This window comes from Streptomyces sp. NPDC001927, from assembly GCF_053594455.1.
Genome location: NZ_JBSFEN010000011.1, coordinates 171,442 through 226,636, shown reverse-complemented (window position 1 = coordinate 226,636; position 55,195 = coordinate 171,442). Strand labels below are relative to the sequence as shown.

The following is a 55,195-nucleotide window of genomic DNA, read 5'->3' as shown; positions in this document are numbered from 1 at the left end:
GTCACCACCGACCACGGCCACACCGACGGCGGCGGCCACGGCGGCTCCGCCATCGAGGAGCGCCGTACGTTCGTCCTCGCGCAGGGCCCCGGCATCGCGGCCGGCGCGCGCCCCATCGACACCCGGCTCGTGGACGTCGCCGCGACCGTCTTCCACCAGCTCGGCATCGTGCCCGACCCCGCGTGGGGCCTGGACGGCAAGCCGATCCAGCAGCGCTCCACCGACCCCTTCGACGCGCTGCACCCCACCCTCACCGGGCGGGTCGACGAGACCGGCATCCCGGCCGGCGTCCTCGGCTTCACCCACACCGCGCCCAGCGGCTGGTCCGTCATCAACAACGCCATGGGCACCGGCGGCATGACCGAGTGGCGCGGCTGGGCCTTCGCCACCGACGAGTTCTGGTCCCGCACCCAGCGCGACCAGTCCCGCGAGCTGAACGTCCGTGCCCGCGGCGTCTTCGCCGTCGCCGACTCCGACGAGTGGTCGGACAAGTCCTTCTCCGGTACGTACGACTCGACGCTGGTCTCCCCGGCGTACAACGTCTCCGGCAAGACGCGGGCGACCCTCGACTTCACCACCTTCTACCGCCAGGAGGGCAGCCAGACCGCGCAGGTCCAGGCGGTCTTCAACGGCGGTACGCCGACGGTCGTCAAGAGCTACACCTCCGACGTCATCTCGCAGCCGCAGTCCCTCACCGTGAACGTCCCCTCGGGCTCGTCCTCCGTGAGCTTCCGCTTCCGCTACACCGGCTCCAACAACTGGTACTGGGTGATCGACGGGGTCAAGGTCTCCACATCCTGATTAGGCTGGGGGCGTCGCCACAGCGCTGTCGCGGCGCCCCCAGCACACCGCACGATTTCTGTACGGCAGGAGTCCCCGCACATGGCAGAACGCAAGCCGATCGAATCCTGGCTCACCGACATGGACGGCGTCCTCATCCACGAGGGCGTGCCGATCCCCGGCGCCGACGCGTTCATCAAGAAGCTGCGGGAAACCGAGAAGCCCTTCCTGGTACTCACCAACAACTCCATCTACACCGCCCGCGACCTGCACGCCCGCCTCGCGCGCATGGGCCTCCAGGTGCCGGTGGAGAACATCTGGACCTCGGCGCTCGCGACCGCCAAGTTCCTCGACGACCAGCGCCCCGGCGGCACCGCCTACGTCATCGGCGAGGCAGGCCTGACGACCGCGCTGCACGACATCGGCTACGTCCTCACCGACCACGACCCCGACTACGTGGTCCTCGGCGAGACCCGGACGTACTCCTTCGAGGCCATGACCAAGGCCGTCCGGCTCATCAACGCCGGCGCCCGCTTCATCTGCACCAACCCCGACGAGACCGGCCCCTCCCTGGAGGGCCCGCTGCCGGCCACCGGCTCCGTCGCCGCGCTCATCACGAAGGCCACCGGCAAGGACCCGTACTTCGCGGGCAAGCCGAACCCGCTGATGATGCGCACCGGCCTGAACGCGATCGGCGCCCACTCCGAGACCAGCGCCATGATCGGCGACCGGATGGACACCGACATCCTGGCCGGCCTGGAAGCGGGGATGCAGACCTTCCTCGTCCTCACCGGACTGACGACCCAGGCGGAGATCGACCGCTTCCCCTTCCGCCCCTCCAAGATCGTCGACTCGATCGCCGACCTCGTGGACCGGGTGTAGCTCCCGCGCGGGGGCAGCGGTCGAACACCCGACCGGACCCCTGCGGATGCGGGAGCGGGCGAACCGGGTGACCCTGCCAGTACCAGGAGGTCACGATGCGTTCAGGTCCCATTGCTCTCCGTGCCGCAGGGGCGGCCGTCCTTCTCGTACTGGCACCCGCGGCCGGTACCGCCTTCGCCGGAGGCGACGTCAAGGTCACGGTCACCCCGTCCACCGCCCGCCCCGGTGCGGACGTCGACGTCCGTGTGCAGGGCTGCAAGGGCACGACCGGCGCCGCCAAGTCCAAGGCGTTCGTCGCCGACGCCGAGCTCACCGGCCGTGACGGCGGCGACTACCCCCTCTTCGGTGACACGACGATCAAGTCGGGCATCGAGCGCGGCACCTACAAGGTGAGCGTGACCTGCGACGGCAAGGAGCATCGTGACGTCGGCGTGGTCCACGTCGAGAAGCACAAGCCCGAGCCCACGCACGACCCCACCCACCAGCCGACGCACCACCCCAGCCCGTACGCCCCGGTCCGGGCCGGTGGCGGCGGCGCGGCCCTCGCGGTCCCGGCGGCACCCGTGGCACCGGGTGTCGCCCAGACCACCAGCGAGAACGGCCTGGGTACGCCGTACACCCTGGTCGGCCTGGGCCTGGCCGCGGTCGCTGCGGTGGCCGTCGCCTTCCGCAGCGCACGCCGCCGCCGGGCGGGCGACTGAGGTGTCCGCCGGATCCGGGAACGGGTCCGACCCCGACACGGGTACTGCTACTGGCACCGGGTCGGGCCACGGGCGGATGGTGACCGGCGCGGCCTGGGCGGTCCTGGTCCTGGGGCTCTGGCTCTGGGGCCGGGAGATCGCCGACGGAGGCGCCCCGGCCCCCGCCAACGGCGACATCGCGGCCGTCGGCCGCCCCCTCGGCGCGCCCCTGCCCCCGGCGCACCGGCCCCTGGCGCCCGCCGAGCCGCGCCGGGTCGAGATCCCCTCGCTCGGGATCACCGCGCCGGTCGTCGGGCGCGGCCTGGACGCGTCGGGCGCGGTCGACCCGCCGCCGTTCGAGATGCCCCATTCGGTCGGCTGGTTCCGTACCGGTACGCAGCCGGGCGCGGAAGGTGCGGCCCTTTTCGTCGGCCACGTCGACACCGAGACCCGTCCCGCCGTCTTCTACGGCCTCAGCGCCGCCCGCCCCGGCGCCACGGTGCGGGTGACCCGTACGGACGGATCAGTCGCCGAATTCACCATCGACGACGTCCGGGTCTATCCCCGGGACCACTTCGACGCGCGGAAGGTGTACGGACAGCACCAGGCCGACCGGGCCGAGCTGCGCCTGATCACCTGCGGCGGCACCTTCGACCGCGTGACCGGGACGTACACGGCGAACGTGGTCGTCTCCGCGTATCTGACGGGCGCGCGGGCGGGGACGGCGTAACGCCTTCTCGCAGATCGGCGGGTTTGACCACCGACGACCTTCGGCCACTGATCACCGGGGTCACCGAGCCCGGCCGGCGGGCCGCGGTCCGCGCGGCCCGACGGCCGGGCCGGCCTCGACCGCGGGCGCGCGGGCTGCGGGAGGAGCCCGGCGCCGGCGCGGGAGGTTCGGGTTCCGCAACTCTAGAACGGGCGTCAGGCCCGGGCCCAGAGCATGGTTCCGCCGCGCGAAGATCGACTGGTTCCGTACGGGAGTTCAGCCCCCTGGCAGCCAACGGGCCAGCCGGGATGGGCGGTTGGGGCGGAAGGCGCCGAGCGGCCGGGATGGCCGGAACGTGACCGAGGCGCTACGGAGCGGAGTCGCAGCCGGGTGCCTCTTGGCGCACGAAAACGATCGAAGCCCCTCACCATCGGTGAGGGGCTTCGACTGCGCGTGCGCCGCCAGGGACTCGAACCCCGGACCCGCTGATTAAGAGTCAGCTGCTCTAACCAACTGAGCTAGCGGCGCGTGCTGACCTGGATAACTCTACCCGACGCCCAGGGGTGCTCCTGACCAATACCGGCCCTCCCGGCCTGTCGGATGGTCGTATCAGGCCTTCGATCCGTCAAAATGCGATATGTCCAGACAGTTGAGACACTGGCGCCCGTGCACGAGCGCCCAAAGATCTTGACGAGTGTGGAGGGGAATCGCATGAGTGTGCCGGTCTTCGAGGAGTTCGAGCCCGCGGCCGACTGCGGCTGCGCGGGCTGCGCCCAGCAGCGGCGCGATCTTGCCCTGGGCCTGCCCGTCCGCGCGGGCGGCCACCCGGCGGCGCACGGGGCGCGCCGCGCGCTGGTCCTGGTGACCGCGGCGGGCGTGGCCCTCGGCGCCGGGGGCGCGAGCGCGCTGGCCCTGCCGGGGGACGGCCCGACCGCCCCGGCCGGTCTGCTCGCGGACCTGGACGCCGCCGGTCCGGTCGACGACACGCCGCAGGGCGGCGCGGGGCCGCTCCACGGAGCGCCCGGCCCCGGTGGCCAGCCGGCGCCCGGCGCGACCCCGACGAACAGTCAGATCTCCACCGGGTCCCTGCGGAAGACCACCCGCGCCGAGATCATCAACCGCGCCAAGCGGTGGGTGAGCGCCCAGGTCCCGTACTCGATGGAGCGGTACTGGTCCGACGGCTACCGCCAGGACTGCTCGGGCTACATCTCGATGGCGTGGAACCTGCGCGGCAACGAGTGGACCGGCAGCCTGGACCGCTTCGGCGAGCGGATCGACCGCACCGAGCTCCAGCCGGGCGACATCCTGCTCTTCCACAACCCGGCCAACCCGACCAAGGGCTCGCACGTCACGATCTTCGGCGGCTGGACCGACTACACCCACACCTCGTACATCGCGTACGAGCAGACCAAGCCGCGGACCCGGCGCCAGGCGACACCGCTGGCGTACTGGAACAACTCCACCCGCTACGTCGCCTACCGCTACAAGGGCGTCGTGAGCGGCGGCAGCGCGGGAGGCGGCTCGTCCACGACGGTCACGCCGTACCCGGGCTCGGAGATGTTCGGGCCCGGCGCGAACAACGCGTACGTCACCCGGCTCGGGCAGCTGCTCGTGCAGCGCGGCGGCAAGAAGTACTACAGCCAGGGCCCCGGTCCGCGCTGGGGCGAGGCGGACCGCCGGGCGACGCAGGCGTTCCAGCAGGCGCAGGGCTGGAAGGGTGCGGAGGCGGACGGGATGCCCGGGCCGCAGACCTGGCGCCTGCTGGTGGCGGGGCAGGGGCGCAGCATCGGCGGTTCGAGTGGTTCGGGGGGCTCGAGCGCGAATGTGCCGGGCTTTCCCGGGCGTGGCTACTTCCGTCCGGGCCAATCCAACGCATATGTGGAGAAGCTGGGCAAACAGCTGGTGAAGCGGGGCTTCGGCAAGCACTACCTGTCGGGTCCCGGTCCGCGCTGGGGCGAGGCGGACCGTCGCAATGTCGAGGCGTTCCAGCGGGCACAGGGATGGCGCGGCGGCGCGGCCGACGGCTACCCGGGCCCGGAGACCTGGCGGCGCTTGTTCCGATGACCCCGAGAGCATGAGGTGGACTCCATGACCGCAACGACCCCCAACCCGGACTCGGGAGCGGCGGCCAGCCGCGACGCGGCCCGGACGGCCCGCCGTATGACGACGGAGCCGCGCACCCCGAGACCCACGGGCCACCCGCCGGAGCCCGGCGCGGACCGCCCCGAGGGCGCGTGGGTCGGCGAGGAGTGCGCCGGAGGGGGAGCGGGCGCGGTGGCTGCGGAGGCGCCGGAGACCGCGGCGGCCCCGGGCCCGGAGCCGTCGGCCGGGTCGCCTGCGGGCCCGGGACCGTCGGCTGTTTCGCTTACGCGCCCGGAGTCTTCGGCCGGGTCGCCTGCGGGGCAGGTGCCGTCGGCTGTTTCGCCCACGGGCCCGGGACCGTCGGCTGTTTCGCTGACACGCCCCGGGTCCTCGGCAGGCTCGCCCGACGGGCCGGGCCCGTCGGACGCGGCCGCACCGGCGGCTCCGGGGCCCCGCGCCGACGTGCCTCGCTCGGAGAACGGCGCCGCAGGGGCTACCGCGGTGACGGGCCGTCATGCTCCGGCCGCAGCCCCCGGGGCCCCGGAGTTCCGGCTCCGGGTGGAGGGTGCCGTCGGTGCGACGCCTTCCGCCGCCCAGTGGGTGGCGCCCCGGCCGGGCGCGGCGCGCGCCCGCGCCGCCACCGCGCCCGGCGGTCCGGCTGCCGAACCCCGTACGGTCACCCCCGCCGCCCCCAAGCCGGCCCCCCTCCCCACGACCCCCGGCGCGCCCACCCCCGTGACCCCGGCCGCCCCCGCCCCGAAGCCGGCCCCGCTCCCCACCACGCCCCTCGCCCCCGCCCCCCACGTCCGACCCGTCTCCACCTCCACGCCCGCCTCCCCGCCCGCCCCCGCCCCCGATCCGCGGCGGCTCGTGCGCGGGAAGGTCGGGGTCGTCGCGCTCCCCGTCGCCGCCGAGGCCCCCGTGACCGTCGTGCCCGTCGCCGCCGAGGCGCAGGTCCTCACCCGGCCCCTGGTGCGGCGGAAGAACGTGATCGGGGCCGAGACCACCGGGTCGATCCCCGTGCACCTGCTCTTCCGCGAGGAGCCCGGCGCCGGCGCCCGTACCGACACCGACCGAACCGACGACGACGGCGGGCCCGCCACCGTCGCCATGTCCCCGCCCTCCCCGCCCACCCCCAAGGCCAGCACCCCCAAGCCCACCATCCCCGCCCCCACCCGCCCCAAGGCCTCCCGCCCCGCGCCCACCGCCGACCCCGAGCTCGTCGAGCGGGAGGGGGCCGTGCTGCCCGGGTGGATCGGGGTCGTCGGCGGGGCGTTCGCGCTCGCCTGGTGTGCCGCGATCCTGTGGTGGACCGGGGCCGTGCCCGACGAGCTCGCGCGGATGCTCGGGCTGCCCCCGCAGCCGTACAACGGCATCCACCTCGGTCAGTGGGCGCTCCTCGCCCTCGGTGTCCTCGCCGCCCTGTTCACCCTTGGCGGCGTCGGCCGCGGCCGGGTCGGTTACGCCTTGGTCCTCACCCTCTTCGGCGAGTACCGCGGGACCGTCCGCCGTACCGGTCTCGTCTGGGTCAGCCCGCTCCTCCTGCGCCGCCGGGTCGACGTCCGCCTCCGCCACTGGCGCAGCGAGCCGCTCCCCTCGGTCGACGCCAAGGGCACCGCGCTGAACGTCGTCGTCCTCGTCGTCTGGCGCATCCGGGACACCGTCCGCGCCGCGCTCGGCGTCGACGGGCACGAGGAGTACCTGCGCGAGCAGGTCGAGGCGGCGATGGCCCGGGTCCTCTCCCAGCTCCCGGCCGACGCCTTCCACGAGGACGCCCCGACCCTGCGCGACGCGGAGGCCGTCGGCGAGGCGCTGACCCGGATGCTCTCCGCCGAGTGCGCCCCGGTCGGCATCGACGTGTTCTCGGCGCAGCCGACCCGGATCGAGTACGCCCCGGAGATCGCGCGGGCGATGCAGCGCCGCCGGATCGCCGCGATCGACGCCAAGCACCGGGACAGCGTGCTGACCTCCGTCGTGGACGCCGTGGACGACGTGGTCCACCGGCTGACCACGCGTGGTCTCGTCGAGCTGGACGACTACGAGCGCAAGGCGCTGGTCAAGGACCTGACGGTGGCGTTCTACACCGGCAGGACCGGTCCGATGGAAGGCGCGTGACCGGTATGGACAGGGTGAACTTCCGTCAATACCTTGGTACTTGGTCTAGACCGGAATAGGCACTACCGCACAAGCGAACCACCCAGACGCACCACTCACACGCACCACTCACACGCACCACCCTCCGCACGCGTGCAGCACGGCTCGGAACTCCCCCACGTTCATCAGGAGCGACAGCATGCGCAAAAAGATAGGCGTGGCGGCGGTGGCGCTCGGCGTCGCCGGCGCCGCCCTCTTCGCCACCAGCAGCGCCTCCAGCCACGGATACACCGACTCCCCGATCAGTCGTCAGAAGCTCTGCGCCAACGGCACCGTGACCAACTGCGGCGGCATCCAGTGGGAGCCGCAGTCGGTCGAGGGCCTCAAGGGCTTCCCCGGCGCCGGACCCGCCGACGGCACGATCTGTGCCGGCGGCAACTCCCGGTTCGCCGAGCTCGACGACCCGCGGGGCGGCGCCTGGCCCACCACCAGGCTCACGGCGGGCCAGAGCCACACCTTCCGCTGGCAGTTCACCGCCCGGCACAGCACCACCGACTTCAAGTACTACATCACCAAGAACGGCTGGAACGGCAGCCAGAAGCTCACGAGGGCGGCCCTCGATCCCCAGCCGTTCCTCACCGTCCCGTACAACAACGCGCAGCCGCCGGCCACGCTCTCGCACGCCGGGACCCTCCCGGCGGGCAAGACCGGACGTCATCTGATCCTGGCGGTCTGGACGATCGCGGACACCGGGAACGCGTTCTACGCCTGCTCGGATGTTCAGTTCTGACGTAGCGTCAGTTACCTTCCGGCGTATGACGGACGTCCGGCGTACGACGGAACCCACCGTGGCGGAGCTCGTGCGGAGGCAGTGGGGCGACCACCGGGTCGGACTGAGGGCGCGGGACACGGCCCTCAGCCATCACCAGGTCGCCGCCGGGGCCGCCGCACGGGCCGCGCTCCTCGTCGATCTGCTGCCCCGAGGTGCCGAGCCGCACCTCGGGGTACTCCTCGACAACACACCGGAATTCCCGCTCTGGCTCAGCGCGGCGGCCCTCGCGGGGGCCGCCGTCGCCGGCATCAACCCCACCCGGCGCGGCGCCGAACTGGCCCGCGACATCACGCACACCGACTGCCGCGTCCTCGTGACCCAGCGCGCGTACCTCCCGCTGCTCGACGGGCTTCCCCTGCCGGGCGTACGCGTCCTCGTCACCGACACCGACGCCTACCAGGAGCTGCTCACCCCCTACGAGGGCGCGAAACCGGGCGAGGCCGTCGTCCGCCCCGTGCGGCCCGACAGCCGGATGCTGCTCTACTTCACCTCCGGCTCGACCGGCGCGCCCAAGGCGGCGATCTGCAGCCAGGGCCGGCTCGCGGCCGCCGGACGCTCGCTCGTCGCCCAGTTCGGCGTACGACCCGAGGACGTCCACTACATCTGCATGCCGATGTTCCACGGCAACGCGGTCATCGCGGACTGGGCCCCGGCGCTCGCCGCCGGCGCGTCCGTGGCGCTGCGGGACCGTTTCTCCGCCTCCGGCTTCCTGCCGGACGTACGGGAGTTCGGCGCGACCTACTTCACGTACGTCGGCCGGGTCGTCCAGTACCTGCTGGCCACCCCGCCCCACCCGGACGACCGCGCGCACCCGCTGCGGCTCGGCTTCGGTACGGAGGCGGGGGCGGTGGACGCGGCCCGGTTCGAGGCCCGCTTCGGGGCCCGGCTCGTCGAGGGCTACGGCTCCTCGGAGGGCGGCGCGGCGATCCCGCGGACGCCGTCCACCCCGGCCGGCGCGATCGGACGGGCGGCGCCGGGCGACGACCTGGCGGTGGTGGACCCGGAGACGGGGAAGGAGTGCGCGCCTGCCGTCCTGTCGCCCGAGGGCCGGCTCCTCAACGCCTCCGCCGCGATCGGCGAGCTCGTCAACCGGGGCCGGAATCCCTTCGAGGGCTACTGGCGCAACCCCGAGGCGGAGGCCGCCCGGCTGCGGGACGGCTGGTACTGGACCGGCGACCTCTTCTACCGGGACGCCGACGGCTTCCTCTACTTCGCCGGGCGCACGGACGACCGGCTGCGGGTCGACAGCGAGAACCTCGCGGCGGCCGTCATCGAGCAGATCCTCGCCCGCTGGGAGCGGGCGGCGGGCGTCGCCGTCTACGCGATACCCGACCCGGTCGCGGGGGACCAGGTGATGACGGCCATCGCCCTGCGCGAGGGCGCCGCCTTCGACCCGGCCGCGTTCGCGGAGTTCCTCACCGCCCAGCCGGACCTGGGCACGAAGATGCCGCCGCGGTTCGTACGGATCGTCCCGAGGCTTCCGCTGACCGCCACCAACAAGATCCACCGCGTGGGCCTGCGCCGGGAGTCCTTCCTCTGTACGGACCCGGTCTGGTGGCGCCCGGCGCCGGGCGACCCGTACACACCCCTGACCCCGCAGGCGCTCACCGACCTCCGTGCCGCGTACGAGGCCCACGACCGCTCGCCCCAAGGGCCCGGCGGCAGTGGAGGGTAGGGCCAGGCCTACCCCCGTACACCCACCAGGCCGATGGCCGCGCCCCGCGGCCCCCGCCTACCGTGAACCCCATGACGCCCCGAACCCCCTGGCAGGCCCTCACCCGGGCCCGGTATCCGCGGACCCGCTGGCCCTGGCGGTCCGCCGGGTATCTGGCGACCGGGGTGGTGACCGGCGTCCCCGCGCTGCTCGTCCTCGTGGTGCTCGTCGTCTTCTCGCTGGTCCTCGTCGGGCTTCCGCTGCTGCTCCTCGCCGGGGTCGCCCTCGGCGGCCTCGAACGCCGACGGCTCCGGCTCGTCGACCTCGACCCGGCCGCCGACCCGCACCGGGTCCCGGGCGCCCCCGGGCTCGGGGCCTGGCTCCGGGTCCGCGTCCGGGAGCAGGCGACCTGGCGGGAGTTCGCGTACGCCGTCCTGCACGCCACCGTCCTGTGGCCGCTCGACCTGATCGTCCTCGCCGTCGCCCTCGGGCTGCCCGCCGCGCTCATCGCCACGCCCCTCCAGCTCGCCGCCGACGGCCACGAGGCCAAGGTCGTCAAGACCGTCCTGGTCACCTCGTATCCGCAGGCCTTCGCCGCCGCCCTCCTCGGGGCCGTGCTCCTCGTCGCCCTGATCTACCCGCTGGGCGCGCTCGCCGGGGCCCGCGCCGCGCTGAGCCGGGCCCTGCTCGCGCCCCGCGAGGCCGAGCTGCGCGCACGGATCGGCGAGGTCACCGCCTCCCGGGCCCGGCTCGTCGACGCCTTCGAGGCCGAGCGGCGGCGGATCGAACGCGATCTCCACGACGGCGCCCAGCAGCGCCTGGTCGCCCTCACCATGACCCTGGGGATCGCCCGGCTCGACGCCCCGCCCGGGCCGCTCGCCGACCAGCTCGCCCGGGCCCACGACGAGGCCGGCCGGGTCCTGACCGAGCTGCGCGAGCTCATCCACGGCATCCACCCGCAGGTCCTCGCCGACTACGGCCTCGGCGCGGCGCTCACCGACGCCGCCGACCGCTCGGCCGTCCCCGTCACCACCGACGTCGAACTGCCCCGGCTGCCCACGGCCGTGGAGAGCGCCGGATACTTCGCCGTCAGCGAGGCCCTCGCCAACATCGGCCGGCACAGCGGCGCGGGCCGCGCGACCGTCACCGCCCGGTACGGCGACGGCTCCCTGGCGCTCACCGTCGAGGACGACGGGCGCGGCGGGGCCGATCCGGGCCGCGGCACCGGGCTCACCGGACTCGCCGACCGGCTCGCCGTCCTCGATGGCACACTGACGATCATGAGCCCGCCGGGTGGGCCGACCGTCCTACGAGTGGAGATCCCGTGCCGACCGCTGCCCGAGACCGAGACCGCGCCCTCCGGGTCGTCCTCGCCGAGGACAGCGTCCTCCTCCGCGAGGGCCTGATCGGGCTGCTCGCCCGTTTCGGCCACGAGGTCGTCGCCGCCGTCGGCGACGCCGACGCGATGCGTGCGGCGGTCACCGCGCACGATCCGGACATCGTCGTCACCGACGTCCGGATGCCGCCCGGCTTCCAGGACGAGGGGCTCCGCGCCGCCGTCGCCCTGCGCGCCGAACGCCCGCACCTGCCCGTCCTCGTCCTGAGCCAGTACGTCCAGCGGACCTACGCCGCCGATCTCCTGGACGCGGGCGACGGCACGGGCGTCGGCTACCTCCTCAAGGACCGGGTCGGCCAGGTCGAGGAGTTCCTGGACGCCCTGGTCCGGGTCGCCGACGGCGGCACGGTCGTGGACCCGGAGGTCGTACGGCAGCTGCTGCGGCGCCGCCGTGATCCGCTGGCGGCGCTGACCCCGCGCGAGCGCGAGGTCCTCGGGCTCGTCGCCGAGGGGCACTCCAACGGAGAGATCGCCCGCCGGCTCGTCGTCACCGAGGCGGCCGTCGGCAAGCACATCGGCAACATCCTGGGGAAGCTGGACCTGCCGCCGGCGGAGGAGACCCACCGCCGGGTCCTCGCGGTCCTCACGTATCTGCGGGCCTGACGCTCTTCGGAACACGAAGAAGCCCCCCGCTTCCGCGAGGGGCTTCTTCCGTCTGTGCGCCGCCAGGGACTCGAACCCCGGACCCGCTGATTAAGAGTCAGCTGCTCTAACCAACTGAGCTAGCGGCGCCTGCTGACAGAGAAAATACTACCTGGTCCTCGGGGGTGGTTCCGACCACCACTCCTGAGGACCAGGTCACACCGCTCCGATCCGCTCCGTCCGGCGCTGACCTGCTCAGATCGCCAGGGAGAGCACCACCGGAGCCGCTCTGCGGTTCAGCGTGTCGGCCGCCGCGCGCAGCCGGTGGGCGTGCTCGATCGGCAGCGAGAGCGCCAGGCAGCCCACGGCCGCGCCGGCCGTCAGCGGCACCGCCGCGCAGACCGTGCCCACCGCGTACTCCTGGAGGTCGAGCACCGGGACCGTCGCCGGCTGGCTGTCCAGCTTGGAGAAGAGCACCTTCTCGTTGGTGATCGTCCGGGAGGTGAGCCGGGCGATCTTGTGGCGCGAGAGGTGGTCCCTGCGGCCGTTCTGGTCCAGCTGGGTCAGCAGGCACTTGCCGACCGCGCTGGCGTGCGCGGCCGAGCGGAAGTCCACCCACTCGTTGACCTTGGGTGTGCGCGGCCCGTCGGCGAACTGGGTGATCTTCACCTCGCCGTCGATGTACCGGCTGATGTAGACCGCGGCGCCGACGGAGTCGCGCAGCTCGGTCAGCGTCTCCTGGAGCTTGCCCTCGAGCGCCTCGCGGCGGGTGAGGCCGGAGCCCAGGAGGACCAGGGAGTCGCCGATGACATAGGCGCCGTCGGCGACCTGCTCGACGTACCCCTCGCGTCGGAGCATGAGCAGCAGAGAGGACAGATGGGCGACGGGCAGACCGGTCTCACGAGCGATCTGGACGTCCGTCACCCCGCCACCGTGCCGTGAGACCGTCTCAAGGACGCGCAGGGCGTATTGCACCGAGTGGAACGGCGCAGTGGGCTCGGGCTTCAGCGCCACGGTTTCCCCCTACCAGGTTGTGACCGCAAGCTTCCGTACCACGATAGCCGTCAAGCTCCCTTTTCGGGGCGGCTGTTGGCGAGATTGATGCGGCGCCCCAGCGCCGTACGCTGGGGCGCATCACCTTGGCATATGCCATAGTCAAAGAACCTTACGAGAGCCTCAGGTCAGAGCACCGCGCCGAGAAACTCGCGAGTACGCGCGTGCTCAGGATCCGAGAAGATTTTTTCCGGAGAACCGGACTCGATCACCCGTCCCGCGTCGAACATCAGGACCTCGTCCGAGATGTCCCGGGCGAAATTCATCTCGTGCGTCACACAGATCATGGTGATGTCGGTCGTCGACGCGATCTCCCGGAGCAGATCGAGGACGCCGGCCACCAGCTCCGGGTCGAGCGCGGAGGTCACCTCGTCGAGCAGGAGCACCTTCGGCTCCATCGCGAGCGCCCGTGCGATCGCGACCCGCTGCTGCTGCCCGCCGGACAACTGCGCGGGCTTGGCCTCGCACTTGTCCGCGAGACCGACCATGTCGAGCAGTTCCCTGCCGCGGGCCTCGGCCTCCTCGCGGCTCTTGCCGAGGGTCCGGACCGGTGCCTCGGTGATGTTGCGCAGGACGGACATGTGGGGGAAGAGGTTGAAGTGCTGGAAGACCATGCCGATCTTCTTCCGCACCTCGCGCCGGTGCTTCTCGTCGGCCGGGTAGAGCTTCCCGCCGTTGACCCGGATGGTGCCGGCGTCGGGCTTCTCCAAGGTCATCAGGAGTCGCAGGATCGTCGTCTTACCGGAACCGGAGGGTCCGATCAGGGTGACGTGCTTGCCGGTACGGACCGAGAAGTTGAGATCGTCGAGGACCGTCTGGTCCCCGAAGCGCTTGGTGACGTTCTCGAAGCGGATGAGCTGTTCAGTGGGCAAGGCGGCGCTCCAGGGTGCGGACGAGAAGGGAAGCGGGATACGCGATCAGGACAAAGGCCACCCCGACCACCGTGAGCGGCTCGGTGTACTGGAAGGTGGCGGCGGACTCCAACCGGGTCTGCTGGAGGAGTTCGAGCACACCGATTCCGGCCAGGATCGGGGTGTCCTTCAGCATCGCGATGACGTAGTTGCCGAGCGCGGGCGTGATCCGGCGCAGCGCCTGCGGCAGGATCACCGTCAGCCAGATCCGGTGGCGCGGCAGGCTCAGCGCCTTCGCCGCCTCCCACTGCCCGACCGGTACGGCGTCGATGCCGGCCCGGTAGACCTGCGCGGTGTACGTCGAGTAGTGCAGCCCGATCGCGAGCGTGCCGGTGGTGAGCGCGGAGAACTGCACGCCCCACTCCGGCAGCACGAAGAAGAGGAAGAAGAGCTGCACGAGCAGCGGAGTCGTACGGACGAACTCGGTCACCGCCTGCACCGGCCAGCGCACCAGCCTGCCGCGGGCCCGGAAGCCGAGCGCCCAGACCAGGCCGAGCGAGAACGAGATCAGCGAGCCGAGCACCAGGACCTGCAGGGTGACGAGCACCCCGTCCCAGAAGCGCGGCAGGAAGTCCACCACCGCGGACCAGTCCCAGTTCACTTGGCCACCACCCCCAGGTTCGCCTTGGTGCGCCTCTCCAGCGCCTTCATGGAGCGGGTGATCGCGAGCGCGATCACGAAGTACACGAGCAGGGTGACGGTGTAGATCCCGCCGCTCTCCTGGGTCGCGAGCCGCACCAGGTACGCGGCGAAGGAGACGTCCCCGACGCCGAGCAGCGAGACCAGGGCGGTGCCCTTGAGCAGCTCGACCAGCAGGTTGCAGAAGGACGGGATCATCTCGGGCACGGCCTGCGGCAGCAGCACGAGCCGCAGCCGCTGCCAGGGCGTGAGGCTGAGCGCGATCCCCGCCTCGCGCTGCGCGTCGGGTACGGCGTTCAGGGCGCCGCGCACGATCTCGGCGCCGTACGCCCCGTAGGAGAGGCCGAGCGCGAGGATCGCCGCCCACATCGGGACGAGCTGCCAGCCGACCAGTGGCGGCAGGACGAAGAACAGCCAGAACATCAGGATCAGCGCGGACGTGCCGCGGAAGACCTCGGTGTAGAGCCCGGCCAGGAAGCGGACGGCGCGGGAGCGGTGCGTACGGGCGGTGCCGACGGCGAAGGCGACCACGGCGGCGAGCGCGGTGGAGGCGATCAGGAGCTGGAGGGTGATCCAGATGCCGGGCAGGACCCAGTTCTGCCAGAGTCCGGCGGTCATCGGCACAGCTCCTCGGCGGTCAGCGTGGTCATCTCGGCCTCCGTGAAGCCGAAGCGCCGCATGATCCGGAAGAGTTCGCCGCTCTTCTTCATGCGGTGCAGCTCGGTGTTGAAGGCGTCCCGCAGGGCGATGTCGGTGGGGCGGAAGGCGAAGCCGCCGCCGTCGACCTTCCGCTTGCCGTCGACGACGGCGGCGAAGGGCGCGGTGGCCTCGGCCTTGCTGGACTTGCGGACCACCGAGCGGGCGGTCAGCGCGGTGCCGGCGAAGACGTCGACGCGACCGGACTCGACCGCGTTCAGGCCGGCGACCTGGTCCTGGAGGATCACGATGTCCTTCTCCGGGTAGCCGGCGGCGACCGCGTAGGCGATCTCGGCGTACCCGCTGCCGGTCGCGAAGCGGGCCTTGGAGCGCACCACGTCCTCGTACGACTTGAGGTTCTTCGGGTTGCCCTTGCGGACGATGAAGGAGTCGAGCATCTGGTACTCGGGGTCGGCGAAGAGCACCTGCGCGCAGCGCTCCTTGTTGATGTACATCCCGGCCGAGACGACGTCGAACTGCTGCGAGCCGAGCCCGGGGATGAGCGAGGCGAAGTCGGTGGCGACCGGCTGGACGTCCTGGATGCCGAGCCGCCCGAAGATCACCCGGGCCAGCTCGGGGGCCTCGCCGGTGAAGGCGCCCTGCTCGTCGACATAGCCGTACGGCACCTCGCCCGCGATGCCGAGGCGGACGGTGCCCTGGGATCTGAGCCGGCCGAGGGTGTCGCCGGAGGCGACCCGGGCGCACCCGGCCGCCGCGGTCGTCGCGGCGGCCGCCGTCCCCCACAGGACCGTCCGCCGTCGTATCTGGTTCGTTGATCGAGGCATGGGCGCGCGGCTACCCGAAGCCGAACGGGTCATTCCTTCGGAATAACCGGAGACCGCCTCCTGTTCTGGTCCTGCGTACACACGTCTGAGCGCAGAAGGGTCGGCACACGGTGAGCGACGCGATTCGGGGCACGGCACACGGGGACTCGCCCGTGCCGCTGTCCGTACTGGACCTGGTGACCGTCGGCAGCGGCAGGACCGCGAGCCAGGCGCTGGCCACCAGCGTCGAGATCAGCAAGCTCGCCGAGCGCCGCGGCTACCACCGGCACTGGGTCGCCGAGCACCACTCGATGCCCGGCGTCGCCTCCTCCTCGCCGGCCGTGATCCTGGCCCACCTCGCCGCGCACACCGAGCGCATCCGGCTCGGCTCGGGCGGGGTCATGCTGCCCAACCACGCCCCGCTGGTGATCGCCGAGCAGTTCGGCACGCTGGAGGCCTTCGCCCCCGGCCGCGTCGACCTCGGCCTCGGCCGCGCACCCGGCACGGACGGCGCCACGGCGGCCGCTCTCCGCCGGACCCGCACGCTCAACGAGGGCGCGGACGACTTCCCGCAGCAACTGGCCGAGCTGACCCGGTTCCTGGACGACGACTTCCCGGACGGCCACCCGTACTCGCGCATCCACGCCGTGCCCGGACCGGTGCAGGGGCCCAAGGGGCGGCCGCCGATCTGGCTGCTCGGCTCCTCCGGCTTCAGCGCGCGCCTCGCCGGCACGCTCGGGCTGCCCTTCGCGTTCGCCCACCACTTCTCCGCCCAGAACACGGTCCCGGCGCTCGACCTCTACCGGGACTCCTTCCGCCCCTCGGCGGTCCTCGACGCGCCGTACGCGCTCATCGGCGTCGCCGCGCTGGCCCACGAGGACGCCAAGGAGGCCCGCCGCCAGGTCCTCACGGGCGCCCTGTCGATGCTGCGGCTGCGCACGGGCCGGCCCGGTCTGATCCCGACGCCCGAGGAGGCGGAGGTGTACCCCTTCAGCCCGACGGAGCGGGAGTTCGTGGAGAGCTGGCTCGCGAACATCGTGCACGGCACGCCGGACGAGGTACGGACCGGTCTGGACGATCTGCGCAAGCGCACGGGGGCCGACGAGCTGATGATCACGGCCAACGCGCACGGCGGCGATGTCCGGCTGCGGAGCTACGAGTTGATCGCCGACGCGTACGGGATGCCGCATCTGGACTGACGTCCCCAGGGCCTGTCCCAGCCGCCTCCGGCGCGAATTCCTTGGTCGGCTGGTTCAGTCCGGAACCATCGACTCCGTTCCCATAAAGGAACCTTAAACCGCTCGTCACCCATGGTGGCGGGCGGTTCGTTTTTGTGCTGCACCGCTCTGACGAGGGTTTTCTCCCGCCAATTGGTCTAGTCCTTAATCTGGTTCAGACCATTGACGTGCTGTTCACGCAGCGGCTATCACTTTGCCAACCGCCGTACCGCGTACCCCTCGTATCCCCCTCGGAGGCCGCACGTGCACCCCCGTAAGCCCTTGATCGCCGCGCTCGTGAGCACGGCCCTCGCCGCAGGCGCGCTCGCCGCGACCGTCGGCATCGGCTCCGCCTCGGCAGCCGGCTCCGCCACCACCGCCACGGCGGCCGCCGACGGCAATGTCCGCATCGCGTACTACGACCAGTGGAGCGTGTACGGGAACGCCTTCTACCCCAAGCACCTCGATACCCGGGGCATCGCGAGCAAACTGGACATCATCAACTACTCGTTCGGCAACATCCACCCCACCGAACTCACCTGTTTCGAGGCCAACAAGGCCGCGGGTGACGACAACAACCCCAACGCGGGTGACGGTGCGGGCGACTCCTACGCCGACTACCAGAAGTCCTTCGGCGCGGCCGACAGCGTGGACGGCGTCGCCGACACCTGGAACCAGCCGATCGTGGGCGTCTTCAACCAGTTCAAGGAACTGAAGGCGAAGTACCCCCACCTGAAGATCAACATCTCGCTCGGTGGCTGGACCTACTCCAAGTTCTTCCACGACGCGGCCAAGACCGACGCCAGCCGCAAGAAGCTGGTCTCCTCCTGCATCGACCAGTACCTCAAGGGCAACCTCCCGGTCGAGGGCGGCTTCGGCGGCCCCGGCACCGCGGCCGGCATCTTCGACGGCATCGACATCGACTGGGAGTACCCCGGCTCCTCCGGCGGCCACCTCGGCAACCACTACGGCCCCGAGGACAAGCAGAACTTCACGCTCCTGCTCGCCGAGTTCCGCAAGCAGCTCGACGCGTACGGCACGGCCAACGGCGGCAAGAAGTACATGCTGACCGCGGCTCTCCCGGCCGGCCAGGACAAGATCAAGTACATCGAGACGGACAAGATCGGCGCGTACCTCGACTACGCGAACATCATGACGTACGACATGCACGGCGCCTGGGACGGCGACGGGCCGACGTACCACCAGTCCCCGCTCTACTCCGGCGCGAACGACCCGACCGACCCCATCGCTCCGGGCACCGAGAAGTACTCGATCGACAACGCGATCGACTCCTGGATCGACGGCAAGCCGGCCTACGGCATCGCGGGCGGCTTCCCGGCCAACAAGCTGACGCTCGGCTACGAGTTCTACTACCGCGGCTGGAAGGGCGTCCCGGCGGGCTCCGCGAACGGCCTCGCCCAGTCCGCGACCGGCGGCTCCAACGCCCGCCCGCTCAGCCAGCAGGCCGGCATCGCCCACTACAAGGAGCTCGGCGGCGTCGTCGACAACGCGGCGAGCACCTTCTGGGACGACCAGGCCAAGTCCTCGTACTTCTACAAGGACGGCGAGTTCTTCACTGGCCTGAACCAGAAGTCGATCCAGGCCCGGGTGGACTACGGCAAGCAGCGTGGCCTGGCCGGCGCGATGATGTACTCGCTCCTCGGCCTGGACAACAACATCACCCTGCTGAACCAGATCAACGACGCGCTCGGCGCCACCACGACCCCGCCGACCACGCCGCCCACCACCCCGCCCACGACGCCTCCGACCACCCCGCCCACGACCCCGCCGACCACGCCGCCCACCGGCTGCGGCTCGGTCCCGGCGTACGTCGCCGGCACGGTCTACAACGGCGGCACCGTCGTCTCCCACAACGGCCGCAAGTGGCTCGCCCAGTGGTGGACGCAGAACGAGACGCCGGGCACGACCGGCGAGTGGGGCGTCTGGAAGGACCAGGGCGCCTGCTAGCTCCCCGCTGAACCACCCATGAACCGCTGCCCCCGCCCGGAATGTCCCTCCGGCCGGGGGCAGTTCCATGCCCGCTGTCAGACGGGAAGCGGCGAGGTGCCGATCAACTCCGCGATACGGTCCGGGGACACCGCCCGCGAGTACAGCCAGCCCTGCCCGGTGTCGCAGCCGATCCGCCGCAGCCGGGTCGCCTGCCCCGAGGTCTCCACGCACTCGGCGGTGACCGTCAGACCGAGCCGGTGCGCCAGCTGGACCAGCGCCTCCACGATCAGCTCGTCCGCCGGGTTGGCGTGCGCCTCGTCCTGGAAGCCGCGGACGAACGAGCCGTCGAGCTTGAGGACCGAGACCGGGAGCCGGCTCAGATACGCCAGGTTCGAATAGCCGGTGCCGAAGTCGTCGATGGCGATCCGCACACCCATGTCGCTGAGCGCCTGGAGCGCCTGGAGCGGCCGGCCCGCCGAGCCCATCACCGCGGACTCGGTCAGCTCCAACTGCAGCAGATGCGGCGCGAGTCCGGTCTCCGCCAGGATCCCCGCCACGTCCGCCACCAGGTCGGAGTCCCAGACCTGCCGTACGGCCACGTTGACGCTCACGAACAGCGGCCGCTCGCGCGGATGGTCCTTCTGCCACTGCCGCGCCTGCCGGCACGCGGTCCGCAGCACCCACCGCCCGAGCTCGACGATCGACCCGTCCTCCTCGGCGATCCCGACGAACCGATTCGGCGCGAGCGTGCCGAACTGCGGGTGGTTCCAGCGCACCAGCGCCTCCACCCCGCGCACCGCGCCGTCCGCGAGCCCGACCAGCGGCTGGTACTCAAGCCCGAACTCCCCACGCTCCACGGCGGGTCGGAGCGTGGAGGAGAGCGCCTGCCGGGTCATCCGGTGGGCGTTGCGCTCGGGGTCGAAGAGCGTCCAGCGGGCCTTGCCGTCGGCCTTCGCCCAGTACAGCGTGGTGTCGGCGGCCTGCATCAGACCCGTCGCGGTCGTCCCCCGCGCGCCCCGCTCCACCACCCCGATCGAGGCGGAGACGGAGAGCCGCTGCCCGGCCAGGTCGAAGGGCTGCTGGAGCGCGCAGAGCACCGACTGGGCCAGATCCGCGAGCTGTTCGGTCCCGGTGGACTCCTCGACGAGGATCGCGAACTCGTCGCCGCCGAGCCGCGCGACCAGGTGCCCGCCGCTCCTGGTGTACCCGTCGTTGTCCGCGCACTCCGTCAACCGGGCGGCCACGGCGGCGAGAAGACGGTCCCCGACACGGTGGCCGAGGGTGTCGTTGACCGCCTTGAAGCCGTCGAGATCGAGGTAGCAGAGACCGATCCGCCCTGTTCCGCCATGCCCGTACGACTCGTACGAAGATCGGAACTCGCCGGACTCGTCGTCCTGGCCCGCCGCGGCCTCCAGGGCGGCCGAGAGCCGCTCGAAGAAGAGGGTCCGGTTGGGCAGCCGGGTCACCGGGTCGTGCATCTGGAGATGGCGCAGCCGGGCCTGGAGCTCGCGCCGGTCGCTGATGTCCGCGATGGAGAGCAGGACACGAGGGCTGTCGGGCACGGGCGAGACGGTGACCTCGGCCCAGAGCGAGCGCCCGTCGGGGTGCTTGAGCCGGCGCGTGCAGCGGAAGCGGGAGCGGCGGCCGCGCAGCACCTCGCGGTACGCGTGCCAGGTGCGGCCGTCGGAGGCGAGGTCGACGAGGTCGGCGGCGGCCTGCTCGCGGAGGGCCGCGCCCTCGGTGCCGAAGAGGGTGCCGAGCGCGTCGTTGGCGGAGACGACGAGACCGTCCTGGTCGACGACGGCCATGGCGAGCTGCGCGGCGCGGAAGGCGGCGCGGTAGTCGCGGAGTTCGGCGTCGCAGGGGTGGGCGGGCGCGTCGTCGGGGCGACCGGGCTCGGGGTGGCCGTCGGGGTGCGCGTCCGGGTGGCCGTCCGGGTGGTCGTGGTGACGCTCCGTGATCGCCGGCGCGGGCTCCCGTGCGACTGAGAGCCGGGTGTGCACCGGTCCTTCGGGGGTTCCGCTCACCGCTCGCTCCCGTTGTGCAGTCGGGCCGTACAGACGTGGTCGGGATGGTCGGCCAAGGAAAGTGTGCCGATCATAGAGGCACCCCAGGGGGCCGTTCCAGCTTCATGGGCGGCCGGCGGCCCGGTGGACGCCCCGAGCCACCTCCCGACGCGGCCCGGCCGATCGTTTCTGCGCGGGTCTGACGCGGGACGGCGGGGGCCTGACCGATTGTGACGTTCCGTGAGCCGTTGAGGGCGCGTGTCGCGTCGACCCCGTGTCGCGCGCTCACCCGACTGGGGCAGCGGAAAAGTGCGAAACACCGCAAATCATCACAAGGTGGTTGAGGTGTCCCGCATTCCGCAGCCGGAGGTCCACGTGAGGGGTCAGCAGCCACCCGGGGGAGTGGACCGCGCACGGCTTCGTGCCTCCGCCGCGGCCTTCACCTCCCTCGTGGCGCTCGCCGCGACCGGGCTCGTGGCGGGCCCCGCCGTGGGCGCCGCGGCGGCGGGACCGTGCGCCCTGCCCCGTACCGCCGCGCACCACTCGCTCGGCCTCGACACCTGGAACGGCGCGTACCCGAAGCCGGTCCGCTCGCTCGACGCGGTCATGGTCTTCCTGTCGTTCCCCGACTCCGAGCCGCTGACCTCGACCGAGGAGCTGGCCGCCGACCACTTCCCCGGGACGAGCGAGTTCTTCCGGAACGCCTCGTACGGCCGCTTCGCGCTGCGCGCGGACACCCGGGCGGAGTGGACCGAGATGCCGAAGGAGTCGACGGCGTACGCCATACGGCGTGACTGGGACGCGGCGAAGCGGACGGCGTATCTGCGCGACGCGCTGGCGGCGGCGGACGACAAGGTCGACTTCGCGCGCTACGACATCGTCTATCTGGTGGCCGACCCCGACGCCCCCGGCGTGGACTCCGACGCCACCAAGGTGGTGAACCTGGAGCAGCCGCTCACGGTGGACGGCAAGGAGATCGAGCGGGTCGTCACCGTCTTCGAGCGGCACCCGCCGGACCGCAACGTCCTCGCGCACGAGACCGGGCACGTCTTCGATCTGCCGGACCTCTACCACCGGCCCGTCGACGGAAAGGGCGACTGGGACACCCATGTGGGGGACTGGGACGTCATGGGCAGCCAGTTCGGTCTCGCGCCGGAGCCCTTCGGCTGGCACAAGTGGAAGCTGGGCTGGCTCGACCGGAGCCAGGTGACCTGCGTCCAGGGGCCGGGCAGCCGCCTGTTCAGCCTGGAGCCGCTGGCGGCGGCGCCGGTGGCCGGCGGTTCGCTCGGCAACCGGCTCGCGGTCATCCGTACGGGGGTGGGGACCGCGCTCGCGATCGAGGCGCGCGGCGCCACCGGCAACGACCGGGACACGTGCGCGGAGGGCATCCTGATCTACCGCGTACGGAACGAGGCGGCGTCCGGCGACGGCCCGATCGAGGTCGTGGACACCCATCCGCGGACCGAGGCCTGCTGGGACCGGTCGGTGTACCCGCCGCTCGCGGACGCGCCGCTGGGCGTGGGCGAGACGTTCACGGTGCCGGGCGAGGGCACGCGGGTGGAGGTCGCGGACCGGACGGCGGCGGGGGCGTGGACGGTGAAGGTGACGGTGCCGCCGACGTCGTCGTGAGGGACGGGTGAGAGCAGCAAGAAGGCCCCCCGCTTGCGCGAGGGGCCTTCTTCGTCTGTGCGCCGCCAGGGACTCGAACCCCGGACCCGCTGATTAAGAGTCAGCTGCTCTAACCAACTGAGCTAGCGGCGCCTGCTGACGTCGTAGACCTTAGCACCCTGATCGGCGCCAGGAAAAATCGAAATACGCACGTCGGCGGCGGAGGCCGCGCGGACCGCACGGACACAGGCCCAGAGCATGACCTCGGGCCCCGGCAGCCAGGGGTGCCGGGTGTCCGGGGCGACGACCCAGCGGGGGCCGCCGGCCGGGGCGGGGGTGAGCGGGGGGATCGTGACGGCGTCCCCGAGGCCGTGGCAGAGCGGGGGCGGGACGGAGTCGCCCCACTCCTCCCAGTGCAGCAGGGCCGGTAACCGCTGGGCGGTCCCGGGCGCGGCGAAGAGCAGCATCCGGCCCCGGTGGACGGCGACGGGCCCGGAGCCGGGGCCCTCCGCCCAGAGCCGGTCGAGCATCCGGCGCCCGAAGATGCTGTCCACGTTCACGACGTCGAAGACCGCCCCGCAGGGCAGGACGGCGGGGGCGGCGGGCCGGCCCTCCCAGAGCGCGAGCGTGGAGCGCGGGAACGCGGCGGCGGAGGCGAGCCAGTCGGCGCCCGGAGCGGTGACATGGGCGGAGTGGTGGCGCCGCTCGTCGGGGTCCCGAAGGAACCTGAAGATGTCCTGCCGCTCGCTCCGCCGCTCGTCGGTGTCGCTCTGGGCCGGACTCAGCGGGGTTTCGTCTCGTAGCCATGCGCTCATGACCCAAGATCTACCGGCAGTGACGGAACTGTTTCCCAGTGTTGCCAAAAACCCGGACAGGGCACGTGCCGGGGGAGTATCTTTCGCCCCGGCATATGCCAGACGGTCGGTCGCCGGATGAGTCGCTTGCCGGACGAGTCGCTCGCCGGACCAGTCGGTTGCCGGACGGGTCAGTCGTCGGACGCGTCAGCCGGCGGTCGGGTCAGTCGTCGGTCGGTGTCCCGCCGGCGCGGAGCAGATCACGACCGAAGTCGATCATCCGGCGGGCGTAGTCCTCGGTCCACTCCGCCCGCTCGGCGACGTCCGCCGCCGTCAGTCGGTCGAAGCGGCGCGGGTCGGCCAGCTGGGCCGCCGCCATCGCCTGGAACTCGATCGCCCGGTCCGTCGCCGCGCGGAACGCGAGCGTCAGCTCGGTCGCCCGCGCCAGCAGCTCGCGGGGGTCGTCGAGCGACTCCAGGTCGAAGAAGTGCTCCGGGTCCGCGGTCGCCTCGGCGGGCTCGAAGACCAGCGGCGCCGGCCGGAGCCGCCGTTGCCCGTTCCGCTCCGCGGATTCCGCCATGGTCCTTCTCCTCCTCGCACGCGCACGGCCCGGAGTTCCGGGCCTCCCTCCATTGTCCCGCGCCGCGCAAGAGGGCGAGGCGCGGGGCGGGTACGGGGGCGGCTCGTGGCGGGCGCGCTCAGCCGTCGAGGCCGCCCAGGTACACCGCGAGCCCGCCGAAGAACTCATGTTCGGCGTCGACCCCGGGCGCGTCCCGGGCCGCCTCGGTCATGAACGGGAAGTGCTCGTGCGGCAGCTCGGCGATGGTGCTCGTGCCCGCGCCGGCGAGGGAGCCGAGGTGTTCGAGCTGGATGGCGCCGACGACGTACGCGACGAGTCCGCGCAGGGCGACGACCCGCCGCTCGCCCTCGATGCCCGCCTCGGCGAGGAGCCCGAGGACCGACTCCGACCAGCGCAGCAGGCCGGGCAGCCGGTGCCGGTGGCTGAGGGTCAGCGGCACGGCGGCCGGGTGCTCGATCGCGCTCGTGCGGAGCCGGGCGACCATGACGACGACCCGGTCCCGCCAGGGCGGTCCCGCGGGGGGCGGGGTCGGGTCGACGGAGCTCAGGACGCGCTCGGCGACGAGGCCCTCCAGTTCGTCGCGGTCGGCGACGTACCGGTAGAGCCCCATGGTGCTCATCCCGAGTTCCTTGGCGACGGTGCGCATCGAGAGGCCGGGGAGCCCGTCGCGGTCGATGACGGCGAGGGCGGCGGCGGCCAGGTGGTCCGGGGTGAGGGAGCGGGGGCGCGGCATGGGTTGACAGCGTACGCCATACGCCTATGGTGTTAAGAGTACGCCGTACGCCTACGATTTCAGGGGTACGGCCGTACGCCTACAAGGAGGTTTCACCCGTGCTCACACCTGGCGCCCGCGTTCCCGTCAGCACGCTCGACCCGGTCCTCGGCCCTCCGGTCGCCGTCCCGGACCCCGACCCCGAGCGGCTGGTCCATCTCCAGTTCCGGCGCTTCGCCGGCTGCCCGATCTGCCACCTCCATCTGCGGTCCTTCGTCCGCCGGTACGAGGAGATCGAGGCGGCCGGGATCCGCGAGGTCGTGGTCTTCCACTCGCCGCCGGAGGAACTCCACCCGCACCTGGACGGCCTGCCGTTCCCGGTCGTCGCCGACCCCGGCAAGCGGCTCTACGAGGCCTTCGGGGTGGAGTTCTCGCCCCGCTCACTCTTTTCCCCGCGAGCCCTGGCGCCCGTGGCGCGGGCCATCGCCCTCGGCACCGGAGACATCCTGCGCGGCCGTCAGCGCCCGCCGCGCCTGAGGCCGCGGGGCGGACGCTTCGGCCTCCCCGCCGACTTCCTGATCGACGCCGACGGGCGCGTGGCCGCCGTGAACTACGGCGTCCACGCCGACGACCAGTGGCCCCTCGACGAACTCCTCACCCTGGCGACGACGACGAGGCGCGCCGCGGCCAAGTCCTGACCTCAGGGCCTACGGCCGCCAGGGCACGCGGTGTTCGGACAGGTGGGAGAGGACCGCGTGGTTGGCCTCCCAGCCGTCGGGGAACTTCACCGTGACGCCGAGTTGGACCGGTTCCGTCGACGGGTGGTCGTCCAGGAGGTCGGCGACGCCCGCGCGGCAGACGACGATGCAGGCGTGGCGGTGGCGGGAGGCCAGGACGCACAGGCGGCCGGTCTCCAGGTGGAAGGCCGTGGCGTCCGGGCGGCCCGACAGCGGGTGGAGGACGACCGTCACGTCGTACTCGCGGCCCTGGAGACGGTTCGCCGTGTCCACGGTCACGCCCGCGACGCCCAGCTCCGCGAGGGCCGCGCGGACCGCCGCCGCCTGGTCGCGGTGGGCCGTGCCGACCGCGATCCGGTCCGGGGTCAGCGGCACCGGCTCCGGACCCCGCTCGCTCACCGCCGCGCCGCCCCGGTCCAGGAGCCGCCGCACCACCAGCGCGACCGCCCGGACCGCCTCCGGGTCGGTGCGCGGAGTGTGCCGGGCCGGCAGTTCGAGCAGGCCCCAGCCCGACTCCGCCGCCTCGTCCAGGACCCGGTCGGGGCCCGAGCCGTCCGACGGCACCCCGAACGTCAGGCGCCGGTCACCGTGGTCCGTACCGCTGCGGAACCGGGTGTACGGGTAGAACGCGTCGGACACCAGCGGCGCCGCCGACGCGGGCAGCCGCCAGGACACCGGCAGCCGGTGCTGCGGCAGCTCCGGGTTGTGCGCCAGGAGCGTGGAGACCGCGGACGCCGACGGGTCGTACGACAGGCCCGCCCACTGCTCCGCGCCCACCACCGAGAACGGGTCCAACTGGCCCGGGTCGCCCACGAACAGCGCCCGCTCGAAGAGCCCCGCCACCGCGAGCAGCGCGTCCGAGCGCATCTGGTACGCCTCGTCCACGATTGCGTGCGCCCACGGCTCGACGTTCTTCACGTGCGCCCACTTCGCGGCCGTCGAGATCGTCACCGGCAGCCCCGCCAGGTCCCCCGCCTTCGCCGACTTCCGTACGTTCTCCAGGCCGTCGAGCGCCTTGTCGTACGGATCGCTGTCGTTCGAGTGCAGCCGCCCCACATCCAGGTCCGGCTGCTTCTCCGCGAGCCGCAGCACCAGGTCGTCCACCTGGGCGTTCGTCTGCGCGACCACCATCAACGGGCGCCCCGCGTCGGCCAGTTCCAGCGCGGCGCGGACCACGAGCGTCGACTTGCCCGCGCCCGGCGGGGAGTCCACGACGACGCCCCGGGCGTTCCCGTGCAGGGTGTCGGCCAGGATGCCGGCGGTGGCCTTCGCGGCCTCCGCCGAAGGGTCGAAGACGTCGGAGGGCAAGGGGGTCACAGCAGGTCCTCCGGCGTCGCGGCGTCGGGCAGTTCGGCGGCGTCCGAGCGCGGAGGGCCGCCGTGCGTCCAGGGTGTCTCCTCCGGGTCGGGCAGCTTCGCGCCCACCCGCTGGTCGTGCTCGAAGAGCGTCCAGGCGATCCGCTCGCCCTTCTCCGGCACCGACCCCTCGGCCGGCTCCTTCGACCGGCCCATCCGGTCCGTCACCCGGAGCACGAGCGAGCCGTCCTCCTCGTACCGTACGAACTCCGCCGTCTGCGGCTTGCCTTCGAGCGAGCGGAACACCTTGACCCCCGCGCCCAGGTGCGGCCGGTCGTCCGTGCGGACCGTCAGCAGCGGGCGCGGCGAGGGGCGCTTCGACTCCGACCAGGCCATCGTCACCTCCACCACCTCCGCGACGAACGCCTCGCCCGACAGCCGCCGCCCGGCGAGCACCAGCGGATCGTCCAACGCCTCCTGCGCCTCCAGCTGGCCCTGCGCCGACTCCCGCGCGGCCAGCTTCTGCGCTGCCGTCACCGCGTCGTCGCGGCGGGGCTGCGGCGGCTCACCGGCGACCACGCGGTCGCGGTGGCCGGTGAACGACCAGCGGTCGCGGGTCCACCGGTCCGGCACCCGCGCGCCCTCCGGCAGCTCCCGCACCAGGTCGAGCGCGCGCCACACCGCCTCCCAGGTCGGCTTCAGCTGGGAGACGATCAGCCGGCGGATCTCCCGCTCGGCGCGGTGCAGTTCGGCGAGCCGCTCGTCGGCGCTTTCGCCGTCCTCTGCGGAGGCCAGCGCCTGCCGGGCCCGGTCGAAGCGCTCGATCGCGGGCGCGAGCAGCCGGTTGTCGAAGTCCGGGTCGGTCGCGGGCCCCGCGGGCGGGCAGAGCAACTGCCCGTCCCGGTCCCGGCCGAGCTCGGCTCGGAGCGCGGCTTCGGCGCCCGACTCGTCGCCGTACGGGTCGATCCAGGCCAGAAGCGCGCCCAGGTGCTGGTCCTCCAGGGAGGACTGGCCCGTCGCCCAGTGCCGGTTCAGCAGGTCCGTCGCGGACAGCAGCAGTGAGGAGCCCGGCACGCGGGCCCGTTCGCCGAGGTGGGTCAGCCAGCGGCCGAGCAGCGGCACGCGCGGCGGCGCGGGGAACGGCGTCTCCGGGTCCTGCTCCGCCGTCCGCCGGAACCGCATCGACCGCCCGAGGAGCCGTACGTACTCGATGCCCGCCCGGCTCGGTACGACCAGCTGCGGTGCGTCCGCGCACAGGTCGACCTCGACCTTGACCTTCTTGCCCGTCTCCGGGTCGGTCTCGTTCCGCTCGGCCGCCTCGACGACGTCCGTGAACGAGTCGATGTACGGCAGGACTTCCTCGGCCAGGTCCGCGAGGAACGCGAACCGCAGGTCACGGTCGCGCGGCTGCGCGACGACGAGCAGCCGGGGCTCCTCGCGGTCCGTCCCGACGAGCGCGCCGAGCGGCGCGCCCGCCTCGCCCGCGGTCGTCAGCGGTACGAGGACCAGCGGCCGCTCCGACACGTGCCGGTGCCGCACCGTGGCCAACGGCTGCGCCCGCCCGGCCTCGACGGCCTCGAGCCGGGCGAGGGTGGAGATCAAAGACATGGAGAGCCTCCTCGTCGGCCAGTGTCCGCCCGCCTCGCGCTCAGCAGGGGCATTCGACGACCGCCCTCGGTGTCCGTGCGGGCGCCATCGCCAGCGCCTCGGCGCGCAGTGCCTGCGCCCTGCGCAGGGCCTCGACCGTCGGGTCGTCCGGGTCGCCCTCCTCGCCTCGGGCCGCCGCCAGGACCGCGCCGACCGTCGTCAGGCTGCCCAACTCGCCCCGTACCGAACGGCCCAGGGTCTCCACCGCGCCCGCGTGCCGGGCCCGGTCGCGGCAGTGGAAGGCCAGCTCGCACGCCGAGAGGCACTCGGGGGCGTACGCGTGCGGGACGGACTCCACGGCCTCCGCCAGCTGCTCCGCCGAGCAGCTCTCCACGTCGAAGGTGACACCCTCCGGCAGCGCGGCCGCGATGTCCTCGATCCGGGTGAGCCGGGTCAGCTGACGGCGGGTCACCGACAGCTGCTTGCGCACGTCGACGACCGAGGCCGTCGGCAGGTTGGAGAAGTCCTTCGGGCAGACGAGGAGGACGTGCGGGGCCACCTCGGCGCCCTCGGTCACCGCCGCGACCCGCTCCAGGGCCAGGACGTACACCGCGGACTGGCGGGCCGCCGCGCCCACCTTGGACGCGTCCGCCGAACCGTCGATCATCGGGAAGGACTTGATCTCGACGACCGTCCACCGACCGTCGGGGTGCACCACGACCGCGTCGGGTTCCAGATAGGCGGGGGAGCCCGCCACCTCCAGGGCCAGCATCGGGTGGTCGAGCAGCGACCACACCCCGGCGGCGGTCGCCTCGCGCAGCGCGAGGGCCGTGCGGGCGGCGCGGCCCTGGGGACCGGCCGCCGTCAGGTCAGGGACCTGGACGGCGCCGGGCTCCTCGATGCCGAGCAGCCGCAGCAGCTCGCGCCCGCCGTCCGCCTTGACCTTCGCCTCGAAGGCGTTCCCCCGCATGAACGCGAACTGCGACTGCCCGAACGCGGCCGGCGAGCCGAGCTTCGACGCGAGCGCGGTCTTGTCCACCCCCGCGCCGTCGAGCAGGGCGCGCCGCCGGCAGCCGGGGTTGGCGGCGAGCGCCGCAAGGGCACGCGCGTCCAGCGGGCGCGGCACCACGGCCGGCCCGCGCAGCTCGGCGAGCCGCTCCCACACCCGCGGCTGTCGTGTCGTCTGCGGAGGAACAGAGGCTCCGCCGTCGAGGGAATCGCTCACCCGCGGAAGTCTCCCATCCGCCACTGACATCCGACCGCCGTTCCCCGCGAACCGCAGGTGAGGGGCGGCCCGCAGGCCACCGTGAATTCAGGTGGGAGATGATGGGGGGACACCGCTCCGTCGAACATTCAGGGAGCCTTCATGGCACCGCGCATCCTGCTCGCCCGGCACGGGCAGACCGAATGGTCGCTGTCCGGCCGCCACACCGGCAGGACGGACATCCCGCTCCTCGAAGAGGGCCGCCGCGGCGCGAAGCTGCTCGGCGAGCGGCTGCACCGGGGGGTCTGGAACGGCCTGCCGAACGTGGAGATCCGTACGAGCCCCCTGGTGCGCGCCCGGGAGACCTGCGACCTCGCGGGCTTCGGCGAGCGGGCCCAGGACTGGGACGCGCTGATGGAGTGGGACTACGGCGCGTACGAGGGGCTCACGCCGGCGCAGATCCACGAGCGTCAGCCCGGCTGGCTGCTGTGGCGGGACGCCGTGCCGGACGGGGAGAGCCTGGCGCAGGTCTCGGCCCGGGCCGACGAGGTCGTGGAGTGGGTGCGGTCGGAGGACCGGGACGTCCTGGTCTTCGCGCACGGGCACATCCTGCGGACGCTCGGCGCGCGCTGGCTGGGCCAGGACATCTCCTTCGGCGCCCGGATCCGCCTCGACCCGACGAGCCTGTCGATCCTCGGCTGGGCCTACGGCGAGCCGGCCGTGGAGCGCTGGAACGACACGGGCCACATGGAGTAGCCCGCCCCGGCGGAAGGGCGTTCAGCGGGCCGCCGCCAGGACCTGGCTCGTCTCCGTGAGGAGGCGGCGGATGCGGGAGGACTGGACGTCGCCCAGGGAGTCCACCACGCGCCGGGCCTCCGCCGACGCCTCGTCGCGGCGGCCCGCGTGGGCCAGGTTGCTCGCCAGCTGGGCGCGGTAGAGGGCCAGGTTGCGGGCGAAGTGAGGGTTCTGCAGAACGGTCGCCCGGTGGGCGTGGCGGGCGGCCCGGCCCCAGTCGCCGAGCGCCGCCCAGCAGTGGGCCTCCTGCGCCTCCAGCTCCGGTTCGCCGAAGAACGACATCCACTCGGGGTCCCGGTCGCCCGGCCCCTTGGCGAAGTGGCTGTGCGCGCGGCCCAGGGCCTGCTCGCAGGCCGACCGGTCGCCGAGTGCGGCCCAGGCCCCCGCCTCCCGAAGGGAGAGGAGGGCGAGCAGCCGGGCGGAGGCCAGCGGCTGGGCGGCCCGCAGCCCGGCCTGTGCGGCCCGGACCGCCTCCCGGTACCGTCCCGCGTCCCTGGCCAGGAACGACGTGTTGCAGAAGGCGTGCGCCTCCAGGGCGGGATCGCCCGCCACGCGCGCGGTGGCCAGCGCCTCCGCGTAGTGCGAGCGGGCGTCGTCGATGCGGCCCGAGTCGTGGGCGAGCCAGCCCACGGAGATCGCGAGTTCGCCCGCGCCCGCGTGCAGCCGGTCCTCGGTGGAGCGGCGGGCCGTCGTGCCCGCGTCGAGCAGGGCGTACGCCGCGCGCAGCGGCTGGGCGGCGGCCTTGTACAGACCCTCGGCGCCGTGCCGGTCGTCGAGCAGCCGGATCTGCCGTACGGCGTCCTCGACGGCGCGGACCTCGGCCTCGCCGATCCTGTGGGCCCCGCGAGGGGCGGGGATCGCGACGGCCGTGCCGCCGAATCCCATCGAGACGGCCGCCACCGTGGCGGTGCCGCTCGTCATGAACGCGCGACGCAGCACGTCGCTCTCCTCATCGTTACGGGTGGTGAGGGCGGGTCCTGGCGGTGCCCCGGCCGGGACGGCGGCCGGCCTTCGGCCGCGTACCGCCTCCCGGGCCGAGAAGCCCAGGTCCGCCAGGGAGAGGCCGGGGAACATGTGCAGGAACACCCGCTCGTACGCGTAGTTGGGACAGCGGATCTCACCCGCCTCCACGCGCCCGATGTAGCGGGCGTCGCACGCGACCTGCTCGCCGATCTCCCGTGCCGCCCGGCGGACCGTCGCGGCGAACTCCGCCGGCGAGTGCTGTCCGCGGAGCCGGCGGAAGGCGAGATTGGGAACTGCCCCTGACACCGCCATGGCCGAGCCCTCTCCTGTGCTGCCGGTGTTCCGGCGGGGCAAAACGTACCTGCTGTGACCGGGTGCTCACGCAGGGTTTTGCCATAAATCGGATATCTCGCTCGCGATCTGCCATGAACTGCCATCCTTTGCGGCGGCGTGCCGCCGTAGCCGTTGACGCACACGGGCGTTGAACCATGTGGAGAGACGGAACGTGTCTTCTCAGGAGCGAGGAGGGGTCCCATGTTGGAGATCGGATCGCAGTCCACCGCACTGCACGCACCCACCCCGGACGCCAGTGCCCCGTGCACCGCACCCTGCGACCTGGTGACCGTCCCGGTCCGCCAGGGCCTGGAAGCCGTGGACATCCTCCGTCGCGGCGGGACCCCGCTCGTCGGCCCCGTGCTGCACGACGGCGCCTGCGACACCCTCGGCTTCCTCGTGCCGCCCGGCACGGCGGCCGCCTGGGACATGCCGGGCAGCGCGTGTACGCAGACCTCGGGCCGTGGCCTGCGGATCCCCGAACTTCCGGAGCTCCCCGAGCCCGCCGGCGACGCCCCGCGCCCGGCCGGCTGGCTGCTGCCGCCCGGGGACTCCGGCGAGGTCACCGACCCGGCCGTGCTCCGCGAGGCCCTCGGCCAGGCCGCCCGCCTGATCGAGGCCGCCGACGGCTGCCACTGACAGGCCCCGAGCCTCGTCGGGCGGGGACCTGGCGTGCGTACCGATAATGGAGCACGTGGCAAGGAACAAGCAGCGTGAACGAGCGGCCGCGGCCGTCGCCGTCGTCGAGACCGTCGACGGCGGTCTCGCGGAGCTCATACCCGACCGGGAGCGGCCCCGCGGCTGGACGCTGCTCATCGACGGCGCCCCGCAGTCGCACGTCGACCTCGACGACCCGGCCCATCTCTCCTTCGAGTACCAGCGGCGCCTCGGCCACATCGCCGACCTCGCCGCCCCGCCGAACCGGCCCCTCCAGGTCGTCCACCTCGGCGGCGGGGCCTTCACGCTCGCCCGCTACATCGCCGCCACCCGGCCCCGCTCCACCCAGCAGATCGTCGAGCTCGACGGCTCGCTGGTCCAGCTCGTCCGCCGCGAGCTGCCCCTCGACGCGGCCGCCCGCATCCGCGTCCGCTCCACCGACGCCCGCGCCGGGCTCGCCAAGGTGCAGGACGGCTGGGCGGACCTGATCATCGCCGACGTCTTCAGCGGCGCACGCACCCCCGCGCACCTCACCACCGCCGAGTTCCTCGGCGAGGTCCGCCGGGCCCTCAGGCCGGGCGGCTTCTACGCGGCGAACCTCGCCGACGGGCCGCCGCTGGCCCATCTGCGCGGCCAGATCGCGACAGCCGCGACGGTCTTCCCCGAACTCGCCCTGACCGCCGACCCGACCGTGCTGCGCGGCCGCCGCTTCGGCAACGCCGTGCTCCTCGCCTCCGACCGGGAGCTGCCCGTCGCCGAGCTGACCCGCCGGGTGGCGACCGACCCGCACCCCGGCCGGGTCGAACACGGCCGCGAGCTCGCCGACTTCACCGGCGGCGCGAGCCCGGTCACCGACGCGAGCGCGAAGCCCTCGCCCGTACCGCCTGCGTCCGTGTTCCGGTAGAGCGCGTCAGCGGTCCTCGATCTCCACGCGGGGCGCGGTGTCGTGCCAGACGCAGAAGACCGACAGCTCGCGGCCGTCCTTGGTGAACGTGACCCGGATCCAGGTGGGTTGCTTCCACACCTGCATCTGCCAGCCCGAGTTCGGCCTGGCCGAGACCAGCTCCGCGGAGGTCTCGCCGAGGTCGAAGACGACCTGGCCGCCGTCCACCGCGTAGGGCTTCACGCTTCCGCCGCCCTGCGGCGGCTTCGTGGTGGGCGGCTCGGAGGGGGTGGTGGGCTTGCGTGAGGGGGTCGCCGGGGCCGAGGACGGCGGCTTCGTGGACGGGTCCGCCGACGGGGTCGCGGAGGCGGTGGGGTCCGGAGCGTGCGTGGACGAGGCACGGGTCGCGTCGTCGGTGGTCCCGGCCGGAATCGGCAGGGCGCGCGGCGGGTCGTAGACCGTACCGGCCAGTACCGTATGGACGCCCCACCAGGACAGAGTGACCGCCGCGCCCGTGGCGAGCGACCACGCCATCGCGTGAACAAGTCCTCTATGCATCCGGGCCATACTGCACCACCCCGGCGACGGCCGTCCCACAGGGTGGACCTTGCCTCGGGTTCGCCCGTATGGCGTACGGTGCGGGCCATGGCAAGTGTGCTCGTGGTCGAGGACGACCAGTTCGTGCGCTCCGCCCTCATCCGGCATCTGACCGAGGCCTCCCACACCGTACGGAGCGTCGGAACGGCCCTGGAGGCGCTGCGCGAGGTCGCCCATTTCCGTTTCGACGTGGTCATCCTGGACCTCGGACTGCCCGATCTGGACGGGTCCGAGGCGCTGAAGATGCTCCGCGGCATCACCGATGTGCCGGTGATCATCGCGACCGCGCGGGACGACGAGGCGGAGATCGTCCGGCTGCTCAACGACGGCGCCGACGACTACCTCACCAAGCCCTTCTCCGTGGAGCACCTGTCCGCGCGGATGGCCGCCGTGCTGCGGCGCTCGCGCGCGGCGGCGGGCGAGGTCCCGCCGTCGCGGGTGATCCAGGTCGGCGGTCTCTCCATCGACCCGCTGCGCCGGCAGGCGGAGCTCGACGGAGCCGGGCTCGACCTGACCCGGCGGGAGTTCGACCTGCTGGCCTTCCTGGCGGGCCGGCCCGGTGTGGTCGTGCCGCGCAAGGAACTGCTCGCCGAGGTGTGGCAGCAGTCGTACGGGGACGACCAGACCATCGACGTACATTTGTCGTGGCTGCGGCGGAAGTTGGGCGAAACGGCCGCCCGGCCCCGCTATCTGCACACCCTGCGCGGGGTGGGCGTGAAGCTCGAACCGCCGCGGGAGCAGCAGCCGTGAGATGGGCACTCGTCAAGGTGTCGCTGGCCGTCACGGCCATGGTCGTCATCGCCTTCGCCGTACCGCTCGCTCTCGTCGTCAAGGAGATGGCCAACGACCGGGCCTTCTCCAACGCCGAGCGGCGCGCCGCCGGGCTCGCGCCCGTGCTCGCCATCACCACCGACCGCGACGAGCTCGACCGGGCCGTGGCCACCACCGAGGACGGCGCCGCCGGGCGGATGGCCGTCCATGTCCCGGCCGGCGACGAACCGGGCGCCGAGGCGCTGGAGATCGGCACCCGGCGGGCCACGGAGGAGGACCTGCGGACCACCCGGGAGCTGGGCCGGGCCACCATCGCCGACGTGGAGGGCGGCTCGGTGCTGCTCCAGCCGACGGCGCTCTCCACCGGCCAGGTCGCCGTGGTCGAACTCTTCGTCCCCGAGGGCGAGGCCACCAACGGGGTCACCACCGCCTGGCTCGTGCTCGCCGGTGTCGGCATCGGCCTGATCGTGGGTTCGGTCGCGGTCGCCGACCGGCTGGGCGTACGGATGGTCCAGCCCGCGCAGCGGCTCGCGGGCGCCGCCCACGACCTGGGCGAGGGCAAGCTCGGCGCGCGGGTCCCCGAAGAGGGGCCGCCGGAGCTGAAGTCGGCCGCGATCGCCTTCAACTCCATGGCCGACCAGGTCGTCCAGCTCCTCGCCAACGAGCGCGAGCTGGCCGCCGACCTGTCCCACCGGCTGCGCACCCCGCTGACCGTGCTCCGTCTCAACGCCGCCTCGCTCGGCTCGGGGCCCGCGGCCGACCAGACCCGGGCGGCGGTCGAGCAGTTGGAGCGCGAGGTCGACACCATCATCCGTACGGCGCGGGAGGCCAAGCCGCAGACCCAGGCGACCGGGCCCGGCGCGGGCTGCGACGCCTCCGAGGTCGTACGGGACCGGATGGACTTCTGGTCCGCGCTCGCCGAGGACGAGGGCCGCAAGGTGCGGGTCGCGGGCGTCGACCGGCCGGTCCGCATCCCGGTCGCCCGGCCCGAACTCGTCGCCGCGCTCGACGCGCTGCTCGGCAACGTCTTCCGGCACACCCCGGAGGGGACGGCGTTCTCGGTGGACGTCCACAACGGCGACGACGCCGTCATCGTGCTCGTCTCCGACGCGGGGCCCGGCATCGCCGACCCGGCCGCCGCGCTGACGCGCGGCAACAGCGGCCGGCGGGACGGGTCGACCGGTCTCGGCCTGGACATCGTCCGGCAGATGGCGGAGGCCACCGGCGGCGACGTCGCCATCGGGCACTCGGTGCTCGGCGGTACGGAGGTCCGGATCTGGATCGGTCTGGACGGGCGCCGCTCCGGCGACACGGGCGGCCGGCGCGGCCAGCGGGGCCGCCGCAAGAAGGCGCCCGCGCAGCGCGCTCGGTGAGGGGCAGGTCCCCCGTCCCCTCCCTACGCGCCTAGTGCTCCACCATGTCGCCCAGGGCGCGGTCGAGGTCGCTGGCGAAGCGCTGCCATTCCCGGGCGTAGGAGTTGGCCAGGTCGGCGACCGCGACGGCGCAGTGCACCGGCACCGCGGCCATCAGCTGCTGCCCGGCTTCGAGGTCCGGTGCGCGCTTGTTCAGCCAGCGCAGCAAGGCGCGTCCGGACTCGGTGAACCTGAGCGAGGGGTCCTTCGCCAGGGTCTCGATGCGCTGCTCCCGCAGGTCGCCCGGCGGTGGCCCGGCGGGCCGCTCGCAGCGGCCTGCCTCGCGTACGAGGCCGGGGCTCGGCGGTGGTGGTGGGGGAGCCTGCTCGTCACGGCGCAGCCGCTGCCGGATCGCGCCCGCGGTGCTGATGGAGACGCCCGCGCTGGCGGCGACCTCGCTGAGGGTGGCGCCGGGGTGTTCGGCGAGGAAGGCGACGGCGACCTCGCGGCGCCGGGCCGCGTCGAGCGGGCGGGCGCGGCCGTCCGCCCCGACCCGTACCCCCGGCTGCGGGACCTCTTCGGTCGACGTACGGCGGACGGCGCTCACGGTCTTGGGTGAGAGGCCGGTGATGCGGGCGATCGCGCGGTCCGACAGATCGGGGTGCGAGGTCAGGATCCGCCCGGCGGCGGCCTTGCGGTCCTTGAGCGTCAGGGGCAGGCCGTGGGAGACGTTGGCCGTCACGGAGTGGATGAAGACCTCGCCGGCCGGTCCGTCCAGGAACCGGACCGGGATCTCGGCCTCGCCCCGGAGCCGGGCGGCGTGGAGGCGGTGCATGCCGTCGACCACGCGCATGGTGCCCCGGTGCACCAGGACCGGCTCGATGGCGCGCTGCGCGAGCACCTCGACGTGCTCCCGGCTCAGCCCGCCGAGCCGGGGCGAGTCGGCGGCCAGCAGGGAGTCCGTCGGTACCAGGTGGACGTCCGAACACGCGCCACCGGTCATGGCCTCGAGATCACTGTCCGTCGCCTCTAATACGTCCCTCAATTCCTCCACCACCCTTTCCTCACGCGAGCGCGTGAGCACGACAGCCCGCCGCGAGGACGCGGCGGGGCACGGTTCCGGGCACGGTTCGACCATAACAAAAATAGCGTTCTTTATGTTCTGTAGAGTGGGCAAACAGCTCCCCAACTCACGGGGGAATGCGAGTCGTTCGGAGCGACACCAGGGGGCCAGACGAAACATGACAGAGGGACCGACAACGTGGCGCAGACACGAGCCGCGCTCACCCGAAGCCGGGTACTATCCGCCGCTGCCCTGGAGCTCGCCCGGTACGGCTACGCCGGCACGTCGCTGGCGCGCATCGCCTCGCAGGCCGGGGTGACGCAAGGGGCGCTCACCTTCCACTTCCCGACCAAACCCGAACTGGCCCGGGGCGTCTACGAGGAGGGTGCGACCGTTACGCGTTCGGCCGTCGTCCGCGCCCTGGCGCGTTCGCCGCTGCCGCTGCAGAACATCATCGACCTCACTCACGAGGTGGCCCGGCTGCTGCGTTCCGACACCACCGTGCAGGCGGCCGCACGGCTCAGCCGCGAGACCGCCTGGACGGGGTGCTTCTGGTACCGGCTCTGGCTCGGCGAGGTCGAAAGACTCGCCGACCGGGCGTGTGCGCGGGGGGAGTTGGCCGAGGGCTGTACGGCGGGGCTGCTGTGCTCCCTGGTGGTGTGCATGCTCGCCCGGTTCGACAGTCCGTCGGTCCCCACGACCGGCACGGTCGGCGAAGACCTCGAAGCGCTCGCGCAGTTGTGGTGCCTGGCGCTCGGCGCGGTGGCCGCGACCCGCTCGCCCGACCTGCTGCCGGGCGGAAGTCAGAGCTGAGGGGAGTCACCGGGCCGTCCAGCCTCCGTCCACCGGGACCGCGGCCCCGGTGGTGAACGAGGAGCGGTCGGAGCAGAGCCACAGCGCGGCCTGGGCCACCTCGGAGGGGTCGGCCAGGCGGCGCTGGATGGCGCGGCTGGTGAACGGCTCGTACAGCGAAGGCGTACGGGTGAGGACCTCGTCCATCAGCTCGGTGTGCGTGCTCCCCACCACCAGGGCGTTGACCCGGATGCCGTGCGGCCCGTACTCGTCGGCGGCGGCCCGGGTGAGGCCGAGCACGGCGTGCTTGGCCGCGATGTAGGGGGCGGCGGTGCCGGTGGCGCGCAGGCCCGCGACGCTGGAGGTGTTGACGATGGCGCCGCGGGTCCCGGATTCGAGCATCGCGCCGATCTGGGCGCGGAGGCAGTTCCAGACGCCCCGGACGTTGACGTCCATGATCCGGTCGTACTCGGCGTCGTCCGTCTTGTGCAGGGGGGTGCCCGAGGAGGCCCAGCCGGCGTTGTTGAAGGCCGCGTCGAGCCCGCCGTAGGTGTCCAGGGCCCGGTCGACGGCGCGCTGGACGGCGTCGGCGTCGGTGACGTCGGCCGGTACGCAGAGGGCTTCGGCGCCGGTCTCGCGGATGAGCCGGGCGTGGTGTTCGAGCCGGTCCGCGCGCCGGGCCACGAGGACCACGGCGGCGCCTTCGGCGGCGAAGGCGTGCGCGGCGGCGGCGCCGATGCCGCTGGACGCGCCGGTGATCATGACGGTCCTGCCGTGGAGGAGAGGGGTGGATGAGGCCACGGCGAAGGGTCCAATCGACGGGTGGGGCGGGCGATCAGGTCTCTGGGAGGGGCCCTACGCGCGTACGGGGGTGAGGAAGGCCGGTGCGTGTTCGGTGGCCCACGTGCGGAAGGACCGGGGCGCGTGGCCCGTCGCCTCGCGCACCCCGTCGGCCACGGCGGCCTTGGAGCCGCGGTTCTGCCGTTCGGCGCTGAGCGTGCGCGCCTCCACCAGGATCTCGGGCATGCGGCGGCGCCACTCCTGGCGGGCCCGGTCCAGGGAGATCTCCTCGAAGACCAGCGGCCGGCCCAGGACTTCGGACAGCGTGGCGGTCTTCTCCCGTACGGAGATCGCGCGCGGCCCGGTGAGCGCGTACGTCCGCCCGATGTGGCCGGGGCCCGTCAGGGCCTGGACGGCGGCGTCGGCGATGTCGGCCGGGTCGACACAGGAGTTGAGGGAGTCTCCGTGGAGAGCGCGCACGATGCCGTGCCGGGCGATGTCGTCCCGCCAGGCCAGGGCGTGGGTCATGAAGGAGCGGGGGCGCAGCAGGGTCCACGGAAGGCCGCTCGCCCTCAGTCGCTCCTCGTTCTCGCGCTGCCAGCGGGTGATGGCGTCGTCGGCGTCCGGGTCGGTCACGGCCTGGGCGGACAGCTTGACGACGTGCGGGGTGCCGGTAGCCGCGGCGGCGTGGAGGAGGTTGACGTCGTGCTCGGGGCTCAGCGGGTCGTTGGTGACGAGCAGCAGCGCGTCCGCCCCGCGCAGGGCGGTCCTGAGCGTGGCGGGCGAGGCGAAGTCCGCGCCGACGAGCCGGCCGGGCAGGCCCAGGGCGGCCGCCTTCGCCGGGTCCCTGGTCAGCAGGGTCACGTCGTGCGTTCCGGCGGCGGCCAGTCGTGCCGCGGTGAGCCGTCCGACCGTTCCGGTGGCGCCGGCGAGCACGATGCGGCGGGCCGGTTCCCGCTGTCCGAGGGGAGAGGCGTTCATGGGGCCCTTCCGAGGTCGGGGTCGACAACGACGGTGGCGGCGTCGGGTGCCGCGATGCCCGGCAGCAGCAGCCGCCACATGGAGCAGGTGCGCTCGGTCAGGTCGGCCCGGCCGGTGACCAGTTGGGAGTACAGCTGTACGCCCGTACAGGCGCCGACGACGAACTGGGCGACCTCCTCGGGCGAGACGCCCTCGCGGAGGCTCCCCTCGGCGCGGGCCACTTCGAGATGGCCGACCATGATGTCCTTCCAGCCCTCGAAGGAGTCGATGTCGCGCATGCCGAAGCGGCTCTGCTCGACGGCGAGCCGGACGCCGGCGCGCAGCATCGGGTCGGTCTGCAGCCGGTGGGCCCAGACCAGCGTGATGTCGACCAGGCGCTGGAGTCCGCTGGACTCCAGGAGCGGCTCGATCACGTAGGGCTGGGCGTTCATCACCTCGTGGGCCAGGTCCTGCTTCGAGGGGAAGTGGAAGTAGAGCGCGCCCAGCGTGACGCCGGCCCGCTTGACGATGCGGGTGACGCTCGCGCCCTCGTAGCCCTCCTCGTCGAAGAGCTCCGCCGCCGCCTTCATGATCAGGTTGCGCGTGCGGACGGCACGCTCCTGCTTCAGATCAGTCACCCATGCGTCCGATCACCCTCGTCGACCAGGCCCCGACTCGGCCTCGAAAAGAAACCGAACGTATTTTATGTTAGCGCGGGTGACGGAGTCTCAGGGGGTGAAGACGGAGATCCGGTCGGTCACGTCCTCGGGCACCCGCCGCTGCGAGGCCCTGCTGCGCGGCGGGGTGCCGATGCACAGCCAGCCCAGCAGGCGCTCCTCCGCGCGCAGGCCGAGGACGCGGCGGATCGGCTCGGACTCGGTGAACCCGCCGGTGCGCCAGACGCTGCCGAAACCGCGGGCGTGCAACAGCAGGGTCAGCGAGTCGGTCATCGCGCTGGTGGCGGCGAGCTGCTCCCACTCGGGGGGACCGTCCTGGCCGCCCGGGTCGTGCGGCACGGGGGAGAAGACCAGCGTGGCGAGGAGCGGCGCGCCCTGGATCTCCTCCAGCCACTCGGGTCCCGGCCCGGGCCCCGTGGGCCCCGCGCCCTCGTCCGCGAGGCAGCGCTCCAGAGCGGCGCGGCCCTCGTCGCGTATCAGGATCAACCGCCAGGGCCGCAGGCCGCCGTGGTCGGGGGCCGTGGCGGCGGCGCGCAGGAGATACGCGAACTCCTGGTCGTTCGGGGCGGGTGCGACGAGGTGCTGTTCGCTGCGGCGGGACAGCACGGCCGTCATGACATCCACGGGTGTTCCTCCTCTGCGTTCAAGGGGCGGCCGCCGGCACCTCGCGACGGCCGTGGCGGCCGCAGCGGGCGACCTCACAGGGCGGTCCTCACGCCAGGGAGCGGACGACCTTCAGCGCCCTGTCCACGTCCTTGGGGAAGTTGACGATCCCGGCCGACAGGCGCACGTGCGGGACCGCGTACGGGGTGCCGCTGGCGATGACCCGGTGGTCGCGGAAGATCTGCACGACGTCCTGCGGCTTGTAGCCGTCGACATCGAAGATGACGAAGCCCGCGGACCGCCCGGCGTCGACCGGCGTGTGCAGCGTGACGTGCTTCATGCGGGCCAGCCCCTCCTTGATCTGCCCGTTCAGCTCCGCGATCCGGCCGTGCACCCGTCCGCGGCCGATCTGCCGGTGGAAGCGGAACGCCTCGACGACGGCCCACTGGTGCTCGTACGCGAAGAAGCCGCCCGGGCTGACCCACGCGGCCTGCGTCGGGCCGGCCGGCGGGCGTTCCTGCCGCCAGGCGTCGGTGGTCTCCTTGGCCATCAGGCTGGGGATCGTCGGCCGCAGGAGCGCCCAGCTCTCCGGCTTTCCCCAGATGATCCCGGTGCCGTGCGGGCCGAGGATCCACTTGTGCGTCCCCGCGGCGAAGAAGTCGCAGCCCATCTTCGCGACGTCCTCGTCCACCACGCCGAAGCCGTGGACCCCGTCCACCACCAGCAGGACGCGGTCCGCCTCGTCGCGATGGCGGTTCAGCTCCTTGATCGCGGCCGCGAGCGGGGCGATCGGCAGCCGCACACCGGTGCCGGAGTGGACCCAGGTGACGCCGACGACCCGGGTGTTCGGGCGGATGGCGGCGCGGATCCGTGCCACGGCCTCGTCGGCCGAGAAGTTCAGGGACGATTCGTAGAGCGGGATCTTCCGCATGCTCCCGCCCCACTTCTCGACGGCGAGCCGAATCGATTCGTGGTGCGGATAGAACTCGTGCGTGGTGGTCAGCACCTCCTGGCCGGGCTTCAGGCGCAGGCCGTTGTAGATGAGGGCGAGCCCCATCGTGGTGCTGCTGGTGAGGGCGATCTCCTCGGGCTTCCCGCCGACGTATTCGGCGGCGGCCGCGCAGACGTCACGCCACAGCATGTCCTCGTCGCGCCGGAACATGTTGTCGTCGAGGAAACTGTACGGATTCTCGTCGAACGCCTTGCGATATCGGGTGATCGCCTCACGCACCGGAGTGGGGTTCGAGGCGAAATAGAAGTTCGACAGATGCGCGTACTCGGGCGCGAGCAGGAACTGCGCGCGGACGGATTTCCAGTCGTGCGGCCGGAAGGGCGCGGGAGTCGCCTCCTGTGCGGCGGCGGCCTTTCCCAGCGGGCCCAACGACAGTGCGGAAGCCGCGATACCGGAACCGGCCAGAATCCTGCGGCGCGAAAGAGACACGATCACTCCATGAGGTGGGGTGGATTGTGCATTGCCGGACAGGAAAGAGTGAAGGATCGCCGTCCGGTTCCGTCAAGTCCGGTCCGGTTCCGTGCCGGAGGCCCGCCCGTCGCCGGCCTCGACGGCTTCGACTGAGGAAGTTCCACACTCGGAGCTCCGGCCGGTACGGGCGGTAGAGGCCGGCCGTCGCTTCCGACCGTCCGGCTGGAGTGCGGAGTTCCGACCCCATTCGTTGACGGTCCATCTCGGGCCGCTCAATGATGAATTCGTGCTCGGCGGAGTGAATTTCCTCCGGCCGAGGAATCCGAACCACCCGAACTATGTGAATGGCAGAGCTGTTTCCATCGAACGTTGGAAGGGCCTGGGGTTCAGAATGCATCAAGCGAGCGCGGACGTGGCCGTCGTAGGAGCGGGTCCGGCCGGCCTGTACGCCGCCTACTGCGCGGGATTCCGAGGGCTTTCCAGCGTGATCGTCGACGCCCTTCCCGAGCCGGGCGGCCAGATCGCGGCCCTCTACCCGGAGAAGAAGATCCATGACGTCGCCGGCCATGTCGCCGTAAAGGGACGGGAGTTGGTCGAGCGCCTGGTCGCCCAGGCCGCGCCGTTCGAACCGCGCTACCTGCTCGGCAGGACCGCGGCCACCCTGACCCGGGACGAGCACGGGGCGGGCTGGGAGCTCGGCCTGGAGGACGGCGGGCGGGTGCGAGCCGGCGCCGTCGTGATCGCGGCCGGACTCGGCCGCTCCGTCCCGCGCACGCTGCCCTGTCTGCGACCGTACGAAGGGCGGGGCGTCGCCCACCACGTGCCGCGCCTCGACGAACACCGAGACCGTGACGTGGTGATCGTCGGCGGCGGCGACAGCGCGGTCGACTGGGCGCTCGCCCTCGCGCCGCTCGCCCGCTCCGTCACCGTCGTCCACCGTCGCTCGGCCTTCCGCGCCCACGAGCACGGCGTCAAGCAGATGTACGCGGCCGACGTACGCGTGCTGACCGACGCCCAGGTGACGGCCTGTCACGGCATACGGCAGCTGGAGGAGGTACGTGTCCAGGCCGGCGCGGAGGAGCTGCGGCTGCCCGCCCAGGCCCTCGTCGGCGCCCTGGGCTTCGTCACCAGCCTCGGCCCGCTCGCCGACTGGGGGCTCCGGCTGGAGAACCGGCTGATCGCGGTCGACCGGGCGATGCGCACGAACCTGCCGCGGGTGTACGCGGCCGGCGACATCTGCACGTACGAGGGCCGCGTCCCGCTCATCTCCGTGGGCCTCGGCGAGGCGGCGACCGCCGCGAACCACGCGGCCGTCGAGCTGCGCCCCGGCTCCCGCCTGGCGCCCGAGCACTCGACCGACCGCTCCGCCGACCTCGACGCCGTGCCGGTGCCATGACCCTGAGGAAACTGACGATCCTCCCGACCGGAACCGAGATCCTGCTGCCCGCGGGATCCCTCCTCACCGAAGTCGAGTACGAGACCCCGCAGCGGCTCATCCCGTTCGGATGCCGCTCCGGCGCGTGCGGCGCGTGCGTCGTGGAGGTCCTGGAGGGCTTCGACGCCCTCGGCGTCCCCGACGACGACGAGCTCGACTTCCTCGAAGACCTCGGCCGGACCGGCGGCGACCACCGTCTTGCCTGCCAGTGCCGGCTGCGGGGCGACGCGGTCATCCGCGTCGTCGACGACATCTGAACCGCTCGCACCCGAGCGTCCGAGATACCCGACCAACGAGTACCCGATCCACGAGTACCCGAGCACCCGACCACCCACGAGAAAAGGTGACACCATGCCGAACCGCGTGACCAACGTCGGATACGGGAAGAGCTCCACGTTCCTCAACGCCGCCGCCTCTGCGGAACTGCGCGCGAAGATCGACGAGCAGATCGACCAGCAGGTCCTCGAGTGGTACGCCAACGTGCCCGAGGCCGCGCACCTCGAAGGCAAGAACGTCGACTCCGACTACTACAAGCGCCACCTCATCGAGACCGCCTGGCGCATCCGGCTGCTCCGCGTCGCCGAGGCCAAAGCGCTCGTCGAGATAGCCAAGCGCAGCCCGGAGGCGGCCCAGGTGTGGGCCAACTACGAGCAGGAGGAGATGCTCCACGACGAGCTGTTCATCACCGACCTCGCCAAGGTGGGCGTCTCGCGCGAGCAGTTCCTCGCCACCGAGCCGTACCTCTCCACCAAGCTGCTGACCGGCTACTTCTCCTACCTCCTGGACCACGAGGGCCCCCTCGGCGTCGTCGCGTACTCGTACCTCGTCGAGTACGTCAACGTGAAGCTGGAGCCCCGCAAGCTGGAGGCGCTGAAGGGCTCGGTCGGCGAGGGCAGGATCGGCGGCCAGATCAGCCACTCGCACACCGACATCAACGACGACCACCCCGGCGAGGTCTGGGCGGCCGTCCGGCACCTGCTCCACAACGAGGACGACGTCGCCGCGTTCCAGCGGTACCTCAAGGAGCACCAGGCGCTCCTGGCGCAGTACTTCGAGGAGCTCTACCTGGACACCATCGCCAAGGCCGAGAAGCAGCCGGCCTGAGCCCAGTCCTCAGTGGGGCGCGGCGCGACCGCGCCGCGCCCCACCCGCCGGTGAGGAGGCCGGAATTGAGCATGGAAAACGCCAGGGGAGTGCTGCTGCTCAGCCATGTCGGGTTCTCGTTCCTGGAGGACCTCGCCCGCACCGTCACGGCGCGGGGGCTGAAGGTCTACGTGCTCAGCTCACTGCCGGAGCCGCAGCACCAGGGCTCGAGGCCCGGGGCGCTCGCGGACCTCGCCGACGACGTCCGGGTGACCGGCGAGCACGTACTGACCCCGCACGACGTCGAGGAGTACCTCGACGGACTCCGGGCGGCGGGCGAGCGGGTGGCCTGCTGCCTCACGGTCTGGGAGGGCTACCGGCACCTGATGGCGCTGGCCAACGCCCGGCTCGGGGTGCCGGACCTGGACGAGAAGCAGGTCCCCGAACTCCGCGACAAGCTGACCCTGCGCAACCGTCTCGCCGACGCCGGTCTCAGCCGGGTCCGGGCGGCCGCGCTCACCCCCGAGACCCTCGCCGCCCGCCGGAGCGACGGCGGCCGGCACTTCGTGAAGCCGGTCAGCGGCATCGCCTCGTTCGGCACGTTCCCGCTCGCCCCCGACACGACCTGGGCCGACCTGGAGCGCATCGCCGCCGAGGCCGCCGCCGACACGGTCTACGCGAGCGCCTTCACCCCGGGCCAGGAATCCGGCGACCGGGGCATGGAGTTCCTCGTCGAGGACTACGTACCGGGGCGGGAGTTCAGCTTCGAGGTGATCGTCGTCGACGACGAGCCGCACGTGGTCGCCGTGCACGAGAAGTGCGAGGTCACGGAGACCGCCGGCACCGTCCTGGAGAACGCCTGCGTCAGCCCGCCGACGAGCCTGTCGCCGGAGGAGACCGCGGCCGGCCTCCGCTGGGTGTCGAACGTCCTGTTCGTCCTCGGACTGCGCTGGGGTTGCTTCCATGTCGAGGCGCGGTACGACGCCCTGTCCGGCTGGGACCTGATCGAGGTCAACCCGCGCGTCGGCGGCAGCCTGATCTCGCCTAGCGTGGCCGCGCTCACCGGCGGCCCCGGGCTGCTCGACCTCTGGCTGGACGCGCTGCTCGCCGTCGACGGGCCGGCCGCCTTCGCGCAGACCCTGAAGGGCCTCTCGTACGCCCCCGACGGCACCTCGCCGAGCGGGAACGCGACTTTCTTCCGCGTCTTCTTCGCCGACCCCGGCACCATCCGCGCGGTCGGCCCGGGCGGCGAACTCCCGCTCCGGCCGGTCCTGTCGCAGATCCTCCTCGAGCCCGGCGACGTCGTGGAGTCGTCCTCGCGCGAGGTCTTCCTCGGCCAGGTGCTCTGGAGCATGGACCGCGCCGACCGGGACGCGCTCCTCCCCGGGCTGCTGACCGCCTCCGAGCGCGCGATCGAGATCGTGTACGAGACGGAGCACGCATGACGACCGGGCCGATCCTCCTCATCGTCGACTACAACCTGAGCCGCATCGACGAGGTGCGCCACCTGCGGGAGTACGCCCGCGAGCGGCACGGCGCGACGGTGGTCCTCGTCCGCGCCGAGCCCACCGAGGCCGACCACGCCATCGCCGACGAGGTCGTCGACCTCGATCCGCTCGGCGACCGCTTCCCCGAGCTCGGCGAGAAGCTGCTCGGCGACCGGCGCGAACGGATCCGGGCGGGCATCGTCTTCTCCGACAACGCCGTCCACAGCGGCGCCGCACTGCTCCACCGGCTCGGCGTCCCGGTCGACTCGCCGCCCCTCGCCGCCGGTGCCTTCTCCAAGTACCGCTACCGGCTCGACGAGGCCCGCGTCGCCGACCTGCTCACCGCGCAACGGATCATGGTGCCGGCCTTCGCCGAGATCGCCTCGCTCGACCAGCTGCGGGAGTTCGGGATCGCCCACCCCGAGGGCTTCGTCGTCAAACCGGCGGCCGAGGGCAACAACCGGGGCGTCGTCGTGGTCCGCCCCGGGGACGACCTGACGGCGGCGTTCGCCGAGGTCCTCCCGTACCTGGAGGGCGGGGTCATCTGCGAGGAACTCATCCCGTACGGGCGCGAGTTCTCCTACGACGGGCTCGGCTCGCTCTCGTTCCTGACCGAGAAGGTCAGCGCGCGCGGCCGCTACCCCGTCGAGATCGCGCAGGTGCTGCCCGCCGCCCTGGACGAGCACGAGCGGGCGACCCTGGAGCGGGCCGGACGGCAGGCCAACTGGCTGGTGGGCCAGTGCGACGGGCCGTTCCACAACGAGATCAAGCTGAGCGACGACGGGCTGCGCGCCGCGATCGTGGAGCCCAACCGGCGACCGGGCGGCATGAAGATCTGGGCCCTGGCCCGCTGGGTGTACGGGATCGATCTGCACCACCGCTGGATCGACACGGCCTTCGGCACGGCCGCCGACGCCGGTCGGCTCGTGCCGGGCTGCGCGGCGGCGACGGTGATGCTCGGCGTCGGCAGCGACCGCTCGTTCGCCCCGGACGACGTCGCGCCCGGCGCGGACCCGTTCGCGGACGCCGTGCAGGCCACCGCCGAACGGTTCGGCCTGGCCGACGGGGAGCTGACCGTCACGGAGTTCGCCTGGATGTCGGCCGAGCGGCGGGACCTGCACGCCGTCGCCCGCGACAACGCGGACTTCGCCGCCCAGGGCTGCGTCGTCCTGCGCGGCGACCGGGCCGACATCCGCACGGTCGTCCACGCCCTGCGCGAGGCCTGGTCGGAGGCCCTGGACCACGCCGTCGCCGTCCCCACTCCCGTCAGGAAGTCCCGATGAAGATCCTCGTCCTGCACCGCGTGCCCTACTTCAAGATCGAGTACCACCGGGGGATCTCCCACGACCTGCACGACGTCACCTACTTCGGCACCGACACCGCCCTCGCCACCCTGCCGCCCGGACTGCGCTGCGAGCGGGTGAGCCGCCCGGGCACGCGCCCCGCCTTCGAGGAGGCCAGGGACTGGCTGGCGGAGGAGCCGCGCGCCTTCGACCGGATCATCTCGATGTCGGAGTACGAACTCCTCGACGCGGCCCGGCTCCGCGAACACCTCGGCGTCCCGGGCGCGCCCGTCGACCAGGTCGCGCTCGCCCGCGACAAGGTCCTGATGAAGCGGGCCGTCGAGGAGGCGGGCCTACGCGTGCCGCGCTTCCTGCCGCTGCCGAGCTTCCTCCGACTGGGCGGCCGGGCGCCCTGGAACGGCCGTACCGTCCTCAAGCCGCACCGCGGGGCCTCCAGCGAGGACGTGCTCGTCTTCGCCTCCCCTCGCGAGGCCGCCGCGGCGGTCACCGAGGGCCGCACCGGCGTCGCCCGGCTCGACGGTCCCGACGCCGGCCGGGAGCTCGCGGACTTCCAGGTCGAGGAGTTCGTCTCCGGGCCGATCCGGCACTTCGACGGCCTGGTGCAGAACGGCCAGGTCCTGGCCCTCACCGCGAGCGAGTACCTGGGCACCTGCCTGGAGTACGCGCAGGGGCGGCCGATGGGCTCGTTCCAGATCGGCTTCTCCGCGGAGACCCGCGCCTGGGTGTCCCGCGCCCTGGCCGCCGTACGGATCGAGGACGGCACCTTCCACCTGGAGGCGATCGTCCAGGCGGGAGACCCCGACGGCGAGCTGGTCTTCCTGGAGGTCGGCAACCGCGTCGGGGGCGCCGACGTGGTGGCCACCTTCGAGCTGGCCACCGGCATCCACCTGCCCTCGTACGAGCTGCGCGTGCTGCTCGGCGAGCCCGTCGCCGGGACGCTCCCCGAGCAGGACGCCGACCGGCTCCGGTACGCCTGGTTCGTCCACCCCGGCCACCACCTGGCCGGGCGGGAGTACCGCGGCCTGGAGGGCGCGGGGGCGTTCCGGTCCGGGCCGCGCGTAGTCACGTGGCACGAACTGCCGCCCGGGGCGCCGCTGCCCGACCACATCACCTACCAGGCCGGGGAGACCGTCCTCGCCGGGATCGTCGCGGGCGACACCCCCGAGGAGACCCGCGAGTGGATGGCCGCCCTCTTCGGCTCCCTCGCGGTCGCCACCCGCCCGGCCGCCGCACCCCTCACTCCACCGCTCGCCCCCGAAACTCCCGAACAGGTCCCCGCATGAAGAAACAGCACATCCTGATCGCGGTGGCCGTCACCGCGATCTGGGGTCTCAACTTCTCGATCATCAAGATCGGGCTCAAGAGCGTCGACCCGCTGATCCTGGCCGGGATCAGGTTCGCGCTCTGCGCGCTGCCGGCCGTCTTCTTCCTGAAGCGGCCGCAGGTGCCGTGGCGCCACCTCGTCGGCTACGGCCTGGTGTTCGGCGTCGGCCTGTGGGGCGTGGTGAACCTGGGCATCGAGGCCGGGGTGTCGTCCGGGATCGCCTCCCTGGTCCTGCAGTTCAGCGCGTTCCTGACGATCCTGCTCGGGGCCGTGGTGTTCCGCGAGTCGCTGTCCCGGTTCCAGTACCTGGGGATGGCGGTCGCGCTCGCCGGCCTGTTCTCGATCACGTTCGTCACCGACGGCACGGTGACCATCGCCGGCGTCGCGCTCGTCCTGGTCGGCGCGGTGTCGTGGAGCGTCGCCAACGTGATCCTCAAGAAGGCCAAGCCCACGGACACCCTGGCGTTCCTGGTGTGGGCGAGCCTGTTCGCGCCGATCCCGCTCTTCCTGCTGGACCTGGTCGTGAACGGCACCGAGGGGTACGTCGCCCTGCCGCAGCAGCTCGGCTGGTCGGCGATCCTGTCCATCCTCTTCCAGGCCTACCCGAACACCCTCCTGGGGTACGCCATCTGGAACTGGTTGCTCCGCGAGTACCCGGTCTCGACCGTCGCCCCGCTCTCCCTGCTCGTCCCGGTCTTCGGCGTCCTCGGCTCGGTGCTGATCTTCAGCGAGCCGCTGCCCGCGCTCAAGCTGGTGGCCGGGGCGCTGATCGTCGCGGGCCTGGTCATCGGCCTGTACGGCAAGCGGCTGACCGAGTCCGGGGTCGCCAGGCTCCCGTCGTCGGTGAGCCGCTGATGAGCGCGCTCGACGAGCCCGCGGACGGGCAGGTGGCCGAGCTGTCGGACCGGTACGTCGACGAGCTGGCCGTCCTCGACCCGTGCCTGGCCGCCGTCATGGGGATCGCCGGGCAGGAGGAGCGGCTCACCGACCACGGCCCGGGCGCCGCGTGGGAGCGGGCCGAGCTGGCGCGCCGCACGCTGCGGGCGCTCGACGCCACGCCCACCGCCGGGGACGCGGAGCGGATCGCGGCGGCGGTGCTGCGCGAGCGGCTCGCCACGGAGGCGGCCCTGGCCGACGCCGACGCGTACGGCACGCTCCTCGACACCCTCGACGGCCCGGTCCAGCGGCTGCGCCACGCGGTGGGCCTCCTCGACCAGGGCGCCGACACCGCCTGGGACGCGCTCCACGCGCGGCTGCGGGCCGTTCCCGGGGCGCTCGCGGGGCTGCGGGAAGGCCTGGAGGACGCCCGGCGCCGAGGCCGTGTCGCGGCGTACCGGCAGGTCGTACGGAACGCCCGGGAGTGCCGGGACATGCGGCCGTACCTCGCTGGGCTGCCCGCCGGGCACGGCGACGGCGCCCTGCGGAGCGCCCTGGACGAGGCCGCGACGGCCGCGAACGGGGCGCTGACCGGCTTCTCGGCGTACCTCTCCGAGGAGCTCGCGGCGGACGCGCCGGAGCGCGAGGCGGTGGACCGGGACCGCTACCTGCTGGGCGTACGGGAGTTCCTCGGCACCCGGCTCGACCTGGAGGAGACCTATGCGTGGGGCTGGGAGGAACTGGCCCGGGTGCGGCGGGAGACGGCCGAGGCCGCGGCGGCCGTCGCACCCGGCGAGCCGGTGCCGGCGGTGCTTGCGGCGCTCGACGGCGACCCACGCCACCTGGTGAAGGGCGCGGCGGCGTTCCGCGACCGGCTCCAGGAGCTCGCCGACGGCGCCATCGCCGACCTCGACGGCACCCACTTCGCGATCCCCGCGCCGCTGTTACGGATCGACTGCCGGACCGCCCGCACCGACGGGCCCGCCTCCTACCTGGCGCCCAGCGAGGACCTGTCGCGCCCCGGCACGGTCTGGTGGCCGGTGCCGACCGACCCGGACGCGCCGGTCCCGACGTGGACCGTGCCGAGCACGATGTTCCACGAGGGCGTCCCCGGCCACCACCTCCAGCTGGGCGTGACGACCCTCAACACCGCGACCCTCAACCGGTTCCAGCGCCTCGCGAGCGAGCTGCACGTGGGGCACTGCGAGGGGTGGGGCCTGTACGCGGAGCGGCTGATGGACGAGCTGGGGTACCTCGCCGACCCGGCGCACCGCCTCGGCATGCTGGCCGGCGGGCAGCAGTTGCGCGCCGCGCGGGTGGTCCTGGACATCGGCCTGCACCTGCGGCTCCGGATCCCCGCGGGCACCGGGTTCCACGAGGGCGAGCGGTGGACGCCGCGCCTCGCCCGGGAGTTCCTCGCCGAGCACTGCGGGGTCGGCCCTGCGGGGTTCGTCGCGTTCGAGATCGACCGGTATCTGGGGCGCCCCGGGCAGGCCCTCGCCTACAAGCTGGGCGAGAAGGCGTGGCTGGACGCCCGGGACGCGGCCCGCCGCCGCGACGGGGCCGCGTTCGACCTCAAGCGCTTCCACCGACAGGCCCTGGATCTCGGGCCGATGGGCCTGGACCTGCTGCGGGCGGAGCTGACCCGCGCGAACTGACTCGCTCCGACCGACCTGTTACGGCGTCGTCTTCAGCACGTGCGTGGTGTCCGTGCCGAGGGCGGCGCCGTCGGCGTCGGCGGGAACGAACTCCGGTACTGGCGTGCCGTGTTGGTCGACCAGGACGGAATGCTCCTCCCCGGGCGCGAAGGCGTGCCGCTCGCCCCACTGCCGCAGCGTCAGGATGACCGGGAAGAGCGCGCGGCCCGCGTCCGTGAGCACGTACTCCTGACGCCGGCCCGTCGGCGCGGTGCGCTGGGCGAGGACCCCGTGAGCGGTCAGCTTGCGGAGGCGGTCGGTGAGGATGTTGCGGGCGATTCCGGTCCGGCGCTGGAACTCGGTGAACGACCGCGCCCCGTCCATCGCGTCGCGCACGACGAGCAGGCTCCACCGGTCGCCGACGAGGTCGAGCGTGCGGGCGACGGGGCACTCGGGATCGGTCCAGTCGAGGTTCGGGGCGCTCATGGTGGTGCGTGTCATGACACCTCCCATTGGGTTGCGGATTGAAACCATCATGCCGTACCGTCAAAATGGTTGCAATCTGCTACCAATCTCGATGGGAGCGCTATGAACATGTGGCGGCGGTTACTGCTGGCGGTGATCTGCGGTGTCGCGGTGGCGAGCATCTACGCCGCGCAGCCGGTCCTCGAACCGATGGGCCGCGACCTCGGCGTCTCGGCGGAGCTCGCCGGGTGGATCGTCGCGACCAGCCAGTTCGGCTACCTCGCCGGTCTCCTGCTGCTCGTGCCGCTCGGCGACGTGGTCGACCGGCGCCGCCTCATCGCCGTCCACCTGGCGGTCACCGCCGTGGGCCTCGCCCTGACGGCCGTGGCGTCGGCCGCCTGGCTGGCGTTCGTGGGGCTCGCGACGGCCGGCCTGTTCGCGGTCGTCGTGCAGACCACGGTGGCGTACGCCGCCTCCGTCTCGCCGCTCGCCGAACGCGGCCGGAACATCGGCGTCGTCACCTCGGGCGTCGTGGTCGGCATCCTGGGCGCCCGGGTCGTCACCGGCGCGCTCGCCGAGCTGTGGGGCTGGCGGAGCGTGTACGCCGTCCTCGCGGCGCTCTCCCTCGCCCTCGCGGCCCTCGTCCTCGTCGCCCTGCCGTCGGAGGAGCGCGTCCAGCCGCCGGTGGCGTACCGGCAGGTCGTCGCCTCGCTCGGCGGACTGTTCACGGAGCGCGTCGTCCTGACGCGCGGGCTCATCGCGTTCTTCCTGTTCGCCTCGTTCGGCACCCTGTGGAGCGGGCTCTCGCTGCCGCTCGCGGACGCGCCGTGGGAGCTGAGCGAGAGCCAGATCGGCCTGTTCGGCATCGCCGGACTCGCCGGCGCGCTCGGCGCGGCCCGCGCGGGCCGCTGGGCGGACGCGGGCCGGGCGGTCCCGGTCACCGGGTTCGCGTTCGCCCTGCTCCTCGTCTCCTGGGCGGCGATCGCCCAGCTGCCGTGGTCGCTGTGGCTGCTCATCGTCGGGATCGTGGTGCTCGACTTCGCGGTCCAGGCCGTCCACGTGAGCAACCAGCACCTGCTCACCGCCACGCATCCGGACCGCGTCAGCAGCGTCATCGGCGGCTACATGGTCTTCTACTCGCTCGGCTCCGCCCTCGGCGCGGCCGCGACCACCGCGCTCTTCACCTCGTACGGCTGGACGGGCTCCAGCCTCCTCGGGGCCGGGTTCGCGTTCTGCGGCCTCGTCGTCTGGGCGGCGAGCAGGGGAGTGGCCCGCGAGGCGGCGCACGTCCCGACGGGCGTGGAGGAGGTACGGGAGGAGGCTCACCGAGCCAAGGCTCTCTGAGCGCCTCCCGCGCCCCCAGGGCGTCGCGCAGTGGGCTCCGGCCCGGTTCCCGGTGTTCCTCCCCCGTCACCGGGAGTCGGACCCGAGCCCACTGCGCGACGCCCTCCGTCGTGACGCGGAACCTTTCCTGGCCCCGATGGCTTCCTTAAGCGGACCCTAAGAATCCCAACCCCCGTCCACTCATGGGTATTTGTCCGATTCCCTGTCGCTAGCGTGCTGCCGCACCCGAGTTCCACCCCACCCCCGGCACACAGAGGCAGGCACGCGATGAGCACCACCACTTCGCACCGGCGCAGGACGAGCGGCAGGACGAAGGTCATCGGCGCGGTCGTCACGGCGGCGGTGATCGGCGGCGCGGCCTTCGCCCTCACCGGCACCGCGCAGGCCGCCGCCGTGGGCGCCGCGTACACCCGCACCAGCTCCTGGACCGGCGGCTACACCGGCCAGTACGTCGTCACCAACGAGACCTCCAGCGTCCAGTCGGGGGGCTGGACGCTGGAGTTCGACCTGCCCGCGGGGACGACGATCGGCTCGCTCTGGAACGGCGAGCACACCGTCTCCGGCCGGCACGTCACGGTGAAGCCCGCGAGCTGGAACAAGGTCCTCGCCCCCGGCCAGTCCGTCACCGTCGGCTTCGTGACCTCGGCGGCGGGCCAGGCGGGCGACCCCGCCAACTGCCTCATCAACAAGGCCTCCTGCTCCGTCGGCGGCGCGACCCCGACCCCGAGCGGCCGCCCGACCACGCCGCCCACCGCCACCGCGAGCCCCTCCGCCCCGGCGACCCCCACCGCGAAGCCGTCGACCAGCACCCCGCCGGCCCCGACGACCACCGCTCCCACCCCCACCCCGACGGGGACTCCGGCGGCAGGGGCCGCGAAGTTCGCGCCGTACGTCGACACCTCCCTCTACCCGGCGTACGACCTGCTCGCGACCGCCGACGCCACCGGGGTCAAGGAGTTCAACCTCGCCTTCATCACCTCCGGCGGCTCCTGCGCCCCGCTCTGGGGCGGCGTGACCGACCTGGCCAACGACAAGGTGGCCGCCCAGATCGGCGCCCTGCGGGCCAAGGGCGGCGACGTCCGGGTCTCCTTCGGCGGCGCCGCCGGTCACGAACTGGCCCTGAACTGCGCGAACTCCGCCGACCTCGCGGCCGCCTACGGCAAGGTCGTCGACCGGTACAAGCTCACCAAGGTCGACTTCGACATCGAGGGCGCCGCCCTGCCGGACACCGCCGCCAACACCCGGCGCTCCCAGGCGATCGCCCAGCTCCAGAAGTCCCACCCCGGCCTGAACGTCTCCTTCACCCTGCCGGTCATGCCCGAGGGCCTGACCCAGCCGGGCGTGGACCTGCTCGCCGACGCCAAGCGCAACGGCGTCCGCGTCGACGCCGTCAACATCATGGCGATGGACTACGGACCGGCCTACAGCGCCGACATGGGCACGTACGCCATCCAGGCCGCCACCGCCACCCAGGCCCAGATCAAGGGCGTCCTCGGCCTCTCCGACGCCGCCGCCTGGAAGGCCGTCGCCGTGACCCCGATGATCGGCGTCAACGACGTGACGACCGAGATCTTCAAGGTCGACGACGCCACCCAGCTGGTCGACTTCGCGAAGTCCAAGGGCATCGGCTGGCTCTCGATGTGGTCCTCGACCCGCGACAAGCAGTGCGCGGCCGGTGCCGTCAACCACGCGGACGCCACCTGCTCCTCGATCCTCCAGCAGCCCCTGGCCTTCACCAAGGCCTTCGCCGCCTACAAGTAGCGAGCCCAGGACCCCCCTGTCCCCCCACCCACGCGCGCCCCGGCCGGAGCCCTACCCTCCGGCCGGGGCGCGCCCCTTGAGAACCCCGGCTCACCCCTTCACCGCGCCCCGCATGATCCCGCCGACGATCTGCCGCCCGAACACGACGAACACCACCAGCAGCGGCAGCGTCCCGAGCAGCGCCCCCGCCATGATCACCGACTGGTCCGGGATGTAGCCCCGCCCGAGCCCCGCGAGCGCCACCTGTACCGTGGGGCTGCCGTTCTGGGTCAGCGCGATCACCGGCCAGAAGAAGTCGTTCCACGCCATCACGAACGACAGCATCCCCAGCACCGCCATCGCCGGCCGCGCGGCCGGGAAGACCACGTGCCAGACGATCCGCGGCG

At 72.7% G+C, this 55,195-nt stretch carries 52 protein-coding genes and 3 tRNA genes (2 of these 55 running past the window's edge); 30 read left to right on the top strand and 25 right to left on the bottom strand.

Features of this window, described 5'->3' with window-relative positions; genetic code table 11:
* From ACWCO8_RS28855 to ACWCO8_RS28840, 4 genes are all read left to right on the top strand, one after another.
* Positions 1–801 carry the 3' portion of an alkaline phosphatase family protein gene (locus tag ACWCO8_RS28855; RefSeq protein ID WP_451034722.1) on the top strand. The gene continues 768 nt to the left of window position 1, outside the view, so only the last 801 of its 1,569 coding nucleotides appear in the window; its start codon lies beyond the left edge, outside the window; it ends in the stop codon at positions 799–801.
* Positions 802–882: 81 nt separating this feature from the next.
* A complete protein-coding gene (locus ACWCO8_RS28850) occupies positions 883–1,662 on the top strand; it encodes an HAD-IIA family hydrolase (protein ID WP_362011690.1) in 780 nt (259 codons plus the stop codon).
* Between the two features lie 95 nt (positions 1,663–1,757).
* Positions 1,758–2,363 carry a hypothetical protein gene (locus ACWCO8_RS28845; protein ID WP_451034721.1) on the top strand — a complete coding sequence of 202 codons (606 nt, stop codon included), beginning with the start codon at positions 1,758–1,760 and terminating at the stop codon, positions 2,361–2,363.
* A gap of 76 nt (positions 2,364–2,439) precedes the next feature.
* Positions 2,440–3,072: a class F sortase gene (locus ACWCO8_RS28840; RefSeq protein ID WP_451034819.1), complete on the top strand. Its 633-nt coding sequence runs from the start codon at positions 2,440–2,442 to the stop codon at positions 3,070–3,072.
* Between the two features lie 433 nt (positions 3,073–3,505).
* Here the strand turns inward: ACWCO8_RS28840 and ACWCO8_RS28835 are convergent.
* A tRNA-Lys gene (locus tag ACWCO8_RS28835) sits at positions 3,506–3,579 on the bottom strand.
* A gap of 183 nt (positions 3,580–3,762) precedes the next feature.
* On the opposite strand from ACWCO8_RS28835, the gene ACWCO8_RS28830 reads away from it, so the two are divergent.
* The 6 genes from ACWCO8_RS28830 (at position 3,763) to ACWCO8_RS28805 (ending at position 11,712) form a co-directional block, all read left to right on the top strand.
* Positions 3,763–5,115, top strand: coding sequence for a peptidoglycan-binding protein (locus ACWCO8_RS28830; RefSeq protein ID WP_451034720.1), 1,353 nt, complete (start codon positions 3,763–3,765; stop codon positions 5,113–5,115).
* A gap of 96 nt (positions 5,116–5,211) precedes the next feature.
* Positions 5,212–7,248: an SPFH domain-containing protein gene (locus ACWCO8_RS28825; protein WP_451034818.1), complete on the top strand. Its 2,037-nt coding sequence runs from the start codon at positions 5,212–5,214 to the stop codon at positions 7,246–7,248.
* A 178-nt stretch (positions 7,249–7,426) separates the two neighbouring features.
* Positions 7,427–8,017: a lytic polysaccharide monooxygenase auxiliary activity family 9 protein gene (locus ACWCO8_RS28820; protein WP_362011679.1), complete on the top strand. Its 591-nt coding sequence runs from the start codon at positions 7,427–7,429 to the stop codon at positions 8,015–8,017.
* 25 nt (positions 8,018–8,042) lie between these two features.
* The gene (locus ACWCO8_RS28815; RefSeq protein ID WP_451034719.1) at positions 8,043–9,734 is read left to right on the top strand and encodes an AMP-binding protein; all 1,692 of its coding nucleotides are present in this window, start codon (positions 8,043–8,045) and stop codon (positions 9,732–9,734) included.
* 71 nt (positions 9,735–9,805) lie between these two features.
* Entirely contained in the window at positions 9,806–11,119 is a 1,314-nt protein-coding gene (locus ACWCO8_RS28810) for a sensor domain-containing protein (RefSeq protein ID WP_451034718.1), read from the top strand.
* Positions 11,038–11,712 (top strand): response regulator, encoded by a 675-nt coding sequence (locus ACWCO8_RS28805; RefSeq protein WP_451034717.1) that lies wholly within the window; start codon positions 11,038–11,040, stop codon positions 11,710–11,712. Before ACWCO8_RS28810 ends, ACWCO8_RS28805 begins: the two co-directional genes overlap by 82 nt.
* 55 nt (positions 11,713–11,767) lie before the next feature.
* On the opposite strand, the gene ACWCO8_RS28800 is transcribed toward ACWCO8_RS28805, so the two are convergent.
* The 6 genes from ACWCO8_RS28800 to ehuB all read right to left on the bottom strand — a co-directional run bounded on the left by ACWCO8_RS28800 (position 11,768) and on the right by ehuB (position 15,775).
* Positions 11,768–11,841, bottom strand: a tRNA-Lys gene (locus ACWCO8_RS28800).
* A gap of 105 nt (positions 11,842–11,946) precedes the next feature.
* Positions 11,947–12,705 (bottom strand): IclR family transcriptional regulator, encoded by a 759-nt coding sequence (locus ACWCO8_RS28795; RefSeq protein WP_362011669.1) that lies wholly within the window; start codon positions 12,703–12,705, stop codon positions 11,947–11,949.
* Positions 12,706–12,872: 167 nt separating this feature from the next.
* Positions 12,873–13,616, bottom strand: coding sequence for an ectoine/hydroxyectoine ABC transporter ATP-binding protein EhuA (gene ehuA, locus ACWCO8_RS28790; protein WP_451034716.1), 744 nt, complete (start codon positions 13,614–13,616; stop codon positions 12,873–12,875).
* Positions 13,606–14,256 carry an ectoine/hydroxyectoine ABC transporter permease subunit EhuD gene (ehuD, locus tag ACWCO8_RS28785; protein WP_451034715.1) on the bottom strand — a complete coding sequence of 217 codons (651 nt, stop codon included), beginning with the start codon at positions 14,254–14,256 and terminating at the stop codon, positions 13,606–13,608. The genes ehuA and ehuD overlap by 11 nt, the downstream gene beginning before the upstream one ends.
* Positions 14,253–14,912: an ectoine/hydroxyectoine ABC transporter permease subunit EhuC gene (gene ehuC / locus ACWCO8_RS28780; RefSeq protein ID WP_362011661.1), complete on the bottom strand. Its 660-nt coding sequence runs from the start codon at positions 14,910–14,912 to the stop codon at positions 14,253–14,255. The genes ehuD and ehuC overlap by 4 nt, the downstream gene beginning before the upstream one ends.
* The gene (ehuB, locus tag ACWCO8_RS28775; RefSeq protein ID WP_451034714.1) at positions 14,909–15,775 is read right to left on the bottom strand and encodes an ectoine/hydroxyectoine ABC transporter substrate-binding protein EhuB; all 867 of its coding nucleotides are present in this window, start codon (positions 15,773–15,775) and stop codon (positions 14,909–14,911) included. Before ehuB ends, ehuC begins: the two co-directional genes overlap by 4 nt.
* Positions 15,776–15,885: 110 nt before the next feature.
* Here ehuB and ACWCO8_RS28770 point away from each other — a divergent pair, with 110 nt between their 5' ends.
* Positions 15,886–16,953, top strand: coding sequence for an LLM class flavin-dependent oxidoreductase (locus ACWCO8_RS28770; protein ID WP_451034713.1), 1,068 nt, complete (start codon positions 15,886–15,888; stop codon positions 16,951–16,953).
* 282 nt (positions 16,954–17,235) lie between these two features.
* Positions 17,236–18,939, top strand: coding sequence for a glycosyl hydrolase family 18 protein (locus ACWCO8_RS28765; protein ID WP_451034712.1), 1,704 nt, complete (start codon positions 17,236–17,238; stop codon positions 18,937–18,939).
* A 77-nt stretch (positions 18,940–19,016) separates the two neighbouring features.
* Here the strand turns inward: ACWCO8_RS28765 and ACWCO8_RS28760 are convergent, their stop codons facing one another.
* Positions 19,017–20,948, bottom strand: coding sequence for a putative bifunctional diguanylate cyclase/phosphodiesterase (locus ACWCO8_RS28760; RefSeq protein WP_451034711.1), 1,932 nt, complete (start codon positions 20,946–20,948; stop codon positions 19,017–19,019).
* A 324-nt stretch (positions 20,949–21,272) separates the two neighbouring features.
* Here ACWCO8_RS28760 and ACWCO8_RS28755 point away from each other — a divergent pair, with 324 nt between their 5' ends.
* A complete protein-coding gene (locus tag ACWCO8_RS28755; RefSeq protein WP_451034710.1) occupies positions 21,273–22,556 on the top strand; it encodes a M6 family metalloprotease domain-containing protein in 1,284 nt (427 codons plus the stop codon).
* 58 nt (positions 22,557–22,614) lie between these two features.
* On the opposite strand, the gene ACWCO8_RS28750 is transcribed toward ACWCO8_RS28755, so the two are convergent.
* The 4 genes from ACWCO8_RS28750 to ACWCO8_RS28735 all read right to left on the bottom strand — a co-directional run bounded on the left by ACWCO8_RS28750 (position 22,615) and on the right by ACWCO8_RS28735 (position 24,642).
* Positions 22,615–22,688 (bottom strand) — tRNA-Lys (locus ACWCO8_RS28750).
* A complete protein-coding gene (locus tag ACWCO8_RS28745; protein ID WP_451034709.1) occupies positions 22,679–23,350 on the bottom strand; it encodes a bifunctional DNA primase/polymerase in 672 nt (223 codons plus the stop codon). Before ACWCO8_RS28745 ends, ACWCO8_RS28750 begins: the two co-directional genes overlap by 10 nt.
* A gap of 202 nt (positions 23,351–23,552) precedes the next feature.
* A complete protein-coding gene (locus ACWCO8_RS28740) occupies positions 23,553–23,909 on the bottom strand; it encodes a hypothetical protein (RefSeq protein WP_384516025.1) in 357 nt (118 codons plus the stop codon).
* A gap of 118 nt (positions 23,910–24,027) precedes the next feature.
* A complete protein-coding gene (locus tag ACWCO8_RS28735) occupies positions 24,028–24,642 on the bottom strand; it encodes a TetR/AcrR family transcriptional regulator (RefSeq protein WP_362011642.1) in 615 nt (204 codons plus the stop codon).
* Positions 24,643–24,740: 98 nt separating this feature from the next.
* Here ACWCO8_RS28735 and ACWCO8_RS28730 point away from each other — a divergent pair, with 98 nt between their 5' ends.
* Positions 24,741–25,319 carry a peroxiredoxin-like family protein gene (locus ACWCO8_RS28730; RefSeq protein ID WP_451034708.1) on the top strand — a complete coding sequence of 193 codons (579 nt, stop codon included), beginning with the start codon at positions 24,741–24,743 and terminating at the stop codon, positions 25,317–25,319.
* Between the two features lie 9 nt (positions 25,320–25,328).
* On the opposite strand, the gene ACWCO8_RS28725 is transcribed toward ACWCO8_RS28730, so the two are convergent.
* Genes ACWCO8_RS28725 through ACWCO8_RS28715 form a run of 3 tightly spaced genes read right to left on the bottom strand, consistent with a single transcriptional unit; the run spans position 25,329 to position 29,465 of the window.
* Positions 25,329–26,666, bottom strand: coding sequence for an AAA domain-containing protein (locus ACWCO8_RS28725; protein ID WP_451034817.1), 1,338 nt, complete (start codon positions 26,664–26,666; stop codon positions 25,329–25,331).
* Positions 26,667–26,671: 5 nt separating this feature from the next.
* A complete protein-coding gene (locus ACWCO8_RS28720) occupies positions 26,672–28,261 on the bottom strand; it encodes a hypothetical protein (RefSeq protein WP_451034707.1) in 1,590 nt (529 codons plus the stop codon).
* Positions 28,262–28,301: 40 nt separating this feature from the next.
* Positions 28,302–29,465: a hypothetical protein gene (locus ACWCO8_RS28715; RefSeq protein ID WP_451034706.1), complete on the bottom strand. Its 1,164-nt coding sequence runs from the start codon at positions 29,463–29,465 to the stop codon at positions 28,302–28,304.
* A 141-nt stretch (positions 29,466–29,606) separates the two neighbouring features.
* Between ACWCO8_RS28715 and ACWCO8_RS28710 the strand changes: the two genes are divergently transcribed.
* On the top strand, positions 29,607–30,200 hold the full coding sequence (locus tag ACWCO8_RS28710; RefSeq protein WP_362011630.1) for a histidine phosphatase family protein: 594 nt from the start codon (positions 29,607–29,609) through the stop codon (positions 30,198–30,200).
* 21 nt (positions 30,201–30,221) lie between these two features.
* Here ACWCO8_RS28710 and ACWCO8_RS28705 read toward each other — a convergent pair whose 3' ends face one another.
* Complete coding sequence (locus ACWCO8_RS28705; RefSeq protein ID WP_451034705.1) at positions 30,222–31,514, bottom strand: tetratricopeptide repeat protein; 1,293 nt, start codon at positions 31,512–31,514, stop codon at positions 30,222–30,224.
* A 222-nt stretch (positions 31,515–31,736) separates the two neighbouring features.
* Between ACWCO8_RS28705 and ACWCO8_RS28700 the strand changes: the two genes are divergently transcribed.
* Positions 31,737–32,174 (top strand): hypothetical protein, encoded by a 438-nt coding sequence (locus tag ACWCO8_RS28700; RefSeq protein ID WP_451034704.1) that lies wholly within the window; start codon positions 31,737–31,739, stop codon positions 32,172–32,174.
* A gap of 46 nt (positions 32,175–32,220) precedes the next feature.
* The gene (locus ACWCO8_RS28695) at positions 32,221–33,096 is read left to right on the top strand and encodes a spermidine synthase (protein ID WP_451034703.1); all 876 of its coding nucleotides are present in this window, start codon (positions 32,221–32,223) and stop codon (positions 33,094–33,096) included.
* Between the two features lie 6 nt (positions 33,097–33,102).
* Here ACWCO8_RS28695 and ACWCO8_RS28690 read toward each other — a convergent pair whose 3' ends face one another.
* Positions 33,103–33,609: a hypothetical protein gene (locus ACWCO8_RS28690; RefSeq protein WP_451034702.1), complete on the bottom strand. Its 507-nt coding sequence runs from the start codon at positions 33,607–33,609 to the stop codon at positions 33,103–33,105.
* 111 nt (positions 33,610–33,720) lie between these two features.
* Between ACWCO8_RS28690 and ACWCO8_RS28685 the strand changes: the two genes are divergently transcribed.
* Together ACWCO8_RS28685 and ACWCO8_RS28680 are read left to right on the top strand one after the other, a co-directional pair.
* Positions 33,721–34,422 carry a response regulator transcription factor gene (locus ACWCO8_RS28685; RefSeq protein ID WP_362011615.1) on the top strand — a complete coding sequence of 234 codons (702 nt, stop codon included), beginning with the start codon at positions 33,721–33,723 and terminating at the stop codon, positions 34,420–34,422.
* Positions 34,419–35,816, top strand: a complete 1,398-nt coding sequence (locus ACWCO8_RS28680; RefSeq protein WP_362011612.1) for a HAMP domain-containing sensor histidine kinase — start codon at positions 34,419–34,421, stop codon at positions 35,814–35,816. Before ACWCO8_RS28685 ends, ACWCO8_RS28680 begins: the two co-directional genes overlap by 4 nt.
* 31 nt (positions 35,817–35,847) lie before the next feature.
* On the opposite strand, the gene ACWCO8_RS28675 is transcribed toward ACWCO8_RS28680, so the two are convergent.
* Positions 35,848–36,798 (bottom strand): ParB/RepB/Spo0J family partition protein, encoded by a 951-nt coding sequence (locus ACWCO8_RS28675; protein WP_451034701.1) that lies wholly within the window; start codon positions 36,796–36,798, stop codon positions 35,848–35,850.
* Positions 36,799–37,056: 258 nt separating this feature from the next.
* Here ACWCO8_RS28675 and ACWCO8_RS28670 point away from each other — a divergent pair, with 258 nt between their 5' ends.
* Complete coding sequence (locus ACWCO8_RS28670; protein WP_451034700.1) at positions 37,057–37,671, top strand: TetR family transcriptional regulator; 615 nt, start codon at positions 37,057–37,059, stop codon at positions 37,669–37,671.
* A gap of 6 nt (positions 37,672–37,677) precedes the next feature.
* On the opposite strand, the gene ACWCO8_RS28665 is transcribed toward ACWCO8_RS28670, so the two are convergent.
* From ACWCO8_RS28665 to ACWCO8_RS28645, 5 genes are all read right to left on the bottom strand, one after another.
* On the bottom strand, positions 37,678–38,451 hold the full coding sequence (locus ACWCO8_RS28665; protein WP_451034699.1) for an SDR family NAD(P)-dependent oxidoreductase: 774 nt from the start codon (positions 38,449–38,451) through the stop codon (positions 37,678–37,680).
* A 54-nt stretch (positions 38,452–38,505) separates the two neighbouring features.
* Entirely contained in the window at positions 38,506–39,411 is a 906-nt protein-coding gene (locus ACWCO8_RS28660; protein ID WP_451034698.1) for an NAD(P)H-binding protein, read from the bottom strand.
* Positions 39,408–40,028, bottom strand: a complete 621-nt coding sequence (locus ACWCO8_RS28655; RefSeq protein WP_362011597.1) for a ScbR family autoregulator-binding transcription factor — start codon at positions 40,026–40,028, stop codon at positions 39,408–39,410. The genes ACWCO8_RS28660 and ACWCO8_RS28655 overlap by 4 nt, the downstream gene beginning before the upstream one ends.
* A gap of 90 nt (positions 40,029–40,118) precedes the next feature.
* On the bottom strand, positions 40,119–40,682 hold the full coding sequence (locus tag ACWCO8_RS28650) for a nitroreductase family protein (protein ID WP_451034816.1): 564 nt from the start codon (positions 40,680–40,682) through the stop codon (positions 40,119–40,121).
* Between the two features lie 97 nt (positions 40,683–40,779).
* Entirely contained in the window at positions 40,780–42,111 is a 1,332-nt protein-coding gene (locus ACWCO8_RS28645; RefSeq protein WP_451034697.1) for an aminotransferase class V-fold PLP-dependent enzyme, read from the bottom strand.
* 373 nt (positions 42,112–42,484) lie between these two features.
* On the opposite strand from ACWCO8_RS28645, the gene ACWCO8_RS28640 reads away from it, so the two are divergent.
* The 8 genes from ACWCO8_RS28640 (at position 42,485) to ACWCO8_RS28605 (ending at position 51,260) form a co-directional block, all read left to right on the top strand.
* Positions 42,485–43,489, top strand: a complete 1,005-nt coding sequence (locus ACWCO8_RS28640; RefSeq protein ID WP_451034696.1) for an NAD(P)/FAD-dependent oxidoreductase — start codon at positions 42,485–42,487, stop codon at positions 43,487–43,489.
* A complete protein-coding gene (locus ACWCO8_RS28635; protein WP_451034695.1) occupies positions 43,486–43,785 on the top strand; it encodes a 2Fe-2S iron-sulfur cluster-binding protein in 300 nt (99 codons plus the stop codon). The genes ACWCO8_RS28640 and ACWCO8_RS28635 overlap by 4 nt, the downstream gene beginning before the upstream one ends.
* Before the next feature lie 94 nt (positions 43,786–43,879).
* Positions 43,880–44,632 (top strand): hypothetical protein, encoded by a 753-nt coding sequence (locus tag ACWCO8_RS28630; protein ID WP_362011586.1) that lies wholly within the window; start codon positions 43,880–43,882, stop codon positions 44,630–44,632.
* Positions 44,633–44,703: 71 nt separating this feature from the next.
* Entirely contained in the window at positions 44,704–46,056 is a 1,353-nt protein-coding gene (locus ACWCO8_RS28625; protein ID WP_451034694.1) for an ATP-grasp domain-containing protein, read from the top strand.
* On the top strand, positions 46,053–47,381 hold the full coding sequence (locus tag ACWCO8_RS28620) for an ATP-grasp domain-containing protein (RefSeq protein ID WP_451034693.1): 1,329 nt from the start codon (positions 46,053–46,055) through the stop codon (positions 47,379–47,381). The genes ACWCO8_RS28625 and ACWCO8_RS28620 overlap by 4 nt, the downstream gene beginning before the upstream one ends.
* Positions 47,378–48,685 carry an ATP-grasp domain-containing protein gene (locus tag ACWCO8_RS28615; protein WP_451034692.1) on the top strand — a complete coding sequence of 436 codons (1,308 nt, stop codon included), beginning with the start codon at positions 47,378–47,380 and terminating at the stop codon, positions 48,683–48,685. The genes ACWCO8_RS28620 and ACWCO8_RS28615 overlap by 4 nt, the downstream gene beginning before the upstream one ends.
* Positions 48,682–49,581, top strand: a complete 900-nt coding sequence (locus tag ACWCO8_RS28610; protein WP_451034691.1) for an EamA family transporter — start codon at positions 48,682–48,684, stop codon at positions 49,579–49,581. Before ACWCO8_RS28615 ends, ACWCO8_RS28610 begins: the two co-directional genes overlap by 4 nt.
* Positions 49,581–51,260, top strand: coding sequence for a DUF885 domain-containing protein (locus ACWCO8_RS28605; RefSeq protein ID WP_451034690.1), 1,680 nt, complete (start codon positions 49,581–49,583; stop codon positions 51,258–51,260). The genes ACWCO8_RS28610 and ACWCO8_RS28605 overlap by 1 nt, the downstream gene beginning before the upstream one ends.
* Before the next feature lie 18 nt (positions 51,261–51,278).
* On the opposite strand, the gene ACWCO8_RS28600 is transcribed toward ACWCO8_RS28605, so the two are convergent.
* Positions 51,279–51,740 (bottom strand): winged helix-turn-helix transcriptional regulator, encoded by a 462-nt coding sequence (locus ACWCO8_RS28600; RefSeq protein ID WP_362011571.1) that lies wholly within the window; start codon positions 51,738–51,740, stop codon positions 51,279–51,281.
* Positions 51,741–51,827: 87 nt separating this feature from the next.
* Between ACWCO8_RS28600 and ACWCO8_RS28595 the strand changes: the two genes are divergently transcribed.
* Both ACWCO8_RS28595 and ACWCO8_RS28590 read left to right on the top strand, forming a co-directional pair.
* Positions 51,828–53,048, top strand: a complete 1,221-nt coding sequence (locus ACWCO8_RS28595; protein ID WP_451034689.1) for an MFS transporter — start codon at positions 51,828–51,830, stop codon at positions 53,046–53,048.
* 267 nt (positions 53,049–53,315) lie between these two features.
* Complete coding sequence (locus ACWCO8_RS28590) at positions 53,316–54,809, top strand: glycoside hydrolase family 18 protein (protein WP_362011566.1); 1,494 nt, start codon at positions 53,316–53,318, stop codon at positions 54,807–54,809.
* A gap of 90 nt (positions 54,810–54,899) precedes the next feature.
* Here the strand turns inward: ACWCO8_RS28590 and ACWCO8_RS28585 are convergent, their stop codons facing one another.
* Positions 54,900–55,195, bottom strand: partial view of a carbohydrate ABC transporter permease gene (locus ACWCO8_RS28585; RefSeq protein WP_451034688.1) — the 3' end only. 535 nt of this gene lie beyond the right edge of the window; only the last 296 of its 831 coding nucleotides appear in the window; its start codon lies beyond the right edge, outside the window; its stop codon occupies positions 54,900–54,902.

What these genes read in the sequence shown, in the direction of transcription:
- ACWCO8_RS28850 (WP_362011690.1), top strand. Translation starts at nt 883, where the DNA reads ATGGCAGAACGCAAGCCGATCGAATCCTGGCTCACCGACATGGACGGC.
- ACWCO8_RS28845 (WP_451034721.1), top strand. Translation starts at nt 1,758, where the DNA reads ATGCGTTCAGGTCCCATTGCTCTCCGTGCCGCAGGGGCGGCCGTCCTT.
- ACWCO8_RS28840 (WP_451034819.1), top strand. Translation starts at nt 2,440, where the DNA reads ATGGTGACCGGCGCGGCCTGGGCGGTCCTGGTCCTGGGGCTCTGGCTC.
- ACWCO8_RS28830 (WP_451034720.1), top strand. Translation starts at nt 3,763, where the DNA reads ATGAGTGTGCCGGTCTTCGAGGAGTTCGAGCCCGCGGCCGACTGCGGC.
- ACWCO8_RS28825 (WP_451034818.1), top strand. Translation starts at nt 5,212, where the DNA reads ATGACGACGGAGCCGCGCACCCCGAGACCCACGGGCCACCCGCCGGAG.
- ACWCO8_RS28820 (WP_362011679.1), top strand. Translation starts at nt 7,427, where the DNA reads ATGCGCAAAAAGATAGGCGTGGCGGCGGTGGCGCTCGGCGTCGCCGGC.
- ACWCO8_RS28815 (WP_451034719.1), top strand. Translation starts at nt 8,043, where the DNA reads ATGACGGACGTCCGGCGTACGACGGAACCCACCGTGGCGGAGCTCGTG.
- ACWCO8_RS28810 (WP_451034718.1), top strand. Translation starts at nt 9,806, where the DNA reads ATGACGCCCCGAACCCCCTGGCAGGCCCTCACCCGGGCCCGGTATCCG.
- ehuC (WP_362011661.1), bottom strand. Translation starts at nt 14,912, where the DNA reads ATGACCGCCGGACTCTGGCAGAACTGGGTCCTGCCCGGCATCTGGATC.
- ehuB (WP_451034714.1), bottom strand. Translation starts at nt 15,775, where the DNA reads ATGCCTCGATCAACGAACCAGATACGACGGCGGACGGTCCTGTGGGGG.
- ACWCO8_RS28745 (WP_451034709.1), bottom strand. Translation starts at nt 23,350, where the DNA reads ATGAGCGCATGGCTACGAGACGAAACCCCGCTGAGTCCGGCCCAGAGC.
- ACWCO8_RS28740 (WP_384516025.1), bottom strand. Translation starts at nt 23,909, where the DNA reads ATGGCGGAATCCGCGGAGCGGAACGGGCAACGGCGGCTCCGGCCGGCG.
- ACWCO8_RS28735 (WP_362011642.1), bottom strand. Translation starts at nt 24,642, where the DNA reads ATGCCGCGCCCCCGCTCCCTCACCCCGGACCACCTGGCCGCCGCCGCC.
- ACWCO8_RS28720 (WP_451034707.1), bottom strand. Translation starts at nt 28,261, where the DNA reads ATGTCTTTGATCTCCACCCTCGCCCGGCTCGAGGCCGTCGAGGCCGGG.
- ACWCO8_RS28710 (WP_362011630.1), top strand. Translation starts at nt 29,607, where the DNA reads ATGGCACCGCGCATCCTGCTCGCCCGGCACGGGCAGACCGAATGGTCG.
- ACWCO8_RS28705 (WP_451034705.1), bottom strand. Translation starts at nt 31,514, where the DNA reads ATGGCGGTGTCAGGGGCAGTTCCCAATCTCGCCTTCCGCCGGCTCCGC.
- ACWCO8_RS28700 (WP_451034704.1), top strand. Translation starts at nt 31,737, where the DNA reads ATGTTGGAGATCGGATCGCAGTCCACCGCACTGCACGCACCCACCCCG.
- ACWCO8_RS28695 (WP_451034703.1), top strand. Translation starts at nt 32,221, where the DNA reads ATGGAGCACGTGGCAAGGAACAAGCAGCGTGAACGAGCGGCCGCGGCC.
- ACWCO8_RS28690 (WP_451034702.1), bottom strand. Translation starts at nt 33,609, where the DNA reads ATGGCGTGGTCGCTCGCCACGGGCGCGGCGGTCACTCTGTCCTGGTGG.
- ACWCO8_RS28685 (WP_362011615.1), top strand. Translation starts at nt 33,721, where the DNA reads ATGGCAAGTGTGCTCGTGGTCGAGGACGACCAGTTCGTGCGCTCCGCC.
- ACWCO8_RS28675 (WP_451034701.1), bottom strand. Translation starts at nt 36,798, where the DNA reads ATGACCGGTGGCGCGTGTTCGGACGTCCACCTGGTACCGACGGACTCC.
- ACWCO8_RS28660 (WP_451034698.1), bottom strand. Translation starts at nt 39,411, where the DNA reads ATGAACGCCTCTCCCCTCGGACAGCGGGAACCGGCCCGCCGCATCGTG.
- ACWCO8_RS28650 (WP_451034816.1), bottom strand. Translation starts at nt 40,682, where the DNA reads ATGACGGCCGTGCTGTCCCGCCGCAGCGAACAGCACCTCGTCGCACCC.
- ACWCO8_RS28640 (WP_451034696.1), top strand. Translation starts at nt 42,485, where the DNA reads ATGCATCAAGCGAGCGCGGACGTGGCCGTCGTAGGAGCGGGTCCGGCC.
- ACWCO8_RS28635 (WP_451034695.1), top strand. Translation starts at nt 43,486, where the DNA reads ATGACCCTGAGGAAACTGACGATCCTCCCGACCGGAACCGAGATCCTG.
- ACWCO8_RS28630 (WP_362011586.1), top strand. Translation starts at nt 43,880, where the DNA reads ATGCCGAACCGCGTGACCAACGTCGGATACGGGAAGAGCTCCACGTTC.
- ACWCO8_RS28625 (WP_451034694.1), top strand. Translation starts at nt 44,704, where the DNA reads ATGGAAAACGCCAGGGGAGTGCTGCTGCTCAGCCATGTCGGGTTCTCG.
- ACWCO8_RS28620 (WP_451034693.1), top strand. Translation starts at nt 46,053, where the DNA reads ATGACGACCGGGCCGATCCTCCTCATCGTCGACTACAACCTGAGCCGC.
- ACWCO8_RS28615 (WP_451034692.1), top strand. Translation starts at nt 47,378, where the DNA reads ATGAAGATCCTCGTCCTGCACCGCGTGCCCTACTTCAAGATCGAGTAC.
- ACWCO8_RS28610 (WP_451034691.1), top strand. Translation starts at nt 48,682, where the DNA reads ATGAAGAAACAGCACATCCTGATCGCGGTGGCCGTCACCGCGATCTGG.
- ACWCO8_RS28605 (WP_451034690.1), top strand. Translation starts at nt 49,581, where the DNA reads ATGAGCGCGCTCGACGAGCCCGCGGACGGGCAGGTGGCCGAGCTGTCG.
- ACWCO8_RS28600 (WP_362011571.1), bottom strand. Translation starts at nt 51,740, where the DNA reads ATGACACGCACCACCATGAGCGCCCCGAACCTCGACTGGACCGATCCC.
- ACWCO8_RS28595 (WP_451034689.1), top strand. Translation starts at nt 51,828, where the DNA reads ATGAACATGTGGCGGCGGTTACTGCTGGCGGTGATCTGCGGTGTCGCG.
- ACWCO8_RS28590 (WP_362011566.1), top strand. Translation starts at nt 53,316, where the DNA reads ATGAGCACCACCACTTCGCACCGGCGCAGGACGAGCGGCAGGACGAAG.